The sequence below is a fragment of the Sphingomonas arvum genome (genome assembly GCF_026013565.1).
Taxonomy (GTDB): Bacteria; Pseudomonadota; Alphaproteobacteria; order Sphingomonadales; family Sphingomonadaceae; genus Sphingomicrobium; species Sphingomicrobium arvum.
The window spans coordinates 1-57,091 of the sequence record NZ_JAPDOB010000001.1; the positions used below are offsets into that span (position 1 = coordinate 1).

Consider the following 57,091-nt stretch of genomic DNA (forward strand, 5'->3'; position numbering starts at 1 on the left):
CGTTCTCGTCTCAAGGGCGCGCGTTCGCGTCCGACATGTTGGCGCGGGGTGGAGCAGCCCGGTAGCTCGTCAGGCTCATAACCTGAAGGTCGCAGGTTCAAATCCTGCCCCCGCAACCAACAGAAGGCCCGCTTTTAGCGAGCTTCTTTGTGCCTGTCGCCTTGGTGACTGATCGAGAGCGATGGCCCGTGTTCGCCAGGTGTCCGCACTTCAGAGCACTGGCGCGCTTGCAGCGCTCATACCTGCTGGCAGATGCGAGTTGTCGCCTACGCCGATCAATCTCGCTGACCCGGCTCGGGAAATAGCGGAGCTTTGTACGGAGCGAGACTTGGCAATGGCGCAGGCCGGAGAGTCTCTCCTCGCAGCCAAGTTTGGGGTCCAGGCTTGGACGCCGGAGTTCTACCAAATTATCTACCCAATAATCGAGCGCTGCGCCCAGTTGCAGCGGTCGTCGCCATCATTTCCGGAGCGGCGTCTACGAACCCGGCCGCTTCCGGCCATCGCGTTACTTCGGCCCCCATTTTGGCATGACGCCGAGAAAGCACCAGTCCGACGAAGTGGATGTGACGGGCTCGATCAGCAAGGTTGGTGATCGGATGGTCCGGACCGCGCCTTACGAGGCCGCGTGTGAGATGCTGACCCGGACGGTGCGCATGTGAGCGCTCGGGAGCTTGGCGATGGCGGTCGCTAGGCGCCGTTGCGCCAAGAAGGCCCGCGTAGCACCGGCCTGCAAGTTGGAGGTCATGCTCCACTGCATGTGGGTCGATGGCACCGACTTCCGCTGGACCAGCGAGACAGCCACGATAGCATAAGACGACGAAGACTTGGTGTGGCGAGCACAGCCGTCATGCCGGTTGTATCGGGCTACGCCGACATCGACGGCGTGGCCGCGGACCTGCCGCGTCTGGCGAAGCCATTCCGCAAGACGGACCTTGCCGCCAAGCTGAGCGAGCTGAATGAAGCTAGCGCTTGCGGATGGTCATATGAGGCTGATGCTCCCCCCAGCTTGCGCCGCTCGTTGCATCAACCTTGCGCTTTCTTACTGCGGCGGCTCGGAGATCGCGCCGCATTCGGAGAACCCGGCGCGCCAGGTTGATCGTACGCGTAAAACTCCAACCCATGAATATAACTAGAATGAAGAGCGTTACCGCTGCGAATTGCTGCCAGACCTGCAAAGAGGTCTTTCCACCAGTCTCCGGCTGAGCCGTCAGGCCAATCGCTGCAAACAGAATGCCCGTAGAAGCGAGCAGGTTGGAGCAGAACATGAGCGCGATACGGGAGAGGTAATAGTGGACGTCAACCGCACATTGGTAAGCTTGCCGGTGGGCGATCAGGCGTCCTCTTCGCATCGCCGATGCGTAGGACGAGCTCCTTGCAAGTCGGACGAACCTCCAAGCGCGACGCGTAGCTCTGAGAATAAAGAAAACTGCGCCCGCCAGCGCTAACGCGCTGACGATAGAAAAAGTCGTGAAAACGATTGAATTCATTTAACTGCTTATCTTCATGCCCGGCGCACAGGCGCTCTGCGCTGGACGATGTCCCACGGTGCTTAGCCACTCTTTTGCAGCACGAGTTGATCTTAGTTCGTGCAGAACAATATGGTCATACGCTGGAGAAAGCAGCAGGTCGCCGTATTCTCCGCGCTCCTGCACAGTACGATACAGCCGGCTGAGTCGCCGTCGCGTAGAGGCCCCCGTGCGAGCGCCAATCGGTCCGACAGATGCTGATGGCGCAGCCCTCCGACCTGACTTCTCAGCACGGCCGGTTACTTTCTGACTGAATCGACGCAAGAGGCGGTACGCGACGAGTGGCAGCGGGTAATTCAGCCAAACCACCGCATCGGACCTTCGCCAGATCGAGTCCCGCACGCAGCGGTAATGGCCATCAATGATCCAGGCTTCCTGTCCTGCCAACGCACTCACGATGCTTATGAAGTCGGCCGTCGGAAGTGGCGATCCGTTCTCGCCGAGTCTGACTTGATCCAGTTCCCACAGCGGAAGGCCGAGCTGATCCGCCAGTTCACGGGCGAGATAAGTCTTTCCGCTACCGCTGGAACCCACAACCGAGACGCGCCGAGGACTAATCATTTTAGAGTATCCCTGCCGTTGGTTTACATGATCGGCGATCACTGATAAACAATTATTTTACCAAGTAGTAGTGACGTCTGCAGCATCGATCGGGGGACCTCGACGTGATGAGCAAGATTTCGCCCTCCCATCCAGACTTCATTTACATTGGAACCAGCAAGGCTGGTTCCACGTGGCACTTCAAGGTTTTGTCGTGGCACCCAGAGATCTACATGTATCCTGGAAAGGACTTGGGCTTCTTCTCTGGTCATTTTGAAAAAGGGCGGGAGTGGTACCTCAACCAATTTAAGCCCAAGCCACCGCAGACTGTTGTTGGTGAAGTTTCGCATACATATTTAGTGCATCCCGATGCGCCCCGACGAATTGCTCAACATCTTCCTCATTTGAAGATGCTTATCTGTTTGCGCGATCCGGTTCAGCGCACCTTTTCCGACTACCTTGATGGGGTCAAAAACGGGAAGTTCACTGAGTCCTTCGAGGCAGAACTTGCGCGCAATCCGGGCCTCATCGATCGCAGTCGCTACGGCACCCACTTTCAGCGTTACCTCCAGAGATTTGAGCGCAGCCAATTTCACATCGGTTGCTTCGACGAGCTTGCGACCGCTCCGCGTCAATATGCTCAACGCATGTACCAATTCCTCGGCGTCGATGCTCTGGAGATCCCGGGGGAGCTGACCAGGAAAGTCCTTCCTGCGGGCGAGGCACGCTCGGCCGTTTTGGCCGAGACAGCGAAACGCCTTTCACGATTCGCACGGCGGACAGGCCTGGATGCGGTGCGCGGAAGAATGAAGACCTCCGAGTTTGTTCGAAATGTGCTGTATCGCCCCTTCGACGGCAGCTCTCGCCCGAGAATGGAGCGTGCGACCGAAGTACGTCTGCGAGATCTTTTTGCGGAGGAGGTGCAGCTTTTCGACGAGCTCGCCGGAACGGATCTCTCAGCTAAGTGGAACTACTGGCCTATTTCCGACAGACGGCTGACCGCCTGAGGTCTCCTGCAGGACGGGTGAACTTGCTCACCCGAACGGTGGGCGGCAGCCTCATTCCTTCTGCTTGATTCCTGGCCTTACCGACGATTGCGGGCGGCGACTGGATCCCTCGATCCGCGCTCGTCCGATGTCCCTGAGATCATGCCGTAAAGCCATACCTCGCGCTCGCGGGGCGTTATCCGCCGCGTCGGCCCGCCGGGCCAGCCGCGAAAACCGGTGCATTCGTTGTCAGCAGCGGCTTGGCGCCGTCCCCGAGGATGATGAATGCCGCCCAATAGAAGGGATGGCTGGTCCTGGCATCGTCCATCAGTCCGCGTTGCGCGTCGGCCAGCGCCGCCGCGACCGGTTGGTTGGGACGCGCACCGAGCAGGCCACCGATCAGCCGCCTCGTGGAGCCATAAGTATCCGGCACCGGCCAGTGGCTGGCCACGACCGAACGCGCGCCGGCGCCCACGAAAGCGCGCACCAGACCATCAAGCGCGTAATTGCCGCCCGAGCTCAGCCCCGCCTCCCGGCTGGCTGCGACCGTGGCGAGCCCGGCGGTGTCGCAGGCCGAGAGCACCACCAGGTCGGCGTCGAGTTTCAGGTCGAATATCTCGCGAAAACTGAGCAGCCCGTCCGAGCCAGCGGGACCGAACGAGGTCAGCAGGGCGGGTCGCGGCGGACAGTCGGGCCGCGGCGCGGCGACCAGCCCGTGGGTCGCGAAGTGCAGCACGCGAAACTCGCCAAGCTCGCGATTTGTGAGCAGCGCCGCGTCGTTGAACGCGCTCCCGGTGATCAACTGGCTGCGCTGCGGGCCGAACCGTTGCTCGGCGACCTTGAGCTCCGCGGCCGAGATGGGCGCCTGCCAGGCGGCCAGCGGCCATTCGCATCCATCGCTGCCGGCGATCACCGGGCGCTGGTTCGGGACGGCGTTATTTCCGAGCCCGAGGTAGAGCCGGCGCGCCCGGCTCGGCGGTACGGCGCGGACATCGAGAAAGCTGCGGGCGCTGACCGCCGTCGAGATTTCGCGCGCCCGTCCCAGCCAGGCGATGCCGCGGAGGTCATACGGGTCGGCGCCGGGGCGCTTCTGCCGGGCAAGATAGTCATCGACGCCGCGCTGGTCGGTCACCAATACCGCCAGTGGCAGCTGCAGCAGGGCGCCATCGGGTTCCACGATGAGGTGGCGTACTCCGGCCAGCTGTGATTGGATCGGAGCCATCAGGCCGACATAAAGTTGCCGCGCCCGGACGATGTCGAACGGGTCTGTCACGACCTCGCCCTGGTCGGAGCGGGCGATGCTGTCGCGCAGAGAGCGGACCTCCGTCGCCAGCCGGTCGCGATCGAGGGCGGTACGATAGATCCGTGCATCGGCCGGGGTAACGAACAGGGCGTAGCTGGCCTCCGCCGTGTCGATCAGCTGCCAATAGGCTTCTCCCACCCGCAACTGATGCCGAAGGTCGGCGAGGTCGACCAGTGAGCGGCTTAGCGTCTGATACCTTGGGTAAGCGGCGAGGCGCCCCTGCAGGCCGGTCTGCTCCGCGCGCAATGCCGCCAGGTTCTGCTCGAGGGCCACGGCGGTGTCTCGGGTAACGGCGGTCTGCTCGGCCAGAGCCTTGAGGTCGGCCAACTCGCCCTCCGTTCGCGCGATCTCCCGCATGCGAGCAAGGGACAGGCGAAACAGCGCGCTCGCCTCGTCGCTGCCTTCGGAGAATTGCCTGGCAAGGATCGCCTGGGTCTGGGCCACGCCCGGCCGCTGGCGGGCCTGCGCTGCGGCAAAGGCGTCGGCTGCGGCTTGCGCGTCGCCGCTGCGAGCAAGGATGGCGAAATAAGGAGCAAGCAGCCCGCGTAGTGTCGAGCCGCCATCGGGCACCTCGGCGCTTTCGGCGACCACGCCTCGGAACAGCGTTCGGGCGCCCGCCTCGTCGCCGGTGCGGGCGAGCAGCGCCGCCTTGCGCGCGCGCGCCGACAGGACGGCCGGGGATTGCGGCAGCGCCTGTGCCAGCAGGTCGGTGGCCTTGTCGAACGCCGCGATCGCGCCGGCGCGGTCGCCGCGGTGCTCCAGTACCAGCGCCTGTTCCATGCCGATGTCGGCCAGCAGCCAGGCGGCGGAGGTCACCTTGCCGTGGCGGACGGCGCGGATCTGCCCGGCGGCGCGGCGGAGCGCGGCTTCGGCCTCCGCCAGCTTGCCCCACTGGCGCAGCACGTTGCCGCGGATGGCGAGCGCCTGCGCGTCCAGGATGGCGGCCCGCTCCGCAGGGGTCAGCTGGCTGTCGAGCGCGCGCAGACGGCGCGCTTCGTCGCTGCCGCTGTTGATCTCGAGCGAGAGCGGCTCGTTGATCAAGCCTCGGCGCAGCGCATCGCGATCGGCCTCCTGGCTGCTGTCCGGCACGGGCGCGGCCAGCGCGGCTAGCGCCCGGTCCGGCTGACGGACGTTCAGGGCTGCAAGGGCGCGGTAGTTGCGCAGCAGCCGCAGCAGCACGCCGTCACGCGGGCTGATCAATGTTTGGGCACCATCAAACAAGGCCGTTGCGGCCGGGTCGTTCCCCAAGTTGGATTGCTGCAACCCCTGGTTGGCAAGGGCGTCAGCCCGGGTCACCGCGTCGCCGCGGCTGCTCGCCACTGCATCAAAGAACTCGGCAGATTCGGCGAACCGGCCGCCATTGTTACGCAGATAGCCTTCGGTGCGGGCGCTCCCGGCGGTAAGCGCGCCGGCCTGAACCCGCGCGAAGGCGGCAGGATCGCTGACCATGGTGGCGGCGACCTTGACCGTGCCGGGCTGCTGCCGGTCGGCGACGAGGCTTGTCAGGGCGAGGCGGAGTACGCTGTCGTAGCCGGCCAGGCCCTCGACGGCGTAGGTGGTGGGGCCGCGCCGGACCAGGTAACGGCGGAAATCGAGGCCGCTTGAGTTTCGGCAGCCGAGCGCCCGGACGGTGCCGACGCCGGACACGCTGTCCATGTGCTCCGCCTCGCAGCGCTGACCGGCTGCAAGTCCGCGCAGGTCGAGCTTCCCGCGCACTGCCACTGCCGAGCCCACCGGAGCCGCCGCATCGCGGCAGGTGAGGTCGTAGGCGCGGTCGAACATTCCGCCGAGCCGCGGGTCGAGCGAGCGGAACTGGGCGGTGCACAGCACGCCATCCGATCCGATCCGCCAGCTGTTGCGGGTCGACAGGACGTCGGTGAGAGCGGCGGGAGCGGGGAGCGCGCTGCCAAGCGTCGCGGCACAGGCGAGGGCGAGGGCGACGGCGAACTGGCGGATGCGACCGATCATTGGCCCTCTCCCGGCGCGCTCATGAGGGCCGGATTGCCGCTGCCGGACACGGGTTCCTCGACCTCCCCTTCGTCGTCCAGTTCCTTGTCCATCAGCCCCGTGATGAAGATGTCGGCGAGCGGCGGCGGGGTGAACAGCAGGATGTCCGGAGCGCGCAGCGGCACGGGAGCACAGGACACCACGCTAAGCAGGCAGCCGTTGACGCTGCTGTTGGCGGTATATTGCGCGGCCGCGAAGCCGGGCGCGCCGGTCACCGCGGACCAGACGGCGAAGCCGGTCGCAGGTTCGCCCGGGCCCACGATCTGTCCGTTGACGATCAGCTCGATCGGGCTCGCGCCCTGGCTCGAGCGGGTTACCAGTTCGGCATCACCGGCGAGCACGCCGGCGGGAAGGTCGCGCGTGCCGCTATTCTGGACTAGCACCTGCAGGGGATCGTGGACCAGAATGCTGCCCGCACGAAGCAGCCCGTCAGGCCGCGGCGTGGTGGTCGGCGCCGCCAGATCCGCCTCACGCCCGCTGTGATTCGGGTCGGCCGCCAGCCGATCGAGGATCGCGCCTTCTGCCGCGAACACCCGGTCGGCAGCGATGTCGAGCGTGCCGCTGAGCGCCGCGCCCGAGCCGGTGAGCGACACTGCGCCCGTGGCGGCATCCAGCTGGAACTCGCGGGCGGAGAAGGCAACCGCCTGCCCGGCGCCGAAGCCGGTGGCGTCGAGCAGGCCCGTCACCGCGACCATGCCGGCCCGGGTCCCGCCGGTGGTGCCAATCTGCAGCGTACCCGAACTGCCCAGCTGGGTGCCCGCGACCGACAGTTTGCCGACCACCACGTCACGCGCCGCCGTGGTATCGGCGCGCCCGCCAAGCAGGATGCTTGCCCCCCGCAGCCGGGCGAACTCGGCATTGTCGAGCAGGTAGCCGCTGCCGGTGAGCCCATCACCGATCAGCATCTGGGTCCCATTGCTCGACTGCAGCTGCAGCGTACCGGGGGCGGCCAGCCGCCCGGTCGCGAGCACCGCCATGTCGTTCGAGGTCAATTCGATCGTGGGGGCGGACCATGCCCCGCCGATGGTCAGCGTCCCACCGGCGCCGAACCGCGCGAGTTGGCTTGCAGTGACGTCGCCTTCGAAGCTCGCGTCGCCGACACTGGCGCCGGTCAGGCGCTGGGTGCTGACGGCGCCGCTGACCGTCACGTCACCGCCTGCCGCAACCGGCGTGGCGCCCGCGACCGCCGCGAAATCGAAGCCGTCCGGCGCACCCGCGTTCGCCGCCATCGCATAGCCACCGACTAGCAGGGGATTGGGTCCGGAGTTCAGCGAACCGGCCGCGATGTTGCCGTTGGCCAGCAGCACCAGCGAGCCCGCGGCCGAGACATCGCCGACGTTCAGCGCTCCGCCGCTCAGCAGGGCCAGCGAGTTGGCCGAGGTCACGGCGCCCGCGCCGAGCGGCCCGCCCGCGCGCACCACCAAATTGGCGCCGTTGCCGCTGGCAAGCGCGCCCAGGCTGACGCTGCCGCCCGCAAGCACGGACAGGGCGGCATTGGAACGAAGGGCCCCGGCCGTGAGGCTGCCGCCACTGGCAAGCGACAGCGGCCCGGCTGTCACGGTGACGCTGCCGACCTGCAGGTCGGTGCCGGAACCGATTACCGCGCCTTGCGCCGCCGAGATGCTCTTGGCCATGAAGCCTTCGCCCGCCGCCGCCCGGAAGTGACCGGTAGTGACGGTCCCAAGCTCGATCGCGCGGCCGTTGGGCGTGGCCTGTGCCGGGGCGAGCACCGCACCCACATCATAGGCATCGCTGCCAACGGTTCCGCCCAGCCCAGCCAAGTCATTGCCGCCGACCAGCAGCTGGCCGGCGGCCGGCGTCGACAGGTCGCCAGCGATGACGGCGCCGCGCGCCAGCAATACGGCGCTCGAAGCGCTAACGTTGCCGGTCGTCAGGTCGCCATTACTTACCAGCACGGCATTCCCGCTCGACGCGGCATCACCGGCGGTGACGGTGGTCCCGGACGAAATGATGAGGTCGTGGCTGCCGCTGCCGGTGGTCGAAACGTGTTGCAGCGAGATGGCGCCGGGACTGCTCGCCGTCAGCCTGCCAGCCGCCGACAGGTCGCCGCCGCTGATCCCGCCCGCACTGCTAAGCAGGTGCAGCGTGGCGCCGCTGACGGCATTGCTCAGCCCGATCGCGCCTGCCGCCGTCACCTGCAAGGGACCGCCCGAGCGGAGATTGCGGGTGGTGATCCCGGCCATGTCGCTGCCCAGGGTCAGCGCGCCTGCCGCGTCGACGTCGTACAGCGCCATCGAACCGGGCGACTGCACCGCGAAATCGTTCAGCGACCGGATGTTGGCGGTGACGACCAGCGCGTTCCCGGTCATGATCGACCAACTGCCCGCCGTGTAGGTGCCGGGGTCGGGCGGAGCCGCCCGGGCCGGGTTGGCGACGAAGGTGGGCGCCGCCAGCGCGATGCTGGCCGCATCGAGGTTGCCGCCGTTGCCGCTGGTCACCGCCAGCGCACTGCTCGTTGAGAAGGAGAAGGCGCGGTCGATCACCACCGCTCCGCTCGCGACGGAGACCAGGTCCGGCACCGCCCCTGCGCCGATCGCATCCGCCCGAATGTCGAAACTGGCCGAGCCGAGCTGGCCGTCGCTGTTCGTGAACTGGAACAGGTTACCGCCCAGCGATCGGCTGAGCCCGCGGACCGCGCCGTTGCCGCCAACCGCGCTTGCGCTCGCGACCAGGTTGCTGGTGCTCAGAGTGCCGCGCTGCTCCGGTTTGGCCTCTCGGCCGCTCACCAGCACCGCTACCTGCCGCTCACCGCCGCCGATCAGCGCATCGCCGCCGTCGCCGTCCGCCACGGCATTCGCCCCGCGCCCACCGTCTCCGCCAGTGGCATCGGCGGTGAGCCGCGCGACATCAACAGTAACGGGCGAACCGCCCACCAGCAGGGCGGCCATGCCGTTGCGGGCATCGCCGCCGTGGCCGCCGCGCCCGCCCGCGCCCACCGCCCCGCTAGGGCCGCTGGCGCTGTTCTGGGCGGAGCCTGTTCCACCGGTTCCGCCCGCGCCCCCTGCGCCGCCGCTGCCGCCCGCCCCGCCGCTGCCGCCCAAACCGCTGGCGGTGAGGCGCAGCTGGCCAAAGGTTACCGAACCCAGGTTGCCCGACAGCGCCTGCACGTCGCCGCTCTGGGTACCCGCCTGAACGCTGCCGCCGGTGCCTGCTCCGCCAAGGCCGCCCGTGCCGCCACGGCCGCCAACACCGCCCCGGCCGCCGTCACCGTCGAACCCGCCGGCGCTGCCGCCGCCCGGCCCGCCGGCGCCACCCGTTCCACCGCTGCCGCCGCGACCGCCCGCGCCCCCGTTGCCGGTTGCATCCAGGCTGGCGTTTCCGATTTCCAGCGTGCCGTTCCCGGCCGAGCCCAAAACCAGGACGCTGCCGCCTTGGCCGCTTCCGCCAACGCCACCGGAGGCGCCGGCAGTCCCGGACTGGCCGGTGCCGCCAGCGCCGCCGCTCGCGCCGCTTGCCGCAGCGCTGCCGGCCGCGCCAGTTGTCCCGTTCCCGCCGTCGCCGCCATTACCGCCGCTGCCGAGCGCCGAGGCGTACAGGCCGCCGATCTCGCCGCCACTGATCCGGATCAGCGCGGGTCCGCCATCGCTGTTGGCAGCGATGACTTGGGCGAACCCGCCGCTGCCGTCGCCCCCCCGTCCACCCGACGCGCCGCGCCCGCCGGTTCCGTCCGCCGACAGCGCGGCTCCGCCCCGCAGGTCGACCGTTCCGTTCGTCGCCTGGATGGCGGTGCCGCCGGTCAGCCACTGGCCGCTCGGCGAACTCAATGTCCCGCCGCCGGTGCCCGTGCCGCCGGTCGTGCCGGACCCGCCTAACCCGTCGCTGCCGAGATCGGCAAAGCCGGAAGCCGTTAGCGAGCCGCCGTTGATCGCTTCCAGGACCGTGGTGCCGCCGGTGCCGCTTCCACCGGTTCCTTCGGCAACGGACCCGCCGTTGCCCGCTGCTTGCAGCTCGACGCCGATCAGGACGATTCGGCCGCCACGGCCGCTGACCCTCGCCTCGCCGCCCACAGCCGAGCCGCCCGCCACCGCTACGCCGGCGCGGTCTAGGATGTCGCCGCCGCCCCGCGCGTTCGCCAGCAGACTCGTCGCTCCGCGCACGGCGAAGGTGTCGCCGCGCCCGATGCTGGTGATGCGCGCGACGCCGCCCTGGGCCGCCCCGCCGCGAGCGCCGCCGGCGGCGAGTCCGCCATAGCCGCTGACGTCCAGGGAGAAATCGTAAGAGATCGATACCCGGCCGCCACTGGTGCCCGCCGCGATGCGCCCGCCAGTGCCGCTGCCCCCTGCGCCGGTGACGCCCGTGCTGCCTTGCCCGATGGCCGACAGCTCCGACCCGCCGTCGATGTCGATCAGGCTGCCGGAGCCGCCGAACGCCTGCAGGTCGATCTCGCCCCCGGTGCCGTCGGCGCCAACCCCGCCACATACCAGGCACTCGCTGAAACCGCCGCCGATCCCGTCGGCCCGCGCCAGCACGTCGCGGTTGAGATGCAGGGACGAGTTGGCGCCTTCAGAATAGATGGTGATCCGTCCCCCGATGCCGGCGCCGGCATCGCCGCTGGCGAGCACCAGGCCGCCAACTCCGCTGGCGTCGAGCCACAGGTCGGCACGGGCCGTGACCCTCGCCCCTCCGGACGCAAGGATGTCGATTGCTCCGCCCGTTCCGCGCCCTGCGGTGAAGCCGGCTCCAGTGGTGCTGCCTCCGTCGCCCAGCGCCGACAGGAAGTCGCCGAGTGGAGAGCCGAGGTTGAGGTCGAGCAGCCCGCCGCCCGCCGCCTGAAGGCTGGTCGAGCCGCCAGTGCCCGCTCCACCATCGCCGCCGGTGCCCTGTCCCCCCCGCCCGTCGGCCGCGAGCTGCACGTTACCGACCACGCGCAGCAGGGCACTGGACGACAGGCCCGCGAAACCGCCCGTTCCGGCGCCGCCCGTGCGACCGACCCCGCCCGCCCCGTCTGCCTGAAGGTTCACTTGGCCGGCGGTGGTCACTGCGCCGGAACTGCCGAGCGAGGCCCTGCCGCCCGTTCCCGTCCCGCCCGTGCCGTTGCCGGCAGCGCCGCCGCCGCCAGAGGCGTTGGCCGCGAACTGACCAGCGAAGGTCAGCGTTCCGGCGGGTCCGCCATTGTCGGACAGGCCGCCGGTGCCCGCGCCGCCGGCCGCGTTCGGACCCTCGCCTTCACCCCCGATGCCGCGTGCGCTGACGGCGCTGGTGCCGTTCACCGTCAGCGTACCGGTTGCCCCCGCGACGGAGCCCACCGCGGCCCGGCCGCCCGTGCCGCTGCCCCCGCTGCCGCCCTCGCTGCGGCCGCCGGCGCCATCGGCGGAGACGAACAGGTCGGTGCCCTCGATCACCGGGTCGACCGTCAGTGAGCCATTGCCGCTGCCAATCGTGACGGAAGCGGAGCCGCCAACGCCGCTGCCACCGCTGCCGCCAGAAGCTGCGCCGCCGCGGCCATCGGCTGCTGCGCCGATGCCGCGCGCCACCACCGTTCCGCCCTGCGCGCCGACCTGCACGGTGCCGCCGGCGCCCCGGCCGCCGCTGCCGTTGCACAGCTCGCACGCGCGGCCCGCACCGCCGCCGCCATAGCCGCTCGCCACGAGGTACATGCCGTCGGTCGCGGTCAGCCGCGCGCCGGTGGCCGTGGTCCGGACCGTTACGTTGCCGCCCAAGCCCGTGCCGCCGGTGCCCGCATCCGCCGCACCCCCGCCGCTGCCATCGGCCTGGGCGTAGAGTCCGCCGCCGATCGCCAGGCTGGCGTTGCCGTGGACGGACACGCCGATCGCCCCGCCGGTGCCGTTACCCGCTGCCGCTCCATTCACGGTGCCGTCGCCGCCTTGGCCATTCGCCAGCAGGCTCATCAGTCCGCCGACTGTCATGGTGCCGCCCGAAGCCGGATCGATGCTGTTGCCGACGTTGATTCTGACCGTCCCGCCCGTGGCATCCTGCCCGGGCGCGGCGGCTCGGCTGACATCGGCCAGGAGGTCGCCCGCAATGCTCAGTGTCTGCGGCCCGCTGACGGATAGGTTCATCGCGCCTGCGGTCACGCCCAGGTTGCTGCCGAAGGTCAGGTTGGCGACGTTGGCCTGAAATGCTACCTGGCCGGTGAGGCCGGTGGTCACGTCGTTGCGGAAGGTCGCATCCTGGACGATCGCGTTGCCGGACTGGACCGTGGCCGCGCTGCCGATCGCGCCCGCGCTCACGTTCTGCCCGGCCGACAGCACCACCGTGCTGCCGTCCACGCTGGCGGACGCGGCCGGCGTGAAGCCGAGGTCGGCGCCGCCGCTGATCAGCATGGTCAGCGCCGTGTTCTTGGGAATGGCGACGAGGTAAATGCGCTGGGTGTCGGCGGCGCCCGTGCTCGCGCCGCCGGTCACCCGGCCGTTGACGTTCAATCCCGTGCCGCTCGTCGTGCCGGCGGTGACCTGGATGTTATACAGGTTGTCGGGGCTGAAGGTGATGGTTGCCGCTTCGGCCGCCACCAGCGCCGCGGCGCCCGAGGTGGTGATTGTCCCGCTGTGGAAGATCGCCGGGGCCACCATCGCCGTGTAACTGCTGCTGGCGGCTGTCGTGGTGATGCTGGACCCTGCAAGCGTGGTGATGGCCTTGTTCGCGAGGCTAGGGTTGAAGGTCACCGTGCTGGTGGCGGTGTTCAGCCACGCGTCCGTGCCGTTCCACGGGTCGGCGGTGGTCAGCCCCAGGCTGCCGACATTGATCACCGCGCTGGAGCCGATCACGAAGCCGCTGGGACTATAGAAGTAGATGGTTCCGGCCGGGGCGGAGGTGTTCCCCTGCAGCGCCGACAGGATGGTGCCGTTCAGCTGGATCTGCCGTCCCGTGTCGGCCGGCAGGATCCGGTTCAGCACCGCAAAGCCGGTGAGATTGCTGCCCCGCCCGGTGGTGAACAGGGCGGTGGTGCCAGCCGGCTGGAAGATGATGGCGTCGGCCGTGCCGGTGGCGTTGTCCCTCGGCGTCCAATTGATTACGCTTTGATGCGACACCACGGTCACCGTGGTGGCGCCCGGCACGGACTGGTCAATGGCGGCGGTGCCGTAGACGACCGAGCCGTGACCGCCGAACGACTGGGCGCGCGCGGCGGCCGGCACCAGCAGGGCGGTGGCGATGGCGATGCGCGAGCAGAACGAGCGGTTGAGCGGACGCATGGGTCACCTCCACGGCAGCAGGCGGGTGGTCAGGGTCAGCAGCACCCGCGCATCGGGCTTGCGGTCGGTGAGGCCGGCGCGGCGCAGCCCCTTGGCGGCGGTCAGTTCCATTCGCAGGCGGTCCCCAAGCTCGGCTCGAACGCCTCCGCCGGCCGAGGTCAGCCGGTCGGCTCCCGCGCCGTCCCGCTTGTTCCACGCCCACGCCGCGTCGCCGAACAGAAAGGGCTGGAGTTGCAGGGGCCCACGGCCGAGCGGCAAGCGCGGGCCGCGCAGTTCGCCCGTTACGCCCACGCCGCTGTCGCCGCTGATCGTGCCCGCATCGTAGCCGCGACCAATCGTGTAGTTGCCCCCGGTGAACTCCTCGAAGGCGGGCAGGGGATCGAAGGCGAGCTGCGCCCGCGGGCTGACGAACACGGACATCGTGCGCCCCAGCGCCAACTCCGCGCCGCCGGCCGCCCGGATCAGCATCGGCGTCGGATCGGCATCAAGCCGGCTCAACGGCACCACGTCCGGATCGGTGCAGTTGACCGCCCGGCAGCTGCTGCTCGCGCCGAAGAGGTCGAGGCCGCGGCGCAGCTCCAAGGCGCCGTTCAGTCGCCAGTGCGGGAGGCCGCGCTTCAGGTCGATCGCCTCGAAGCTGGTGCGCAGGAAGGCGATCCGCAGCCGGTCGCGGGTCAGCGGGGCGATCAGCTCGACCCGCTGGTTGAGCAGGTCCAGGCCGCCGGACAGATACCAGCTGCGCGACTGGCGGCGGACCAGGGGATAAGTCAGGCCCAGGGTGGCGAACAGGGTTCGGGCCCTGAGCGCTGGGTCCCCCGCATCCGCGCCGATCTCCGGCCGGCTCCAGGCGTAGGTGACCTGCCCGTTGATCACCAGGCCCTCGCCGCCGGGTCGGAATTCGTGCCCGGCCTGCATGATGCGCTGCTCGCGCCAGCCGCCCAGCACATTGTAGTAGCTAAGCGTAGTGGCGTCGCCGAGCCCCGTCAGACCATAGACCTGCGCCCGGACCTGTCCGCCCCACCGGCCCGTCCCCCGCGCGGCAAGGTTTTGGATGGTGGCGTCCACCGCATAGGGCCGCCGCACCACGGTCACCTCGCCGACCAGGTCGCCAGGCGCGGTGCTGGCCGGGCGCAGCGTCAGCTGGACGTTGTAACCCGGCAGGTCCCGGGCCAGCAGCAGGTAGCGCTCGGCCCGGCGCCGATCGAAGATCGGGTCGGCGGTCAGCTTGCCTAGATAGCTCGCCAGCTTGGCCTCGGCCCCGCCGGTCTGACCGCGGGCGCGAACGGCGGTGACCCGGCCGTAAAGCACCTCCATCTGGACCACGCCGTTCTCGATCCGCTGCACGGGCACTTGAACGGCGGCAAGATAGCCCTTCTCGCGCAGCACGGTGGCGGCGCGGTCGCGGATATCGCACAGCACGCTGACCGGCTGCTCGCGCCCAGCCAGGTCGGCCCAGCTGCGCCGCATCTCGTCGGATGTCGCGCCCTTGAGCCCGTTGAAGCGGACCTCGCTGAGCGTCACGGTGATGCTGGCGAACTGCGGGTCCGCGAGCGCGCAGGGCGAGCGCTCGACATCGCCGCCGACGTTCAGGCGCGACTGCTCGGTTCGCGGCAGCTGCTCGATGCGGGACAACTCGTCGCGGGTCGGGGCGACGGCCTGGGCTTCGGCGGCGCTGGGCCACCAGGCGCTCAGCAACGCGGCCGCGAAGCTTCCACCGGTGGTCAGGCCACGACCTACCATGATCTTCCCCTGTTCGCCCTCGCTCGGGCGTGTGCCGGCGAGTCGCAAGCAGCGTTAATAAGCTATTAACCTTTGGGCGGAGTCAACGTTCGGCCTTAACAAAGCCCGAAAATTCGCCGGTTCTGAGACGTTGGCCACGGGCGCAGAGGTCAGCTGTAGGCGCGCTCGCCATGATCGGAGATGTCGAGGCCCTCGCGTTCGGCCTCCTCGTCATGGCGTAGCGGAAGCAGCGCGCGGACCAGCCCGAAGCACAGCGCCGATCCAATTGCCGACCACCCCGCGGCGACACCAACGGCCGCCAGTTGCCGCAGCAGCTGCGGGCCGAGGGCATAGTCCGCCCCGGCATGACCGCCCAGGGCGGGTAAGGCGACGAGCGCCGTGCCGACCGACCCGATGATGCCGCCAAGGCCATGGATCCCGAACACGTCCAGGCTGTCGTCCAGCCCAAGCCGCGCCTTGGCCTTGGCTATGAAGCCATAGCAGGCGAGGCTGGCGACCACACCAAGCAGGATGGCGCCGAGCGGCCCGCTGATCCCCGCGGCCGGAGTGACGGCCACCAGCCCGGCAATGGCACCGGACGCACCGCCCAGCAGCGAGGGCTTGCCGGAGCGCCAGCGCTCGATCCCCATCCACGCCAGCACACCCGCGGCCGGCGCGGCGAAGGTGTTGACCATCGCCACCGCCGCCAGTCCATTGGCCTCCAGCGCCGAGCCGGCATTGAAGCCGAACCACCCGACCCACAGCAGCCCGGTCCCGATCAGCACCAGCGCCAGGCTATGCGGCGGCATCGCTTCACGCGGCCAGCCGACCCGCCCGCCGGCAAACGCCACGCCGACCAGCCCGGCCACGCCGGCGTTGATGTGGACCACCGTTCCGCCGGCAAAGTCGATCGCCCCCAGCGCGAACAGCAGGCCGGTCGGCGCCCACACCATGTGCGCGACCGGCGCATAGACCAAGGTCAGCCAGAGGGCCGAGAACAGCAGTATGGCGGAAAAGCGCACTCGCTCCACCAGGGCGCCGGTGATCAGCGCCGCGGTGATGCCCGCGAAGGTCATCTGGAAGGCGGCGAACAGCAGTTCGGGGATGGCCCTGCCGGCGGTCGGCAGCGCCCAGGCGCTCGCGCCATCCAGGCCGGCCAGCCCCGCTTTCGCCAGCGAACCGACCACCCGGCCGCCGCCGGAGAATGCAAGGCTGTAACCCCAGCCGATCCACACCAGCACGGCGACCGCGGTGATCCCAAGCACCTGGCTCATCACGCTCAACAGGTTCTTGGCCCGGACCAGTCCGCCGTAGAACAGCGCCAGCCCGGGCAGCAGCATGAGGAGCACCAGCGCGGTCGACACGAGCATCCAGGCCGTGTCCCCGCTATCGATCACCGGCTGCGCCCACCGCGAAACTCCCATCACCCGCTGCAGATTGGCGCGGGTCGGAGCCGATGCCGACGAGAAATGTTCACGTTGGGCATGCGCATCGCGACCTACAATGTGAACGGCGTCAACGGGCGCCTGCCCGTACTGATTGAGTGGCTTCGCACCACTGAGCCCGACGTCGTCTGCCTGCAGGAACTGAAGGCCGCGTCCGAGAAGTTCCCACTCTCCGCCTTCGAGGAGGCGGGCTATGGCGCCATTTGGCTTGGCCAGAAGAGCTGGAACGGCGTCGCCCTGCTGGCCAGGGGCGGCACGCCGGTGGAGACCCGCCGCGGCCTGCCCGGCGACCCGTCCGACGAACAGAGCCGCTACATCGAAGGGGCGGTCGGCGGCACCCTGGTCGGCTGCCTCTACGCGCCCAACGGCAATCCCCGGCCTGGCCCCAAGTTCGACTACAAGCTGGCCTGGCTGGCGCGCTTCGAGGCGCTCGCCGCCGAACTGTTCGGCGTTCCCGGGCCAGTGGTCCTGGCGGGTGACTACAACATCATCCCGGAGGACGCAGACGCCTACAAGCCGGAGCGCTGGATCGACGACGCCCTGTTCGCCCCGGACGCACGCGACGCCTACCGGCGGCTACTCGCGCAGGGCTGGACCGATGCCCTCCGCCATCTCCACCCGGATGAGCGATTGTTCACCTTCTGGGACTATTTCCGCAATGCCTTCCCGCGCGATGCGGGTCTTCGCATCGACCACCTGCTACTGAATGGCCCGGCGGCGAAGCGGCTGAAACAGGCCGGGGTCGATCGCAGCGTGCGGGCGCTGCCGAAGACCAGCGACCATGCGCCGACCTGGGTGGAGCTGTCATGACCGCCGCGCCCGCCGCGCCGATGGAGGCACTGCTGGCCGCCGAACTGCCGGCCGGACCGGAGTGGCAGTACGAACCCAAATGGGACGGCTTCCGCTGCCTGGCTCTCCGCGATGGCGACAAGGTCGAGCTATGGTCCAAATCCGGCAAGCCGCTCGGCCGCTACTTCCCCGAGATCGTCGCAATGGTCGGCCGGCTGAAATCCGACCGTTTCCTGCTCGACGGGGAGCTGATCATCGTCACCGCCGGCGGGCTCAGCTTCGACGCGCTCCAGATGCGGCTGCACCCGGCCGAAAGCCGTGTCCGCAAGCTGGCGGCCGAAACCCCGGCTCTGCTGATGGCCTTTGACCTGCTCGAGCTCGACGGGACGCCGCTAGCCGAACGGGCGCTGACTGATCGCCGCGTCAATCTGGAGCGCTTCCTCGGCAAGCAATCGGAGCCGATGCTGCTGCTGTCGCCAACCACCACTGACCGCGATCAGGCGCTCGGCTGGCTCGCCCGCAGCGGTGGCGCGCTCGACGGCGTGGTCGCCAAGCGCCGCGACCAGCCCTACCGCGAGGGCGAGCGCGCGATGGTCAAGGTCAAGCAGCATCGCACCGCCGATTGCGTGGTGGGCGGGTTCCGCTACGACTCGGCCGGCGCTGCCATGGCATCACTGCTGCTCGGGCTCTACGACGACCAGGGCCGGCTCAACCACGTCGGCTTCTGCTCGTCCTTCAAGGCAGCGGAGAAGAAGGCCTGGACGCCCGAGCTACAGGCGCTGATCGAATCGCCCGGCTTTACGGGCGACAAGCCGGACGTCGCCAGCCGCTGGGCCCGCGACCGGGTGACGGAATGGCAGCCGCTGCGGCCTGAGTTGGTTGTCGAAGTGCTCTACGACCAGGTCACCGGGGGGCGCTTTCGTCACGGCACCCGGCTGCTCCGCCGGCGCCCCGACAAGCGCCCCGACCAGTGCCGCTGCGAACAGCTACGCCACCCGCTCACCCCGGCCGAGCTGGACGGCCTGCTCGGCCGGTAGCCATGCTGTTCGACGTGCCGTTGATCCCCGGCCTACGGCTTCAGGAGGAGCTGATCACACCGGCCGAGGAGACTGAGCTGATCGCCCGCATCGGCGACGTCGAGCTCACCCCGTTCCAGTTCCATGGCCACGAGGGCAAGCGCCTGACCCACAGCTTCGGGTGGCGCTACGACTTCGTCGATGGCAGTTTCCGTGAGGCCGAGCCGATTCCGCCCTGGCTGCACCCGCTGCGCGCTCGCGCCGCCGCCTTCGCCGGCCTCGCGCCCGAGGAGCTCATCCACGTCCTGCTGATCCGCTACGATCCCGGGGCGGGGATCGGCTGGCACAAGGACCGGCCGGTGTTCGAGCAGGTGGTCGGTATCTCGCTCGGCAGCGCCACCGACCTGACCTTTCGGCGCCGCTTGGGTGACCGCCGGTTCGAGCGGGTGAAGGTGCCGCTGCCGCCCCGCAGCGCATACCTGCTGTCGGGCGAGGTCCGCCATCGCTGGGAGCACGGCATCCCCGCGCACGACAGCCTGCGCTACTCCGTCACCTTCCGCAGCCGCGCCTAGCGCGCCTCATAGCCGGCCAGCAGCTCGGCCAACCACCGCCCGGCGGTCAGTGCGCTGAGGTCCGTCGGATCCAGCGGCGGGTCCCATTCGGTCAGGTCCACCACCCGCACCCGAACGTCGGCGGCCAACCGCCGCACGGCCGCGAAGAAGTCGAGGTTGGCGATCCCGCCTGGCCGGGCGCCCGGCGCACCGGGGAACTGCGCGCGGTCGATCACGTCGATGTCGCAGTCGACCAGGATGGCCGGGCAGTGGCCGAGGTGAGCCAGCGCCCGCTCCGCCGCCGCCATGCCGCCGCTGCTCCGCACTTCGTCCGCCGTCATCACCAGATGCCCGCCGTCCAGGGCGTCCTGGTGCATCGCCGCGCTGTTGGCGAACGGCGCGAGGCCCACCTGCGCGATGTTGCGCCCTGGCAACCCGTCTTCACGCAGTGCCCGCACCGGATTGCCGTTGCCGAGCCCGGCCACCGTGTCCCGCAGGTCGAAATGCGCATCCAGGGTGATCAGCCCGACTTGCTCCAACCGCAGCCCGAGCGCTTCGGCCATCCCCAGCACCCCCGGCCGGGTCACTGCATTGTTGCCACCGACCAGAAGGGTGAGCGGGTGCTCGGCGACGCTCGCCACTACCGCTTGGCGCAGCGGCCCGGTGGCCGCCTCAATCGTCAGCCCACCAAGCGCTACGTCGCCGCGGTCGTAGATCGCAGTGGCCAGCTCAGATCGCCGCTCCACGTCGTACCGCCCGATCCGCCGCAGCACGGTCCTGAGCTCGGCCGGCGCCAGGTCGCATCGGCCAGCCGTCACCGAACCAGCGCTGAGCGGCGCCCCGATCATTCCGACCGGCGCACCCGGGGCACTTCCCAGCAATTCGGACAGGTTGGGCCAGGCGCTTGTCATTGCGCCGAGGCCTAGCAAGCCCTTAAGCCCGGCGCCATGTGGGACCGGCTGCTGACCGATTGCAATGTCTGCACGATGGTGCCGACCAGGAACGACCCGCTCGGCATTGTCCGCAGCGCAGCGATTGCCATTGCGGACGGCCGCATCGTCCGCATCGGCAAGCGCACGGACATGGCCGGCATGAAGGTCGGCGAGGTGGTGCCGATGCACGGCGCCTGGGTCACGCCGGGCCTGATCGACTGCCACACCCACCTGGTGTTCGGCGGCACCCGCGCGGCCGAACATGCGCTGCGCCGGATGGGCGCAAGCTACGAAGAGATTGCAGAGGCTGGCGGCGGCATCGCCTCCACCATCCGCGCCACCCGCCAGGCGAGCGATGCGGAACTGCTTGAATCCTCCCGGCGGCGGCTGCGCGCATTGATGGCCGGCGGCTGCACCACGGTGGAGATCAAGTCCGGTTACGGTTCCGACGTCCGCAGTGAACTCCGGCTTCTGCAGGTCGCCCAGCGCCTCGCGGAACAGGAGCCGGTCCGCATCTCTCCGACCCTGCTCGCCCTTCACGCGCTGCCGGAAGGCGCGGACCGCAAGCGCTTCGTCCGCCAGGCAGTCGAGGAACTGGTTCCCGCTGCCGCCGACGCCCAGCTTGCCACGGCGGTGGACGGCTTCTGCGAGGGCATCGGCTTCCTGCCGCACGAGATCGAGCAACTGTTCGTGGCCGCCGAGGACCATGGCCTCCGCGTCAAGCTTCACGCCGAGCAACTGAGCAATCGCGGCGGCGCCAGGCTCGCCGCCCGCTATAATGCGCTGTCCGCCGACCACCTCGAGCATCTCGATGCCGAGGGCGCGGAGGCGATGGCGGAGGCGGGCACCGTTGCCGTGCTGCTTCCGGGCGCCTTCTACGCTTTGGGCGAGAAGCAGCTGCCGCCCGTCCAGCTGCTGCGCGACGCCGGCGTGCCGATCGCGGTCGCCACCGACTGCAACCCCGGCACCTCCCCGCTGCTCAATCCGCAGCTGGCAATGAATATGGCGTGCACCCTGTTCGGCCTGTCGCCGGAAGAAGCCCTGGCCGGCATGACCGTCAACGCCGCGCAGGCTCTAGGCATCGACGACCAGGTCGGCACCGTCGCACCCGGCAAGGTCGCGGACTTGGTGGCCTGGCGTATCGAGGAGCCGGCCGAACTCGGCTACTGGATCGGTCTGCCGGGGCCGGAGCGGCGGATGCTGGCCGGAGTGGATTGCTAAGAGGGGGACGAGTGAACGATCGCAGGGACAACAGCCGCCGCATTCGCGCGCGGCGCGGCTCCGACATCGTGGCCAAGGACTGGCTGACCGAAGCCGCAGTCCGCATGCTCCAGAACAACCTCGACGACGACGTGGCCGAGGACCCGCAAAGCCTGGTCGTTTATGGCGGGATCGGACGTGCGGCGCGCAACTGGGCCTGTTACGACAAGATCGTCGAGACCCTGGAGCGCCTGGACGACGACCAGACCCTGCTGGTCCAGTCCGGCAAGCCGGTCGGGGTATTCCGCACCCACCCCGACGCTCCGCGGGTGCTGATCGCCAACTCCAACCTGGTGCCTAAGTGGGCGACCTGGGAGCATTTCAACGAACTCGATCGCGCCGGCTTGATGATGTACGGCCAGATGACCGCGGGCTCGTGGATCTACATCGGCACGCAGGGCATCGTCCAAGGCACCTTCGAGACCTTCGCCGAGATGGGCCGCCAGCACTATGGCGGCGACCTCCGGGGCAAGTGGATCCTCACCGCGGGCCTGGGCGGCATGGGCGGCGCGCAGCCCCTGGCGGCGGTGATGGCCGGCGCCCATTGCATCGCGATCGAATGCCAGGAAAGCCGGATCGAGAAGCGGCTGGAGACCCGCTACCTCGATCGCCGTGCATCGACCATCGACGAAGCGCTGGACATCATTGGCAGCGCCACCGAACCGACCAGCGTCGGGCTGCTCGGCAATGCCGCCGAGATTATCCCCGACATGCTCGCCCGCGGCATCCGCCCGGACGCGCTGACGGACCAGACCAGCGCCCACGACCCTGCCAACGGCTACCTGCCGATCGGCTGGTCCGTCGCCAAGTGGCAGGACATGCGCGAGCGGGATCCCGCCGCCGTCGCTCAGGCTGCCCGCATCTCCATCGCCCGCCATGTCGAGGCGATGCTATCCTATAGGGACATGGGCGTGCCGACCTTCGATTATGGCAACAACATCCGCCAGGAAGCCAAGGACACCGGCGTCACCCACGCCTTTGACTTCCCCGGGTTCGTCCCGGCCTACGTCCGCCCCTTGTTCTGCCGCGGCATCGGCCCGTTCCGCTGGGTGGCGCTGAGCGGCGATCCGGAGGACATCTACCGCACGGACCAGCGCGTGAAGGAGCTCATTCCCGACGACCCGCACCTCCACCGCTGGCTGGACATGGCGCGCGAGCGTATCGCCTTCCAAGGCTTGCCCGCCCGCATCTGCTGGGTGGGCCTTGGCCAGCGCCACCGGCTAGGCCTTGCCTTCAACGAGATGGTGAGGAACGGCGAAGTCAGCGCCCCCATCGTAATCGGCCGGGACCACCTCGACAGCGGGTCGGTCGCGTCACCGAACCGCGAAACCGAAAGCATGAAGGACGGCAGCGACGCGGTGTCCGACTGGCCGCTGCTCAACGCCCTTCTAAACACCGCGAGCGGCGCGACCTGGGTCAGCCTCCACCACGGCGGCGGCGTCGGCATGGGTTACAGCCAGCACGCCGGCATGGTCATCGTCGCCGACGGCACCGACGAGGCAGCGCGGCGACTGGAGCGGGTGTTATGGAACGACCCGGCCACCGGTGTCATGCGTCACGCGGACGCGGGGTATGATGATGCGGTCGACTGCGCCCGAGCGCAGGGGCTGGACATCCCGATGATTCAAGCGTGAGCTTAGCGCAGATGGGCCGACCTAGACCTACTTTCGCGAGCTGGCGATCAGTTGCCGGACGGCTTGTGCTTGCTCACTGGTCGTCTTGAACAGGAATGGGCTTGAACAAGGCGCTTGCAGCAGGGTCAACAGATTTGGCTCTTTGTTGGTCAGGATGGTTGCGCTTGGACCTCTAAGTGGCGGCATGACCGACCCCGGTCGGCGCAAGGCAAGGAGGAATGGTCCGGACTCCATCTCCTTCGGTTCGCCGAACGTAGAATTGTCCCACGTAACGACGATCTTGCTTGGTACGCTGCCGGTCAGAACCTCGTCCACAAGCACCTCGAAGCGCGCGTAGTCACTCAACAACAGTTTGTCTGGATCGCTGTATATCTTGCGCATGTCGTCGGGCAGGTTCGGGTCGCTCAGCTGGCGACGGCGAAACGCCTCGTCCCGTACGATCCGGTAGTTCAAGACACGGCCTACCAGCACCACGTCCGCGAACCTGACATCGTGAAGGTCGAGCTCAGCATCAGTGCGACAAGCGTAAGCAGGCGTGCTGATTACCAAAGACGCAGCAGCCAAAGCGACATCAAACTTTGAGCTAAACATGGAGACAACTCCTGCGAACGCCATAGTGTTGCACTATTCGTATGGGGCGGCTGTCCTAAGATAACATTGCTGCCGATGTCCTGTGGGTCCATTTCCTGCCTGAACGCCGCCCGATGCTTACCTTCTTGGCGGGGTGAGCAGGAGGCGCCGCCCAAAATGACCGCCCCAGAGTCCCTTGACGGCGAGTGAGGGAGGGGAACAAATAGCGAACGAACCTGGTTGCGAGTCGCTGTGTCTGGTCCCTCATCACCTATTGCCGAGCTTCGGGAAAGCCTGCGCGCCATTACCGGCGACGTGCGGGAGCGGCCGGTCCTGCCGTTCGGGATCGCGCCGCTCGATGACCGACTCGCGAGTGGCGGGCTGCGGCTTGACGCGCTGCACGAGGTGTCGTCGCGCGGGTCGGGCTGGGGCGACGATGCGGCGGCGGTGCTGTTCGTGGCCGGGGTCGCCGCCCGGACGCAGGGCGACGTGCTGTGGGTGGTGCGCTCGCGCGACCTGTTCGCGCCGGGCCTTTATCAGGCCGGTCTCGCCCCTTCCCGAGTGATCTATGCCGAGGCCCGCGACGATGCGGAGTTGCTGGCGCTGCTGGAGGAGGGGCTACGGCACCGCGGCCTGGGTGCGGTGGTCGGCGAGGCCCGGCGGCTGCAGATGGCCCAGGCGCGCCGGCTCCAGCTCGCCGCCGAGACTGGGGACACGCCGGCCCTGCTGCTGCGGCGGTCGGCGCGCGACGGGGCCGACCCGCTGGACGCACCCTCGGCCGCGGTAACCCGCTGGCGGATCGGCCATGCGCCGTCGCTGCCGGTGCCGTGGGACGGTCTTGGCCCGGCCTGCTGGCGCGTCGAGTGCGTCCGCCAGCGCGGCGGCGAACCATTCGAACTTCTGGTGGAGGGCTCCGATGAAGCGGGTCGCCTCGCTCTACCTGCCCAGCTGGTCGATCGACCGGTTGCGCAGGATCGAGCGCCGCTGCGCGCCGTCGGCTGAGGCCGATAGCCGCGCCGCCTTTCACGCCTTGGGCGCCGAGGCGGCCGCGGAGCGCGCGCAGCAGTGCTCCGTGCCTAACGAGGGCGGCTGGCGACCCGGCGCGCGCTGGGCCCGCAGCGACCCCGCCAGCGGACTGGCGGACAGCCGCGAGCAGGTCGAAGCAGCGATCGAGGCCCTGCCGCTCCACCGCCGCCCGGCCCAGCGCGAACTGGGCCGGGTCAGCGAGGCCGCGGAAAACCCCTTCCGCAAAGGCCTGACCCGCCCGCCCGAGGAGCGCGTCGCCATACCCGCCCCCTTGCGTGAGCTGTCGCGGCGGACGGAAGCGGCCGAGCCCCTGTTCCGTGCCGGCACCCGTGGCTGGGTGGGGGAGGACCTGCAGGCGGCGGTGAACGGCCTGCCCGCGCACCAGCGGCCGCGCGGGGGCGAACTGTCGCGCAAGTCGGAGGTGGTCGACAATCCGTTCCGGCTGTCACCCGACGACGTCGGGCCGAACCTGCGGCACGGCCGCCCCCACATGCCGCCGCTGCAGTTCCCCGGCGAGGATGCGCCGGCCAAGGCCGGCCGCGGCGCGGCGCTGCGGAGCGAGGACAAACGCGATCGCTATCGCAACGAAGCGCCGTCGCTCAGGCAACTGGCGGTCATGCCGCCGGTGCAGGGCCCGGGGGAGGACGTCGCCCAGCGCCGGGCGATGAAGACGCCCAAACGCAGCGCGCGCGACGGCCATGGTGGCGAGGCGGGCTATGTCGCGCCGCCCAACGTGGCGCAGAGCCTCAAGCAACTCGCCGCCATGCCCGCCGTCCAGTTCCCCGGCGAGGGACCGCACCCGGACAATCACGGCCGCAGCGAACCGACCGCGCCCACCTACGGCCAGGGCCGCTTCTTCCAGACCGGCCGCACGCTCGCCAGCGTGGTGGCCCGGGTGTGCGGGGACGAGGACTTCGACGCTCCGGTGGAGTTGGGCCGCGCCGAACCGCCGCTGGTGACCACGCGCAAGGTCGGACCGCGCGTCGAACTGGTCGCGGTGAACGCCGCGTCACGGGCGCTTGGACTGGTCCCGGGCATGGCGCTGACCATGGCCCGCGCCCAGGTGCCGGCGCTGGAGGTGCGTGAGGCCGACCCGGAGGGCGACGCCGCCGAGCTCACCACCTTGGCCGAGCTGCTGGCCCGCCGTTGGGCGCCGACCGTCGCCATCTCCGACGCGGACGGGCTGTTCATTGACCTCAGCGGCGTCGCCCACCTGTACGGCGGCGAGGCGCGCTTCTGCCGCCGGCTGCTCCGCCTGCTGGCCCGGCACGGGATCGCCGCGCGGGTGGCCGTGGCCGACACCGCCGGCGCGGCCTGGGCGCTGGCCCGCTTCGGTCCGCCCGAGCCTGCGCAGCTGCTGGCGCCAGGGGGCCAGGTCGAGGCACTGGCGCCGCTGCCGGTCGCCGCACTCCGGCTGGAGCCGCCCGCGCTGGAGCTGCTTGCACGGTTGGGGGTGGATTGCATCGGCCAGCTCACTGCCCTGCCACGCGCCCCGCTGGTGCGTCGCTTCGGCCGCCGGATCGCCGACCGGATCGACCAGGCGCTCGGTCGCGCGCCCGAGCCGCTCGACCCGGTGGTGCCGCCCACCCGGCTGGCCGTCGAGCAGCCCTTCGCCGAGCCGATCGCCACCCCGGAGGCGATCGAGCATTGGCTGCGCGAGCTGATGGGGCGGCTCGCCATCGAGCTGGCCAAGGCGGGGCAGGGCGCCCGGTCGGTCGAGCTGGTCGCGGCCCGCGTGGACGGCGTGCCGCAGCGGCTGCGGCTCGGCTTTGCACGGCCGACCCGCGACCCCGGCCACATGCTCCGCCTGACGCTGAGGCGCATCGAGGAAATCGAGCCCGGCTACGGCATCGACGCCATTGCCTTGCTGGTCCGGCGCGCCGATCCACTGGGCGCGGAGGCGCTGTCGCCAGCCTTGGCGGAACCGGCCGGGACCGACCTCGCGCCACTGATCGACGCGCTCGCCAACCGCATCGGGACGGAACGGCTGTGGCGGGCGGCCCCGGTCGAGAGCGACGTGCCCGAGCGCTGCTGCACCCGCACCGCCCCGCTCGACCCGCCCCGGTGCGCATCACGAACGCTACCGGCCGACGACGTCCGCCGCCTCGATGGGCGCCGGCCGGACCATCCTTGGCACCCGCGTTGGCCGCGTCCCGTGCGGCTGCTGCGGCGGCCGGAGCCGATCGGCCATGTCCTGGCCGAGCTGCCCGACCAGCCGCCCCGCCGGTTCAGCTGGCGCGGCGTGACCCACCATGTGGTGCGGGCGGAAGGGCCCGAGCGGGTCGCGGGCGAATGGTGGCGCCGCGCCCCCGAGCGGCTGGCGGTGCGCGACTATTACCGGGTGGAGGACGAGGCGGGGCAGCGCTTCTGGCTGTTCCGCCGCGGTGACGGGCTGCGGAGCGAGACGGGCGACCTCAGCTGGTTCGTCCACGGCCTGGGTAATTGAGAGCCATGGCCTATGCCGAACTCCAGGTCTCCACCCACTTCTGCTTCCTGCGCGGCGTGTCGTCGTGCGAGGAATTGTTCTCGACCGCGTCGGTCATGGGCCTGCCGGCGCTCGGCGTCACCGACCGCAACTCGGTCGCTGGCATCGTCCGCGCCATGGTGGCGGCGGAGCAGACCTCCGCCCAGGGCAACCCCGTCCGCATGGTCGCCGGCTGCCGGCTCGACCTGGTCACCGGAGCGTCCCTGCTGGTCTGGCCGGAGGACCTCGCCGCCTGGAGCCGCCTCACGCGCCTGCTGACGGTGGGCAAGGCGCGCGCCCGGCCGCAGCATGGCGAAAAGGGCCAGTGCTTTATCCACTGGGAGGATGTGGCGGAGCATGCCGCTGGCCTGGTCGCCGCGCTGGTGCCGGGCACGGACGGCGTGGACGAAGGCGCGCTGCGCTGGATGGCCGACCTGTTCGGGCGCGGCACCGGCGGCCCCCGCGGCCATGTCTGCCTGACGCAGCGGCGCCGGCCCGACGACGCCCGCCGCCTGCACGAGGCAGCGGTGGCCGCGCGCCGCTTTGGCCTCGCCCCGCTCGCGACCGGCGACGTGCTTTACCACCATCCCGACCGCCGGTTGCTGCAAGACGTGGTCACCGCCATCCGCGAAAAGATCACGGTGGACGACCTCGGCCTCCGGCGTGAGCGCTCGGCCGACCGCTGCCTCCACCCGCCGCGCGAGATGGAGCGCCGCTTCGCTCGTTTCCCGGACGCACTCGCCGCCGTCGAAGTGGTGGTGGAACGCTGCACCTTCTCCCCCCGCGACCTGCGCGACCAGTATCTCTACCCCGAGGAAGCGGTGATGGCCGGGCACACGCCGCAACAGGCGCTGGAAAAGCTCAGCCACCGTGCGCTCGACCAACGCTTCAAGGGCAACCCGCCGCCCGAATATCGCGACCTGCTCGCCAAGGAACTGGGGCTGGTCGCCAAGCTCAACTACGCCGCTTATTTCCTGACGGTCCACTCCATCGTGGAGTTCGCCCGCAGCCAGGACATCCTCTGCCAGGGCCGCGGCTCGGCGGCCAATTCGGTGATCTGCTTCGTGCTGGGCATCACCTCGATCGACCCGATCGTCCACCAATTGCTGTTTGAACGCTTCCTCTCCGAAAGTCGGGCCGAGCCGCCCGACATCGATATCGATTTCGAGCACGAGCGCCGGGAAGAGGTGATCCAGTGGATCTACGAGACCTACGGCCATGACCATGCCGCGCTGACCGCCGTGGTCAGCCGCTTCCGCGCGCGGGGCGCCGTGCGCGAGGTCGGCAAGGCGCTGGGCCTGCCGGAGGACATGACGGCGGCGCTGGCGGGCCAGGTCTGGGGCTGGTCGGAGGAAGGCGTCGCCGACCGGCACGTCGATGCGCTCAACCTCGACCGCGGCGACCCGCGCCTGGCGCTGACGCTGGAGCTTGCGCGCGAGCTGATCGGCACGCCCCGCCACCTGTCGCAGCATCCCGGCGGTTTCGTGCTCACCCGCGATTCGCTCGACCGGCTGGTGCCGATCGAGCCCGCCGCCATGACCGACCGCCGGGTGGTCGAATGGGAAAAGGAGGATGTGGAGGAGGTCGGCATGATGAAGGTCGACATCCTCGGCCTCGGCATGCTCGGCTGCATGCGGCGCGCCTTTGATCTGCTCAAAGCGCACAAGGGCGTGCGCCTGACACTTGATCATGAGGAGCTGCAGGTCGACGATCCCGCGACTTTTGCCATGATCCAGCGGGCCGACACGCTGGGCGTGTTCCAGATCGAAAGCCGGGCCCAGATGGCCATGCTCCCCCGGATGCGGCCGGCTACTTTCTACGACATCGCCATCCAGGTCGCGATCGTGCGACCCGGTCCGATCCAGGGCGACATGGTCCACCCCTATCTCAAACGGCGGGAGCAGAAGCGCCGCAACCCGGACATCGAGTTCGACTATCCAAGCCCGGAGCTGAAGGCGGTGCTGGGCAAGACCTATGGCGTGCCCCTGTTCCAGGAACAGGCGATGAAGGTGGCGATCGAGGGCGCCGGCTTCACTCCCGCGCGCGCCGACGAGCTGCGCAAGGCAATGGCGACGTTCAAGTACACCCAAGGCGTTGGTCAGTTCAAAACCGAGCTGATCGAGGGCATGGCGAGGAAGGGCATCGGCCCGGATTTCGCCGAGCGGCTGGTCAAGCAGATCGAGGGCTTCGGCTCCTACGGCTTTCCGGAGTCCCACGCCGCCAGCTTCGCCAAGATCGCCTACGCCTCGAGCTGGATGAAGTGCCACCACCCGGACGTGTTCTGCTGCGCCCTCTTGAACGCCCAGCCGATGGGCTTCTACGCGCCGGCCCAGATCGTCCGCGACGCGCGTGAGCATGGGGTGGAGATCAGGCCGGTCTGCGTGGTCGACAGCGGCTGGGACACGCGGCTGGTCGAGGGGGGAAGGGGTTCCGGACTGCCGCTGCGGCTTGGCCTGCGTATCGTGCACGGTGTTGCGGAGCTGGACGGGGCGCGGATCATCGCCGCCCGCGACGCGGCGCCCTTCCGGTCCGTGGAAGATCTCTGGCGCCGCTCGGGGGTACCGCTCGCCACTCTTGAGAAGCTGGCCAAGGCCGATGCCTTTCATGCGCTCGGGCTCAACCGACGGCAGGCGCTGTGGGCGATCCGTGGCCTGGGCGAGACACCGCTACCGCTGTTGGCGGCGGTGGAACGCCGCGAGGAGCCGGTCAGCCTGGTGCCGCTCACCGCCGGGCGCGAGGTGGTCGAGGACTACCGCGCGACCCAGCTGACGCTTCGCCAGCACCCGTTGTTCTTCCTGCGCGCGGCGCTGGCGCGCCAGCGGGTGATCCCGTGCGCGGCCCTGCGCGACGTGCGCGACGGCCGCCGGGTCGAGGTCGCCGGGATCATCCTCGTCCGGCAGAAGCCCGGCTCGGCCAAGGGCGTGCTGTTCATCACGGTCGAGGACGAGACCGGGGTCGCCAACATCATCCTGTGGCCCGACCGGTTCGAGGCGCAGCGCACGGTGGTGATGTCCTCGGCGATGATCAGCGTCACCGGCGTGGTTCAGCGTGACGGTGAAGTGATCCACGTCATCGCCGACCGCATCCACGACCGTACCGACATGCTGCGCCAGGTCGGCGACATCGACCTGCCTAGGCTGACCACCCCGGGCGACGGGGCCACGGGTGGCGGTTCGCCCGACCGGGGCGAGACCGGCTGGCGGCCGCAGGTGCGGAGTGACTACCACCCGCCGTTCCGCACCGGCTGCGACCCGGAGGACGTGATCCCGATCCGCAGCCACGACTTCCACTGACGCGCCAAGCATCGTGGACATGCCCGAACATCTCTCCGACCCCGTCTCAAGCGGGGCCGACGTCCGGATCACCTGCGGCCACTGCGGCTTCGAGGAGGATTGGACGCCCGCGGCACTCGCCCGGCACCTGGCGGAGATCGGCGGCAGCCAGCGCTGGGCTGAGCTCACCCGCCACCTGCGCTGCCGCCGCTTCGGCTGCGGTGCAACGACCCTCGACGCCGTTCCGCTGCCGCCCGGCAGCCGCCCGGCCAACATGCCGCGGCGGATCGGCCGGCTCGATGCCCATTTGCTCAGCGCCGCGCTGGCGGTGCTGGAGGGCGTCACCCAGCGCTCGCACGGTCAGGCGGTGGCGACTCTGGAGGTGCGCCTCGCCCTGCTCGTGGTGCATCGCTACGCCCGCGACCGGGACTGTGTCCGCCGTTTCTGGCTGCGGGCCGCGGATGGGAACCGCACCGTTGACGCTGGCCTTGCCGAGCCGCTCCAGCTGATCAGGCATCGCCTGGTCGCGGCCGGCTGGCTGGCACCGCCGGTCCTGCTCGAACCCGCCCGGACCTGGCCGTGGGACTCGCCCGCGCCGCCCGGCTGGAAGGCCCCGGCCGCGGTGGCGACGCGGCCCGATGAGCAGGCCTAGCGATCGCCGCCGGCGGGCGTTGCTCCGTCAACTTCTTGAACACCGCCACATTTCAGCCGTTCTTCGGCAAGGCTGCGCTAACATTGGGGCGGCTAGTGAGGCGGCCATGAACAAGATCGTCACGCCCCTCCTGGCGGCCGCGCTGGCATTGCTGCCGGCCGCCGCCAACGCCGCTTCGCCGCTGGAAGGGCTGTGGCGCAACCCCAAGGGCAGCGTAGTGGTGCGCATCGCGCCTTGCGGCCAGCAGCTGTGCGGACGGGTGGTCCAGGCCAATAGCAAGGCCCGGTCCAAGGCGGCGGAGGGCGGCACCGATCATCTGGTCGGCACCACGCTGCTCAGCAACATCACGCCAATCGGCGCCAACCGCTGGAAGGGCCGCGTCTTCCTGCCCAAGCAGAACACCCACGCGACCGGCAACCTGCGTCTCGCGGGGCGGCAATTGACGGTTCAGGGCTGCCTGCTGCTGGTCGTGTGCAAGGACCAGACCTGGGTGAAGGTCAGCTAGAGCACGAAGCCGCCGCTGAGCTCACCCGCCAGTACCGCCGCCTGCAGCGCCGCCATCTCATCCGCCCAGTAACGGTCCGCCTCCAGGTGCGGGCTCAAGCCGCGCACCCGGGCGTGCAGCGCCTGCAGCGGCTCCGACGTCGCAAGCGGCGCATGGTAGTCCACCCCCTGCGCGGCGGTGATCAGCTCGATTGCGACCACCCCGGCCGTGTTCCGGGCGACCGTCGCGGCCTTGCGGGCGGCGATCGGCGCCATCGAGACATGGTCCTCCTGGCCAGCGCTGGTCGGGATCGAGTCGACCGAAGCCGGAAAGGCCAGGCTCTTGTTCTCGCTGACCAGGGCGGCGGCCGTGACCTGGGGGATCATCAGCCCGCTGTTCACGCCGCCATCGTCGACCAGGAACGCCGGAAGGCCGCTCATCTTGGGGTCGACCAGCACGGAGGTGCGGCGCTCGGATAGGCTACCCACCTCGCACAGCGCCATGGTGATCGTGTCAGCGGCGAACGCCACGGGCTGGGCATGGAAATTGCCGCCGCTGATCGCCGCGTGCTCGTCCTCGAACACGATGGGATTATCCGTCACCGCCGCTGCCTCGATCGTCAGCGTGCGCGCGGCATTGGCCAGCAGGTCCAGCGCGGCGCCCATCACCTGCGGCTGGCAGCGGAAGCTGTAGGGGTCCTGCACCCGGCCGCAGCGATGGTGCGAGGCGACGATCCCCGAGCCCTCGAGCAACCGGGCCAGCTCGCCCGCCACCCGGATCTGACCCGGCTGTCCACGTAACAGCGAAATGCGCCGATCGAACGGCTTCACGCTCCCTTTCAGCGCATCGACCGACAAGGCCCCGGCGGCCAGTGCCGCACCGAACACCCGCTCGGCCGCAAACAGCGCGTCCAGCGCGATGGCGGTGCTCGCCTGCGTGCCGTTGATCAGCGCCAGCCCCTCCTTGGGGCCAAGCTCGAGCGGCGAGCGGCCAAGCCGGGCCAGCGCCTCGCCAGCGGCCAGTCGCTCACCAGCCAGGTCGATCCACCCAAAGCCCATCAGCGTCGCCGTCATGTGCGCCAGCGGCGCAAGGTCTCCGCTGGCACCGACCGACCCTTGCGCGGGAATCACCGGCATGGCGTCGCGCGCCAGCAAGCCCTGCAGCGCATCGATCACCTCGCGGCGCACCCCCGAATGCCCGCGCCCAAGGCCGAGCAGCTTCAAGACGATCATCAGCCGCACGACCTGACGCGGCAGCGGCTCGCCCAGCCCGCAGCTATGCGACAGGATCAGGTTGCGCTGCAGTTCTGCGAGGCGGCCAGCCGGGATCCGCTCGTTCGCGAGCAGGCCGAAGCCGGTGTTGATCCCATAGACCGTGTCCCCGCCTGCGACGATGCGCGAAACGGCCGCGGCGGAGGCGGCGACCCGCTGCATCGCGGTGTCATCGAGCGTGACAGCCGCCCCGAGCCACAGCTGGCGCAGGGTGTCGAGGGTGATCGCTTCGGGGTCGAGGATAAGCATGGCCGTCGTTTGGCAAATTTCGCGCGGCGCAACCAGCGCGATGGCTACAGCAGTCGCGCCGCCGCCGCGCCGAGCGCGATCGCCGCGAGCGACAGCAGCACGGAGCCGCCGACATACAATGCCGCCGTGCCCGCCTGCCCGCGCTGCCACAGGGTCAACGCATCAAGGCTGAATGCGGAAAAGGTCGTGAACCCGCCCAACACGCCGGTGGCGAGGAACAGCCGCCAACCCTGCGATCCGCCCGGCAGCAGCCCGGCAGCCAAGGCCATCAGGAATGAGCCTGCCACGTTCACCGCCAGCGTGCCGACCGGGAACCCAAGACCGAACCAGGCCACCGCCAGCCGGTTCACCCCATGCCGGAGGACCGCCCCGATCCCGCCGCCCAGGAATACGACCAGCGTGTTCAGTGCGCACCCTCCGTCGCCACCGTCTTGCGCCTGGGCAGCACGTGCAGCACCGCGACGATGATCGCCCCGATCACGATGCCGACGATCGCTCCGCCAAGCGCGGTAAGCAGCCACTGCCACACCGGCACCCAGAAGCCGATCAGCTCCGCGCCCCGATGCGCCGCGTCATGCACCAGGTGCGGCAGCGCCTCGGCGACGTGCAGCACCTCCAGCCCGTGCAGGATGATCTGCCCGCCGACCCATAGCATCGCGGCCGTGCCGATGCCCGACAGCGCGCTCAGCAGCTTGGGCACCCCGGCTACCATCAGCCGACCGACCGACCGGCCGGCGCTGCCGCCGCGCTTCACCATGTGCAGCCCGATGTCATCCAGCTTCACGATCAGCCCGACCGCGCCATAGACCGCCACCGTGATGACTACGCCCACCAGCGCCAGCGCGAACGCCCGCAGCCAGAAGCCCTGCGCGTCCAGCGTCGACAGGGCGATCACCATGATCTCGGCCGACAGGATGAAGTCGGTGCGGATCGCGCCGGCCACCTGCCGAGCCTCGAGCTCGCCGGGATCATCGCACTCCATGAGGGCCGCTTCGTCCTCATGCTCGCCGGCGAGCTTCTCCCACAACTTCTCCGCGCCTTCGAAGCACAGGTAGCAGCCGCCCAGCATCAGGATCGGCGTGATTGCCCACGGCGCGATCGCCGACAGGATCAGCGCCACCGGCAGGATGACCAGCAGCTTGTTCTTGAGGCTGCCGACCGCGATCTTGCCGATGATCGGCAGCTCCCGGTCGGGTGTCAGCCCGGTGACGTAGCGCGGCGTCACGGCCGTGTCGTCGATCACCACCCCGGCCGCCTTGCTCCCGGCCTTGCCGACCGCCGCGCCGATGTCGTCCACGCTGGACGCGGCCAGCTTGGCGATGGTGGCGACGTCGTCGAGCAGGGCGATAAGTCCGGACGGCATGGGCAGGGCCTTAGGCGAACTTGCGCGGGGGGCGCAATTCGCGCATCCGCCCACCCATGCTGAGCCTCGACTTCATCCGCCAGAACCGTGACGCCGTGGCCGAGGCCTGCGCGGCGAAGAACGTCGCCATCGACCTCGACGCGCTGCTCAGCCTTGATGGCGCCGCCCGCGCGCTCAAGACCGAGATCGACCGCCTTCGTGCCGAGCGCAACGCCATCTCCGCCGGGTTCAAGTCCGCAGCCCCGGAGGAGAAGGCCGAGCTCGGCCGCCGCGCCAAGGAAGCCGGCGCCCGCGCCGCCGAGCTCGAGACCGAGCTGGCGATCAAGGACGGCGAGCTGAGAGAACTCCTCCTCCGCGTGCCCAACATCCCTTGGTCGGGCGCCCCGGTCGGTCCGGACGAAAGCTTCAACACGGTCGTCCGCACCGAAGGCACCCCGCGCGACTTTGCCTTCATTCCGCTCGACCATGTCCAGCTGATCGAGCAGAACAATTGGGCCGACCTCACCCGCATCGTCCAGGTCGCCGGCTCGCGCCAATATTGCCTGAAGGGCCGCCTGGCCCTGCTCGAAGGCGTGCTGATGAACTGGGCGCTAGCCAGGCTCTCGGCCGCCGGCTTCACCCCCATCACCGTGCCCGCGCTGACCCGCGAGGACGCCTTCGTCCGCCAGGGCCAGTTTCCCGGCCACCGCGAGGAGACCTACCAGCTGCCCAACGACGAGCTGTGGCTGGCCGGCACTGCCGAAGTGGCGCTGACATCGCTCCACTCCGGCGAGATCCTGGACCTGTCGAACGGCCCCGTCCTCTACGCCGGCTACTCCCCTTGCTTCCGCCGCGAAGCGGGCAGCGCCGGCCGCGACGTGCGTGGCCTGCTCCGCGTCCATCAGTTCCTCAAGGTGGAGCAGTACGTCATCTGCGAAGCGGACGAGGCGGTCTCGGCCGAGTGGCACGCCAAGCTGCTGGGCCTCGCCGAACAGCTGCTGACCGATCTCGAACTGCCCTACCAGGTGATCGAGACCTCGACCGGCGACATGGGGCTGGGCAAGTATCGCATGAACGACATCGAAAGCTGGGTGCCGTCGCTCGGCAAATACCGCGAGACCCACAGCTGTTCGACCCTGCACGACTGGCAAGCGCGCCGAGCCAACCTCCGCTACCGCGACGCCGAGGGCAAGGTGCGCTTCGCCCATACCCTCAACAACACCGCGCTGGCGTCCCCGCGGATCCTCGTGCCGCTGCTGGAAAACCACCAGACGGAGGACGGCCGGGTGCGCCTGCCGAAGGTCCTCCAGCCGCTGATGGGCGGTGAGTATCTTTAACCTGTTGCGCCGATCCGGCCCCAAAGCGGGCCGTGATACGTTGCACTGCAACATGGAACTCGACACCCGTCCGCCCCCGGCCTCCGCGCGCATCGCCGAAGTCGCCGCTTTCCTGCCTCGCGCGTGGAAGGGATTGGCGCCGGTGCGCCCGCTCGGGCCGCCCGATGGTCCCAAATGCCTGGTCCTGCCCGGCTTCCTGGCCAGCGACCGCTCGACCATCGAGCTCCGCCAGGCCTTTGCCGACGGCGGCTGGCGGGTCGAGGGTTGGGACCAGGGCCTCAATACCGGTGCCAAGACCGACACCATCGCCCAGCTCCGCCAGCGCTTCGAGGAGTTCAGCGGCGGCGACAAGGTCCTGCTGGTCGGCTGGAGCCTGGGCGGCGTGTTCGCCCGCGAACTGGCCCGCGAAGTGCCGGAGGATGCGCTGGCCGTCGTGACCTTGGGCTCCCCGTTCAGCGGCGACCCGCACTGGAACAACGTGTGGCGGATGTACGAGCTGGTGGCCGGCCACCCGGTCGACCAGCCACCGGTCATGCGCGATCACCGCAAGCCGCCGGTCCCGACCCTCGCCCTGTGGTCGCGCCGCGACGGCATCGTCGCCCCGCGCGCCGCCTACGGCCTGCCGGAGGAGAGCGACGAAGCCGTGGAGCTCGACTGCACGCACATGGGCTTTGCGGTCAGCGCCGCGGGCACGCGCACCGTTGTTCGCGAAGTGACGCGGTTCCTGGCGGACCGCGAACTTACGCCTGCCCGGCTGCGATCACCGCCAGCGTGATCCGCGACAGGCATACCAGTTTGTCCCGCTCGTCCGTGATTCGGATTGTCCACACCTGCGTCGTCCGGCCGACTGCCTCGGCCTTCGCCACCGCGAACACATAGCCGTCCCGCGCCGCCCGCACGTGGTTGGCGTTGATCTCCAGTCCGACCACCACCTTCTCGGCCGGATCGACGGTCAGCATGCCCGCGACGGACGCCACCGTCTCCGCCAGGGCCACCGACGCCCCGCCGTGCAGCCGCCCGAACGGCTGGTGCGTGCGCCGATCCACCGGCATCCGCGCCCTGAGCCAGTCCTCGCCCAGTTCCACGAACTCGATTCCCAAGTGCCCCGGCATGCTGGCATCGCCCAGTCGGGTCAGCGCCTCCAGGTCGATGTCCTTGCGGTGCCAGATCGCCACCTTACCTCCGGTGATGAGCGTCAACAGGTGCGATGAGCAGATGACCGTCCGCGACTTCCACGTCCACCTCTACTTCGAACCGCATGAGGTAGATCGCGCCCGGGCCGTTGCCGCCGAGGTGCAGCGCCGGTTCGGCGCCGCGGTCGGCCACTCTCATACCCGCCCCGTGGGCCCGCACCCCCGCGGCTCGGTCCAGCTGACCGTACCCACCGCCCGCTTCGGCGAGGTCGCCACCTGGCTCCCGCTCCACCGCGACGGGCTGACCGTCTTCGCTCATCCGTCCACCGGCGACGACAAGGCCGACCATACGGCGCATGTCATCTGGTTCGGCGCCAGCGAACCGCTCGGAACGGAGATGTTCGGCTAGCGATTGAGCCTTCAACCACTAGGAGGAGACGAAGCATGACCCCCGAAGGCAAGCGCATCGCCAAATATGCCGCGATTGGCGCGATCATCGCCATTCCGGTGCCGATCGTCGGCCCGATTGTCGGCGGCCTCGTCGGCGCGTTCATGGGCGCCAACAAGAACCGCCGGCTCTACGGCCGGCCCTATTGACCGGCGCGAAGATCAGTCCGGATCGCAGTCTCCGTCCAGTCGCTTGAGCACGGGACCGATCGTGGCCCCTTGCACCAGGACGGAGAACAGCACTACGAGGTAGGTGACGGTGAGGATGGCCGTGCGGGCCGGCTCGGCCGTGAGCGACAGCGCCAGGGCGACGGAGATGCCGCCGCGCAGCCCGCCCCATACCAAGGTTACTCGGGCCGGACGCTCGGGCAGTGAGCGGATCAGGGCAAGCGGCACCGCGACCGACAGGAAGCGCGCGACCAGCAGCACCGGGATCGCCAGCGCGCCTAGCAGCAGCAGGGTCGGGCTGGGCGAAATGGCAATGATCTCGAGCCCAATCAGCAGGAACAGGACGGCGTTCAGCAACTCGTCGACCAAGGCCCAGAATTTCAGCACATGGTCCCGCGTCACGTCGCTCATGGCGTAGGCGACTCCGGCATTGCCGATCAGCAGGCCGGCGACTGCCATCGCCACGGGTCCGCTCACTCCCAGCCAGTCGCCCAGCGCATAGCCGCCCATGACGATCGCCAGCGTGATCATCAGCTCGACGTTATATTCATCGATGCTGCGCATGGCGACAAAGCCGATCCACCCGACCAGCAGCCCGAGCAGCACCCCGCCGCCGGCCTCGACGAAGAACGCCTCAAGGAAATGCGGTACGGTGAAATCCGCGCCGCTCGCCGCGACGGTCAGCAGGATGGAGAAGACCACCACGCCGACGCCGTCGTTGAATAGGCTTTCGCCCGCAACCGTCGCCTGCAGCGTCGGCGAGCAGTTGGTTCGCTTCAGGACCGCCATCACCGCCACCGGGTCCGTCGGGCTGATCAGCGCTCCGAACACCAGGCACCAGATCATCGGCACCGGGACGCCCAGCAATTGGGTGAGGAGGTAGGAACCGCCGCCGACCAGCACCGTCGACAGCAGCACGCCGATCGTACTCAGCACCAGGATCGGCCAGCGGCCTCGGCGCAGTTCGTGCCAGTCGACGTGCAGCGCGCCCGCGAACAGCAGAAACGACAGCATGCCGTCGAGCAGGGTGGTCTCGAAATCGACGCCGCCGAGGAAGGCGGCCGCATGCCCGGACAAACCCGCTGCCGGGTTCAAGCGATCGAACAGCACCACCAGCAGCGACACCACCGCTCCCATCGCCGTCATCGCCACCGATTGGGGCAGCCGGAGCAGCCGATGGTTCACGTAGCCGAAGGCGGCGACCAGCACGACCAGGGTGGCGGCGATGTCGAACCCGCTGAACGTCACGTGCGGTCGCCCGCTAACGCGTTGATCGCCGCGGCGAGCGCATGATCGCGCTCCGTCACCCCACCGGCATCGTGACTGGTGAGCCGGAAGTCGATCCGGTTCCAAACGCAGGTGAACTCGGGATGGTGGTCGACCTTTTCGGCATGGAGCGCAACGCCGGTCAGGAAGGCGAACGCCTCGGCGAAGTCGCGGAAGCGGAAACTGCGGGTCAGTGCACCTCCGTTGTGGGCCCAGCCATTCTGATCGCTCATGGACCGTCCTTGCCCGTCGGTGCCACACTTGAAAAGAGCGGGGTGGCGGAGCAGGGACTTGCTCAAATCACAAGGAGTCTCCGCCATGGCCACTGCCACCGCTGACCTGTCGCCGCTCGGGCTCGAGAACCCGATGGGCACCGACGGTTTCGAATTTGTCGAGTTCGCCGCCCCGGACGCGCAGCTGCTGCGCTCGCTGTTCGACAAGCTGGGCTTCCCAGCCGTCGCCCGCCACAAAAGCCACGACATCACCCTGCACCGGCAAGGCGACATCAACTTCCTGATCAACGCCCATGCCGAAGGTCACGCCGCCGACTTCGCGCGCGAGCACGGGCCGTCGGCCGCCTCCATGGCCTTCCGGGTCAAGGACGCCCGCGCTGCGCACGCCCGCGCGCTGGAGCTCGGCGCCACGGACGCCAGCGAAGGCGGGCTCGGCGTTCCAGCCATCGAGGGGATCGGCGGCTCGCGCCTCTACCTCGTCGACCGCTACGGCTCGACCGGGTCCTTCTACGAGGACAGCTTCACCTTTGAGGACGGCTGGCAGGAGCATGAGCGCGAGGCGAACGCCCACCTCGTCTATCTCGACCACCTGACCCATAACGTTCACCGCGGCCGGATGGCGCACTGGGCCGAATTCTACGAGCGGCTCTTCAACTTCCGCGAGATCCGCTATTTTGACATCGAGGGCAAGGTCACGGGCCTGTTCTCCAAGGCGATGACCAGCCCCTGCGGCAAGATCCGCATCCCGCTGAATGAGAGCCAGGACGACAAAAGCCAGATCGAGGAGTTCCTGCGCGAATATGGCGGCGAGGGCATCCAGCACATCGCGCTGGGCTCCGACGACATCTACGCCAGCGTAGATATCCTGTCGGAGCGCGGCATCCCGTTCCAGGATACCATCGACACCTATTACGACCTGCTCGACGACCGCGTGAAGGACCATGGCGAGCCACTGGCCGAACTGAAGAAGCGGAAAATCCTGGTTGATGGCGCGCCGACCGAGGGACAGGGCTTGCTGCTGCAGATCTTCACCCAGAACGTGATCGGCCCGATCTTCTACGAGATCATCCAGCGCAAAGGGAACGAGGGCTTCGGCGAGGGCAATTTCAAGGCGCTGTTCGAGTCGATCGAGCTTGATCAAATCCGCCGCGGGGTCATTTCGGCGGAATGACCGAGGCCTTCATCTGCGACGCCGTACGCACACCGATCGGCCGTTATGCCGGTGCCCTGTCCGGCGTGCGCGCCGACGACCTTGCTGCCATCCCGATCCGCGCGCTGATGCAGCGCAACGGCGGCGTCGATTGGGAGCAACTGGACGACATCATTCTCGGCTGCGCCAACCAGGCGGGCGAGGACAACCGCAATCTCGCCCGCATGGCCGGGCTTCTGGCGGGGCTGCCGCACCACAGCGGCGGTGTCACCCTCAACCGCCTGTGCGGGTCCGGCCTCGATGCGGTGGCGATGGCCGCGCGCTCGATCCGCGGCGGCGACAAGGACTTCATCATCGCGGGGGGCTCAGAGAGCATGAGCCGCGCGCCGTTCGTCATGCCCAAGGCGCAGTCGGCGTTCGACCGCAATGCCGAGATCTACGACACCACCATCGGCTGGCGCTTCGTCAACCCGAAGCTGCGCGATGCCTATGGCGACGACACCATGCCGAGCACGGCCGAGAATGTCGCCGAGGACTTCAGCATCAGCCGCGCAGACCAGGACGCCTTTGCGCTCCGCAGCCAGGAAAAGGCCTCCGCCGCGCAGGCCAACGGCCGCCTCGCCGCCGAGATCGTTCCGGTCGAGATACCCGGCCGCAAGGGCGAAGTGACCACCGTCGAGCAGGACGAGCACCCCCGCCTCACCAGCCTCGACAAGCTTGGCCAGCTGAGGCCAATCGTCCGGCGCGACGGCACCGTCACCGCCGGCAATGCCTCGGGCGTCAACGACGGCGCCGCGGCGTTGATAGTCGCCTCGGAGGAGATGGCGACGCGGCACGGCCTCACGCCCCGCGCCCGTATCCTCGGCGGTGCCGTCGCCGGCGTGCCGCCCCGTATCATGGGCATCGGCCCGGCACCGGCCACGATCAAGCTGCTGAAGCGGCTCGGCCTCGCGCTGGATCAGATGGACGTTATCGAACTCAACGAGGCCTTCGCCGCGCAGGGCCTCGCCGTGCTCCGCGAACTCGGCCTCTCCGACGACGACCCACGCGTGAACCCCAATGGAGGCGCCATTGCGCTCGGCCACCCGCTCGGCATGAGCGGCGCGCGCCTGGCCCTTACCGCCACCGAGGAACTCACCCGTACCGGCGGCCGCTACGCGCTGTGCACCATGTGCATCGGCGTCGGCCAGGGCATCGCGCTGGCGATCGAGCGGGTCTGATGCGCGAGCTGTGGGACGTCCTCGCCGAAGTCCCCGACCCCGAGATCCCGGTGGTATCGGTGGTCGACCTCGGCATCGTCCGCGACGTCAGCCCTGAACGCGTGGTGATCACCCCGACCTATTCCGGCTGCCCCGCGACCCTCGCCATTGAACAATCGATCCGCGCCGCCCTGGACGCCGCCGGCTACCGCCAAGTGCGTATCGATACGGCCATCGCGCCGCCCTGGACCACCGAGTGGATCACACCCCAAGGCCGCGACAAGCTCCGCAGCTACGGCATCGCCCCGCCCGAACCTTCCGGCGAGGTTCACTGCCCGCAATGCGGCAGCTCAGCCGTGGAGGAAGTCAGCCGCTTCGGCTCCACCCCGTGCAAGAGCCAGTACCGCTGCCGCGACTGCCTGGAGCCGTTCGACCGCTTCAAATGCCATTGAGAACGTAGTTCAGCCGCACTGGCCTCGGTGCAGCAACTTGTGGTCGGCCAGTACCAGCGCCACCATGGCTTCCACGACGGGCGCTCCGCGGATGCCGACGCACGGATCATGCCTTCCACCGATGCCGATGCTCGATGTTGGCTTGAACGCGACTCCAACCCGGATCGGCTGCCCGGTCGAGATGCCGCCGTCGATGCCGCTGGCCAGCATCGCATCGCGGCTCGCCCGCCCGCTCGCCCGTCCGGCGGCGAAGCCCTCGCCGATCTCGATGCCCTTCACCGCGTTAATGCCCATGCACGCCGCCGCCAGGTCCGCGTCCAGCTTGGCATAAATTGGCGCGCCCCAGCCGGCCGGTACGCCGGTCGCCACGCATTCGATCACCGCCCCCAGGCTGTCGCTGTTGGCCCGCGCCTCATCGAGCAGCCTGTCCCAGCGCTCCGGGTTCGGCTCCCCGCCGATTTCCATCACTCGCGCGGCAACACTCACCTCTTGGATGATCAGCCGCGCGATAGCGCCGGCGGCCACCCGCATGGCCGTCTCCCGCGCGCTCGCCCGGCCGCCGCCGCGCGGGTCGCGGAGGCCGTACTTCGCCTCATAGGCCGCATCGGCATGGCCGACCCGCGGCGGCAGCCCGGCATAGTCCTTGGAGCGCGCGTCGACATTCTCGATCAGCAGCCCGATCGGCGTTCCCGTTGTCCGCCCCTCGTAAGTTCCGGACATGATCCGCACCCGGTCCGGCTCCTGCCGCGGCGAGACGTTGCGGCCGGTGCCCGGGCGGCGTTGATCAAGGAAGCGCTGGATATGCTCCTCGCTGAGCTCCAAGGCCGGCGGGCAGCCGTCGAGCACGCAACCAATCGCCGGTCCGTGGCTCTCGCCCCAGGTGGTCAGCCGCAGCAGCCGGCCGAAGCTGTTCCAGCTCATCGCACCTCGCTCACGTCAGCGCCGATCCCGCGCATCGCTTCCCGGAAGGTCGGGAAGCTGGTGGCGATCATCCCCGCCTCGTCCACCATGACCGGCTGTTCGGCGGCGAGCCCCAGCACCAGGTGCGCCATGGCGATGCGGTGATCGCCCTCCGTCGACACCTCTGCTCCGCCGCGCACCTGTCCACCCTGGATGACGAGCGCGTCGTCATCGACCCGCACATCGACTCCGCACGCTGCCAACCCATGCGCCATCAACGACAGCCGGTCGCTTTCCTTGTGGCGCAGCTCGTCGAGCCCCTCGATCCGCGTCTCGCCACGCGCAAATGCTGCGACCACTGCCAGAATCGGGATCTCGTCGATCATCGACGGGATTTCCTCCGCAGTGAACTCCGCTCCGAAGATCGGCCCGTGTCGCACCCGCACGTCGCCGATCGTCTCGCCGCCTTGGCCGCGCACATTGGCCAGCGCCACGTCCGCCCCCATTCGCTGCAAGGCCATGACAAAGCCGCTCCGGTTCGGATTCAGGAGCACGTCGGGCGCCGTCGCCTCCGAGCCCGGGACGATCGCGGCAGCCGCGAGCGCAAAGGCGGCGGAGGACGGGTCGCCCGCGATCGGGAGCAGCGCCGGCGACAACGACCGCCGTTCGCCCAGCCGGACCGTCGCGCCGTCCCGCTCCACGTTCACGCCCATGGCTGCCAGCATGATTTCCGTATGGTCGCGGCTCGGCACCGGCTCCGCCACCTCGACCGGCTCGCCCGTGCCCAGGCCCGCCAGCAACACGGCCGATTTGACCTGCGCCGAGGCGGGCACGTTCAGGTGCGCGATGCCGCGGGTCACCCCGCTCACCAGCCTGAGCGGCAGCGTGTCCCCACCCTCGAATACTGCCCCCATCGTCTCCAGGGGCCGTCGAACCCGGCCCATCGGCCGCCGGCTCAGCGACGCATCTCCGGCGAAGCTCGCGCCCACGCCTCGTCCAGCCGCCGCTCCCATCAGCAGCCGTGCGCCCGTGCCGCTGTTGCCGCAGTCGATCGGCCCTTCCGGCGAGCGCCAGGCTCCGCCGATCACCCGCCAGCGCCCCGGCCCAAACCGCTCCACCCGGACCCCGAAGGCGCGCAGGGCCGCGGCCGTGGCCAGCACGTCCTCGCTTTCCAGCAGGCCGGCGATCACCGTCTCGCCCTCTGCCAGCGCGCCAAGGATCAGCGCTCGGTGCGACAGCGACTTGTCGCCGGGCACGGCAAAGCGGCCGGCCAGCGGCCCCGACGGGCGAGCGACCAGCTTCAGGCGGCCTTCCTCCGGCTGAGCGCCGCGGCAAAGGCGCCGACCAGCTCCGCTGCCTGCTCCGGGTTGAGCCGTGGATCGCAGGCACTGCTCCAGCCCGTGCCCTCCGCGCCTCCAACGCATTCGGCGACCGGCTCCGGAGTCATCTCCAGGTGCAGCCCGCCCGGCCACACGCCCTCCGCCCGCGCGGTGGCGACGAACGCCTCCGTTTCCGCGATCATGTCCGCCAATCGCCGCATCTTGCGCGCACCCCCACGCACCGTGTTGCCGTGCATCGGATCGCTGACCCACAGCGCCGCCAGCCCGGTTCGGCGCGCGGCCCGCAGCAATGGCGGCAGGCTGCGCCCGATCGCCTCGGCCCCGTGCCGCACGATGAAGGTCAGCCGGCCCGGCTCGTGCGCCGGATCGAGCCGCTCGGCCAGCCGCAGCACGTCATCCACCGACGCCGCCGGCCCAAGCTTCGCCGCGACGGGATTGGCCAGCCCCGACAGGAACCGCACATGCGCGCCATCCGGCTGCCGCGTCCGCTCGCCCACCCACAACAGGTGCGCAGGCCCCAGCCACCGCCCGTCCGCGGTCCGGCGCACCAGCGATTCTTCATAGGGTAGCAGCAACGCCTCGTGACTGGCGAATAGTCCCGCCGGCAGCTCGGCCAGCGTCGTCCGCGCATGGCGCTCGGCCCGCAGCATCCGCGCCGGATCGGGCTCCAGCGCCTCCCGCCCGTTGACGATCTCGCCTCGCCACACCTGGCCTTCCACCGTGCGCGGCTTGGCGAACTGGCCCGCGATCCGGGCCACCCGCACCACTGGCACGCGTGCCGCGCCCTCCAGCGTCCCGGCAAGCCGCTCGAACAGCGCCGCCAGTCCGGCCACGTCCGGCCGGTCGAACGTCTCCGCGCAGTCGCCGCCCTGCAGCAGCAGCGCCCGTCCGGCTGCCGCCTCCGCCAGGCGAGCCGCCAGCAGGTCCACCTCCTCAGCCCGGACCAGCGGCGCGGCGGTCCGCAGCTCCGACTCGACCGCGGCCAGCGCCCCGGCATCGGCATAGACTGGCTGCTGCGCCGCTTGGGCGTCGCGCCAGCTGGCCGGATGCCAGGGCTCGCCCATCAGGCGCCGAGCGCCTTGCCGAGCTCGACCTGGCCCTGCTCCAGCCCGGAGCCGGGCACGGTCGCGGTGGCGAGGTCGCCAATCTTGCCCAGCCGGTCAAGGATCGCCTGCGCGGCGTCGAGGTCGTCCAGGCCCTTGATCGAGATGCCCTTGGTGAGCGTGATCTGCGCCGCCTCAACCCCTTGGGCGCCAGCCGCGAGGATCGTCCGCGTGGGCGCATTCTCCGCCACCAGCGCCAGCAGCGCCGGGCTGACGAACTCCGGTCCCAGCAGCGCCAGCGCCTGCGGGGGCAGCAGGTTCTCGGTCATCGCCGTGCGCGCGGTCGGCGCCAGGCAGTTCACCTTCACATTGTTCTTGGCGCCCTCGAGGCTCAGCGTCTGCATGAAGCCGACCAGCGCCATCTTGGCCGCGCCATAATTGGACTGGCCGAAATTGCCGTACAGGCCGCTCGACGACGTGGTCATGACGATGCGGCCGTAGTTACGCTCCCGCATGCCGTCCCACACCGCCTTGGTGCAGATGACGCTGCCCATCAGGTGGACGTCCATCACCAGGCGAAAGTCGGCCAGGTCCATCTTGGAAAAGCTTTTGTCGCGCAGGATCCCGGCATTGTTGACCAGGATGTCTACCGTGCCGGCCTTTGCAACCATCTCGGCCACCGCCGCCTCGTCAGTGACCGACGCGCCGAACGCCTCGGCCTGCCCACCAGCCGCTTGGATCTCCCCCACCACCGCCTGCGCGTTGGCGAGGCTCTGCGGAATGTCGTTCACGATCACCCGCGCCCCCGCGCGTGCCAGCAGCAGCGCATGGGTCCGGCCCAGCCCGCCGCCGGCTCCGGTGACGATCGCGGTCCTGCCTTTAAGCGAAACGGCCATTACCTCTCCCTTTCTCCGTTTGGCAGGGCAGTAGCGCGCTTCATGGCGCTGACAAGCTGGACGAGCGCCCGCGCATCCGCGCCCAGTTTCACCAGCGCGGACCCGGCGATTACTCCCGCTGTGCCGCTGGCCAGCGCCTCGGCGACCTGGTCCGGGTAGGAGATGCCGAACCCCAGCACCGGCGGCGGCGCGCCCGCCTCCGCCAGCATGGCGAACAGCCGGTCGTGGTCCAGCGCCAGCGCCGCGCTGGTCCCAGTCACGCCGGCCCGCGCCACGCAATAGGTGTAGCCGCCGGACAGTTCGGCAATGCGGCGGATTACCGGCTCCGGCGTGTTCGGCGCGGCGATCATCACCAGCTCCAGCCCGGCCGCCTGCGCCGCCGCGGCATATGGCGCCGCCTCAATGCTCGGCACGTCGGCAACCAGGATCGAGTCCGCACCAGCGCCCGCGGCATCGGCCATGAACTTGTCACGGCCGCGCGCGGCCAGCAGGTTGGCGTAGGTCAGGATGCCGACCGGCACCGCCGGATGCTTGGCCCGGAACTGACGGATGAGCCCGAAGCAATCGTCTACCCGCACTCCCGCCCGGAGCGCCCGGTCAGCCGCCGCCTGGATCACCGGCCCGTCCGCGACTGGATCGGAAAAGGGGATGCCGACCTCGACCATGTCCGCGCCGCCCTCGACCACGGCGTCGAGCAGGGTCACGCTGGTCGCCACGTCCGGGTCGCCGAGCATCAGGAAGCCACCGAACGCGCCTTCGGCCCGCTGGTGCAGCCGTTGGAACATCTGAGCGTACCGGCTCATGCGGCCTCCGGCTGCAGCAGCTTCACCGCCTGCGCCATGTCCTTATCGCCGCGGCCCGACAGGTTGACCACGATCACGCTTTCCTCTGTCGCCTCCTGGGCAAGCTTCATCGCATGGGCCAGGGCATGCGCGCTTTCGAATGCCGGGATGATCCCTTCCGACCGCGCTAGGGCCTGGAACGCCGCCAGCGCGTCGTCGTCCTCGACCCCGACATACTCGGCCCGGCCGCTCTCCTTTAGCCAGGCGTGTTCGGGGCCGACGGCGGGATAGTCCAACCCGGCCGAGATCGACCAGCTGTCGCTGACCTGTCCGTCCGAGTCCTGCAGGACCAGCGTCTCGGTTCCATGCAGGATGCCATGGCTGCCGCGCAGGATGGTCGCGCCATGCTCGTGCCCGTTCAGCCCCTTGCCGGCGGCCTCGACCCCGATCAGCCGCACGCCCTCGTCGGGGACGAAGTCGCTGAACATGCCGATCGCGTTTGACCCGCCACCGACGCACGCGACCACGGCGTCCGGCAAGCGGCCTTCGACCGCCAGCACCTGCGCCCGCGCTTCCTTGCCGATCACCCGCTGGAATTGCCGGACCATGGTCGGGAACGGATGCGGCCCCGCCGCGGTGCCGAGCAGATAATGCGTATCGGCGAAACTCGCAGTCCAGTCGCGCAGCGCCTCGTTGACCGAGTCCTTGAGCGTCCGGCCGCCGGCGGTCACGGGAATGACCTTGGCGCCCATCAGCTCCATTCGGAAGACGTTGAGCTGCTGGCGGGCGACATCGTCCGCGCCCATGTAGATTTGGGTCTCCAACCCGAACAGCGCCCCGGCCAGTGCCGTCGCCACGCCATGCTGCCCCGCGCCGGTCTCCGCGATCAGCCGCCGCTTGCCCATCCGCTTGGCCAGGAGGCCCTGCGCCAGCACCTGGTTGGTCTTGTGGGCGCCGCCGTGCAGCAGGTCCTCGCGCTTCAGGTAGATGCGCGCCGGCGTGCCCGCGGCCAGGTTGCGGCAGCGGGTCAGCGGCGTGGGCCGCCCGGCATAGGTGGTCAGCAGCTCCTCCAACTCGGCGGCGAACGCCGGGTCAGCCTCCGCCTCCAGGAACGCCGCCTCCAGCTGCTCCAGTGCCGGCACCAGGATCTCGGGCACAAAGCAGCCGCCGTAGCGTCCGAACCGTCCGTCATGCTTCATGCCGTTTTCCGATCCTTGATCCGCAGCGCGTCGAACAGCGCCGTTACCTTTGCCGGGTCCTTGTGCCCCGGCGCCGACTCCAGGCGCGAGCTGGCATCGATGCCGTACACGCCGGTCCGCTGCGCCGCCCGCGCATTGTCCGGCCCGATACCGCCGGCAAGGAACGCCTCGTGCAGCCGCGGTTCGGCCGCCAGAGCCGCCCAGTCCAGCGTCCGCCCGGTGCCGCCAGCGCGATGGTCGAACACCGGCCGCCTTCCGCCCCGATCATACCCGGGCTCGCTGGCGGTCCACACCTCCGTGTCGGTTGCCGCCTCGAGTTTAATGATCGTCTCCGCGCTCTCCACCCCATGCAGCTGGAGCGCGGCGAGCCCAAGTTCGTGCGCCAGGTTGGCCATCTCTGCCCAGCCAAGGTCGCGGACAACTCCGACCGGCTTCAATCCGGCCTCCCGGGCAAGCAGGGCAAGCTCCCGGGCCCGGTCCCTGCCCAATGCCCGTGGCGTCCCCGGTACGGTGATCAGTCCCGCATAGGTCCCCCCCGCGCTCGCCGCCGCCAGCACGTCCTCCTCCTGGGTCAGCCCGCAGACCTTGACCCGCCCGAACAGCAGCGCCCGCACCGCCTCGCCGACATCGTCGGCCGCCATCAGCGACGATCCGACCAGGAAGGCGTCGGCATGGCGCCCAAGCCGCTCCACATCCGCCCGCGTCGCCACGCCGGATTCGCTCACCAGGATCACATCTTGCGGCACCCGCGCCGCCAGCCGCTCGGTGACGGCGAGGTCCGTTTTCAGCGTCTTGAGGTCGCGATTGTTGATCCCGACGATCGCCGCGCCCAGGCCCAGCGCCCGCTCCAGCTCCGCATCGTCATGAACCTCGACCAGCACATCCATGCCCAGCCGCTCGGCTTCGGCTATCACCGCGCGGGCCTCGGCGTCGCCCAGCACGGACAGCATGCACAGCACCGCGTCCGCTCCGTGCAGCCGCGCCTCGACCACTTGCCTCGGATCGACCACGAAATCCTTGGCGAGGATCGGTCCATCGAACAGCCCGCGCACCGTCCGCAGTGCCTCGAACGACCCGCCGAAGAAACGCTCGTCCGTCAGCACGCTGATCGCATCGGTCACCGGCGCATAGGCCCGTGCCGCGGTCTCGACCGAATGGGGCGACCGGTGCCCGGACGGCGATGCGCGTTTCACCTCGGTGATGAAGCGCGCACCGGGTTGCGCCAGGGCCGCCTTCAGCGATCGCCGACTCCGCTCAGCCGCGCTGCAGTCGAAGCCGCGCAGGCGCTCCGCTACCTCGGCGCGCTTGTGACGGACAATCTCGCCCAACACGTCAGCCACGACTCGCCTCCACATAAGCGTCAAGCACCCGTCCGGCTGCGCCCGAGCGCAGGGCCGCCTGCGCCATGGCGGTCCCGTCCTTCAAGCCATCGGCGACGTCGGCCGTCATCAGCAACGCGCCCGCGTTCAGCGCCACCATGTCGGTCTCTGCCGCCCCGCCGTTCCCGGCGAGCAACGCGCGCAGCCTCGCCCCATTCTCGGCCGGGTCGCCGCCCACGACGCTGCTGAGCGGCGCCCGCTCCAGTCCGGCCTGCTCGGGGCTGAGCTCCAGGTCGGTCAACGCACCCCGGTGCAGCCGAATGGCCCGGGTTTCGCCGTGCAGCGCGACCTCGTCCAGCCCGCTGCCATGCACCACCAGCGCGTCCTCGACCCCCATCGCGCCCAGCACCAGCACGATCCGCCGCAGCATCTTAGGGTCGGCCACGCCGAGCAGCTGCACAGGCGGCCGGGCCGGGTTCACGCAGGGGCCCAGCAAGTTCATCACCGTGCGCACCGACAATTGCCGCCGAACAGTTGCGGCATGCTTCATCCCCGGGTGGTAGGCCGGCGCGAACAGGAAGCAGAAACCGGTCGCGTCCAGCACGGTCCGGGCGGCGTCCGGCGCCAGCTCCAGCCGGGCGCCGAGCGCCTCCAGCACATCCGCCGATCCGCACCGGCTGCTAACCGAGCGGTTGCCGTGCTTGGCCACCGGCAGTCCGCACGCGGCCGCCGCGAACGCCGCCGCCGTGGAGATGTTGAGGGACCCAGCGCCATCCCCGCCGGTTCCGCAGCAGTCAGCAAAGCGGTAGTCCGGCCGCGGAAAGGGCAGGGCGGCCTCGGACAGGCCGTGCGCAGCGCCAATCATCTCCTCGGGCGTCTCGCCCTTCATCCGCAGCGCGATCAGCATGCCCGCGATCTCGGCCGGCTCCAGCCGCCCGAGCACCAGCCGCTCGAACAGGTGCTGGCTCTCGTCCGCGGTCAGGTCCTCCCCCGCCAGCAGCTTGGGCAGCGGATTGGGAACCGGACCATGGTCCTCCGGCAGGTGGGGCTGGAGCGCGGCGGCAGTGGACATCGGGTGACCTCGGACAAGAAAAAGCCCGCCGGGTGGGCGGGCCGATGAAGCTAACTCTGACAGGGAGCTCTGGTGCGATCAGCTCACCGCCAGCGCCATCGCGCCGCCGAGGTCATGGGCCGCCACCAGCGCCAGGCGCCGTTCGTCGGGAGGAGGTGGCCGGTGCGAACCATCGCGGCCTGTGTCACGGCTTCGCCCCGGCTTGTCAACGGCCCGGAGAGAGGCCCATGCTGGCGGACATGAGCGAGCCACGGATCGTCGTTGCGGGCGCGGGCAGCATCGGCTGCTATGTCGGCGGGCTGCTGGCCGCGGCTGGCCGGCACGTGACGCTGCTCTGCCGCGAACGGATCGCCGCCGGGATCCGCGACCATGGCCTGCACCTCACCAGCCTCGACGGCCTTGACCTCCACGTCGGCGCCGGTGCCCTGACCCTCGCGACTGACCCGCAGGCGCTCGCCACCGCCGACCTCGTGCTGGTCACGGTGAAGAGCGGCGCCACACGGGAGATGGCCCGGCTGATCGCCGCCCACGCGCCATCCGAAGCCGCCGTGGTCAGCCTGCAGAACGGCATCGGCAACGCCGCGGCGCTGCGGGCCGAACTGCCGCACCGTCCGGTGCTGGCCGGCATGATCCCGTTCAACGTGGTCCATGCGGGCGAGGGCCGCTTCCACCGCGGGACCTCCGGCGCGCCCGTGATCGAGGCGGGGCGGCCAGACCTCACCCGCGCCCTCTCGGTCCCGCACCTCGCCGTGGAGACCTCGGCCGACATGGCGGCGGTGCTGTGGGGCAAGCTGCTGATCAACCTCAACAATGCCCTGAACGCCCTATCTGGCCTGACCCTTCATGAGCAGTTGCAACAGCGACCCTGGCGCAAGCTGCTCGCCGCGCAGCAGCGCGAGGCACTGTCGGTCCTCGCCATCGCCGGCACTAAGCCGTGGAGCATGGGGCCCTTGCCCGTCCGCCTGCTGCCCTGGGTCCTGCGCCTCCCGACTCCCCTGTTCCGCATGATGGCGCGCTCCGCCGTGCGCATCGACCGGCGCGCCCGCTCGTCCATGTGGGAAGACCTGGAGCGCCGCCGACCGACCGAGATCGACGAACTGCAGGGCGCGGTGGTGGACCTCGCCGCCCGCTTCGGCCGGGACGTTCCCGTCAACCGCCGGGTGCGAGAGGCGATCAAGCAGGCCGAGGCGGCCGGCGCCGGGTCGCCGCACCTCCGGCCGGTCGACCTGCGCTAGAAGGCGATCGTCACCAACGGCTGCAACACCAGGTGGACGCCGACCGCCGCCGCCTCGTTGGCCGCGAACCCGTGCCGAACGTACAGCCAGGCCCAGGCGACCCCCGGACAGACGAACCGCAGCAGCAGCCACAGGCAGGTCAGCGCGCTCCAATCGACATAGGCCATGTTGGCGGCGACGTTGATCGCCTGCGCCGCCGCCATTCCGGTCATGAGCAGCAGCAGGTCCCAGCGCGGCCGCCGAACGACCCGGCGCAGCAGCCAGCCCAGCAGAGACCCCAGGAACAGGCGGTAGATGACGTTCTCGTTGACCGCGCGCGAGCAGACATAAAGCAGGCGCACCGACAGCGGCAGCTGCTCGAACTGCTCGTAGGGCGCGGCCATGATCGACCGGAACACCACCGCATCCAGCACGATGCACCAGATCGCCACGCCGACCGCCCACGCGCCGATGGTCAGCACCGGGCGACGCAGCCCGGTCAGCCCCAGCTGCAGCCCATTGGCCCGCACCAGCGCCAGGCCGGTGCACCATAACAACAGCATCGCCACGGCCCGGGCCAGCGCCGAGCCGGCCGTCAGCCTGTCGAACAGCACGTCATAGGGAATCAGGAAAGCCAGCGCGCAGCTGAACGCAATCGCACCGGCGAGCCGCGCCGGATGGGCGGCGTCCTTCCGCCCGGGTCGGTCAGGCAACGCCGCCCTGATCGCTTGCTGCAGCACCTGAAGTCCTCACCATCGTTCGCCGACCCATGCCACGGCAAGGCTGAGGAAAGTCTAAAGGCGCACGCGCGCCGCCTCGCGCAAGCCAGCACCTCACAGGCGGCTGGCCGGGCCTGCTACTCACGATGGTATAGTCCATCGAGCCGTTGGCCGCCCCGGTCGGCCCTCATCCAATCTCGATTTACCGACTCAGCTCGCGGAGTGAGTGCTGCTGGGGGCGTCCGTTCTTCGGCAGGGGGTTCGTCGGCAGATCCGCTGCGCTTCCGACAGGGGAGAGGCCGTTATGGCTATCGAAAAGGAATCGCTTATCCTCGTTTCAGGCGACGTCACGATCGATGGAAGCGCCGGCGTGCAGACCGGCGGCACCGCAACCGCAACCGAGGACAACAACGACGACGGCAAGGCCACCTCGTCCGACCTGGGGCTCACCTCCGACCTCCACCAGCGGCTGTTCGGTGCCGGCTTCCGTTGGGTCCTCCCCTGGTGCGCTCATGCGTTACGCCGCTAACGTCCGCGTCGAGTGGAAAGCGGACATGCGCCGGCCTAGCCGCGAGCAGGCGGTTTAGAGCCGAGGGCAGGCCACAATCAGGCCGCGTCCTGCACTTCGGCGATCTTGCTTGCGAGTTCAGCCTGGCGGAAGGGTTTGGTCAGCCTGGGCAGCTCGACCGCTATTCCGTCCAGCTCGGCATAGCCGGAGATGACCAGCACGGGAGTTCGGGGGCGAATGTTTCGGATTGCGCGTGCCAGCTCCACTCCCGTCATGCCGGGCATGAGGTGATCGGTAATGAGGAGATCAGGCGCCAAGCCATCCTTCACCAGCTGCAGCCCGCCCAGCGCGGATGGAGCCTCGACCACAGCAAAGCCCAGTTCGAGCAGCATATCGGCCGTGCTCTCGCGCACCAGCGATTCATCATCCACCAGTAGGATGACTCCGCGCCTCAACTCACCCGAAGGTACCTTTTCGACCGTCTCGGGTTGCTGCGCATGAGCAGCCGTCGGCAGCCACACCTCAACCCGGGTGCCCCGGCTGGGCTTGCTGCTGATGACCAAGGCTCCGCCCAGCTGGGCGGCAAGGCCGTGCACCATGGAAAGCCCCAGCCCCGTGCCGCGCCCGATACCCTTGGTGGAGAAGAACGGCTCGACCGCCCGCGCCAGCGTGTGTTCGTCCATCCCGACGCCGGTATCGGCGACCACCAGATGCACGTAGCGCCCCGGAAGTAGCTCCTCATGATCCTCGCCGATCTCGACTGGCGTGGCACTTAGGGTCAACGTTCCGCTGTCCGGCATCGCGTCCCTGGCATTCACCGCAAGGTTCAGGATCGCCATCTCGAGCTGGTTGGGATCGGCCAGAACAGCCGGCAAGTCCGGTGCGAGATCGAGGGCCACCTCCACCCGGGGACCGGAAGTGCGGGACACCAGATCGCCCATGTCTCTGATCAGCGTCGCAAGGTCCACGGCCCGGGCCTGCAGCGGCTGCTTCCTGGCAAAGGCAAGCAGGCGTTGCACGAGGGTCTTGGCACGCTCGGCTGACTGCAGCGCGCCCTCGATCAGGCGCTGCTCGCGTTCGGAGCCGATGTTGCGCCGTTGCAGCAGGTCGAGGCTGCCGACGATTGGCGTCAGGAGATTGTTGAAGTCGTGGGCGACGCCGCCCGTCAGCGTGCCCATCGCCTCCATCTTCTGCGACTGGCGGAGCGCGTCCTGCGCGTGCGCCAGCTCGGCCGTGCGCTCGGCCACCCGCGCTTCGAGCGTATCGTTCAATTCACGCAGGCGGTCCTCGGCCAGGCGTTGTTCGTGGATGTTCTCGGTCGACCCGTACCACTTCACCACCCGCCCCTCATCGTCGAAGCGCGGGAAAGCGCGCGTATGCGCCCAGCGGAAAGTCCCATCCCGCATCTTTATGCGATGCTTGACGTCGTACGGATCACCAGTTGCGATGGAATGTGCCCAGGCCTCGGCGGTGAAGCCTGCGTCCTCGGGATGAAGTCCCTGGGCCCAGCTGTCGCCAAGTCCCGTGGTTCCCGTCCAATCCCGCCAGCGCTCCGCGACCCGGTCCAATTGCCCGTCCGGTGTCGCGGTCCACGGCACCTGCGGGTTGAGCTCCGCGGCGAAGCGATAATGCTCTTCGCTTTCGCGCAGGGCAGCTTCACCCTGATGCTCGGTAGTGCGATCCCGGAAGATCTTGAGGTAGCCGCCGCCCTCCTGATCGAGCCGCATGGTCAGTCCCGATCCCCAGAAGCGCGACCCATCCTTCTTCAAGTGCCAGCGCTCGTTGATCGAGCGGCCGTCCTCGTAAGCGCGGTTCAGTTCGTGGTCGGGGATGCCGACGGCACGGTCTTCGGGGGTGAAGATCATATCGCCGCTGCGGCCAATGACTTCCTCCGCCGACCAGCCGGTGATCCGTTCGGCACCCGTATTCCAGCTTTCGACCAGGCCGGCTGCATCGACCCGCATGATGGCGAAATCTTCTGCGCCCTCGACGATCTGCCGATAACGGGCCTCATTCTCCCGAAGATCCGCCAGGCGTGCCCTGGCCTCATATTGCCGGCCGCGCCCGCGAAGAGCAGCGCGGGCAAGGCTGACCAGGGTAGTCGGGTGGAACGGCCGCTCGAGGAAGGTGACGTTGCCAAGCGTCTCGATGTAGCGGGTCGCCGCTGGGTTGCGCTCGAGACCACCGCCGCGAACGGTCAGGAGGATGAATGGGAAGTCGGACCACTCGGGCTGTCGATCGAGCCACGCGTCGAGCGGTCTCAGATCGGCACCACGCAAGGCCTCCTCGGTGACCAGTGCGAAGCCGGTATCGTCATTGAGCAGGGCAACGAGTTGGCTGAGGTCTCGGCATACCTCGGCCGTAATCCCGGTCTCGGCCAGGATACCTGCCGCAACGGCCGCATCGCGTCCCCCCGGCGCAAGCACTAGCGCCTTGGCATTGGCGTTTGGCATCAGCGCTCCGGACGGGCCTCCGCTGCCCCTTCGCTATCGGCTACAAGTGTCGGAACGCCGCGAAGAACGCCCTGGAAGTCGACCAGCGGCTCGCCGAGCGTAATGCCTTCACGGCCAATCACATATTCGCGGATGGTGTCCTCGTGCGCACTCGTCCGTTTCTTGATCACCGACATCGCCCGGCGGACCCGGCCGCGCGCTTCGAAGTAGCGCAGCAGAATCACCGTATCGGCCAAATAGGTCACGTCGACCGGCGCCTTCATGTCCCCCACCAGCCCATGCTGCGCAACGGTGAGATAGGTGGTCGTGCCCTGCCGGTTCAGGAACTGCAGCAGCTCATGCATGTGCAGGATGAGCGCATTCTCCTCAGGCATAGCCGCCTGAAAGCCGTTCAGGCTGTCGATCACGACCGTCTGCACGCCCTTGATCTCGACGCAGTGGCGCACCCGTTCCGAGAACTCGCCAGGCGACAACTCCGCGGCATCGACCTGCTGCAGCGTCAGGTCGCCACTCGACATCATTGCCTCGACATCGATGTTGAGGCCGCGCGCGCGATCGATCAGCAGCCCGAGTTCCTCGTCGAACACGAACATCGCCGCCTTCTCGCCGCGGCGAATGGCGGACTCGACGAAGGTGAGCGTGAGCAGCGACTTGCCCGTCCCGGCGGGTCCGAGCACGAGCACGCTGGAGCCGCGCTCGACGCCGCCGCCCAGAAGCTGGTTTATCTCCGGATTGTCGCTCGGCACGGCCTCACGATTGAACCGCGTCCGGTGCTCGGAGGACACCAGGCGCGGGTAGACGCAAACGCCGCCGGTCTCGATGGTCATGTCATGGAAGCCGCCGCGGAAGCGTCGACCACGATACTTCACCACCCTCAGCCGCCGCCGCTCCGACCCATAAACGCGGGCGAGCTCTTCCAGCGCGATCACGCCGTGGGCGACGCTATGCACCGTCTTGTCGTTCAGTTCCGTGGTGAGGTCGTCCAACATGAGTACGGTCGTATTCTGCCGCGCGAAATAGTGCTTCAGGGCAAGAATCTGGCGACGGTACCGCAGCGAGCTTTGGGCAAGCAGGCGGATCTCCGAAAGGCTGTCCAGCACCACTCGCTTGGGCTTGGCCCGCTCGAACGCCTCGAAGATCCGCCTGGTTGTCTCGCCGAGCTCCAGGTCCGATGAATAGAGCAGACTCTGCTGCTGCTGCTCGTCCAGCAGGCTTTCAGGGGGCACCAGCTCGAAGATGTCGACCCCGTCGAGGGACCAGCCATGCGAGCGGGCGCTGTCGCGAAGCTCCTCCTCCGTCTCGGACAAAGTAATGTAGAGCGTCGCTTCGTTCGCCCGTGCGCCCTCCAGCAAGAATTGAAGGGCCACGGTCGTCTTGCCCGTGCCTGGACTGCCCTCCAGCAGGAACACCCGCCCACGAGTCAGTCCGCCAGCAAGCACTTCGTCGAGTCCGACGATCCCAGTTCCGGCAATCGAAGGGGGCTGCTCCGTCACTCAATAACTCCAACACGCCCGCCCGGGGCGCATGTAGTCGCGAGAGAAGCGACAGTGCAAGGCAGAGACGCAGAACTCGGTACGACAGGCGTTCATCGCTTCGTCAAAGGTTGAGGAAGGTAGGTCTTAGCCGACATCGGCCGTTCCGTTCCTGGCTGCCAAGGAAGGGCAAGCAGACGTCTTCACACTAAGCAGCAAGGGTCCGGTTTGCACCCCTTGCCGACCTGCCCGGCGTTCGGCCAGATGCGCTTGGTTGCAAACGGATGGATGTCGGAGCGCGTTAGCCTCCGGTACTCTCGTGCCGTCGCGCGAGCTTCGGCAAGCTGCACATCGGTAACCAACCAATCCGTAGTCGCGCCGCTTGCCGGCTTACATCAGAAGAGACAGAGCACAGGTGAACTCTCAGGAGAGCTGATGGCCGAAGCGCTGGCGGAGCGGGAGGGATTCGAACCCTCGATACGGTTTTGCCGTATACTCACTTTCCAGGCGAGCGCCTTCGACCACTCGGCCACCGCTCCGCATGCGCTGGAAGGCCGCTCCTCTAGTCGGGCCGGACGG

44 protein-coding genes, 2 tRNA genes and 1 pseudogene are annotated in these 57,091 nt (G+C 69.2%); 22 read left to right on the forward strand and 25 right to left on the reverse strand.

Annotated elements, in window-relative coordinates; all coding sequences use genetic code 11:
* Positions 1 to 42: 42 nt before the first annotated feature.
* Positions 43 to 119, forward strand: a tRNA-Met gene (locus OMW55_RS00005).
* A gap of 372 nt (positions 120 to 491) precedes the next feature.
* A pseudogene (locus OMW55_RS13860) lies at positions 492 to 659 on the forward strand (transposase); the annotation flags it as partial.
* Positions 660 to 962: 303 nt separating this feature from the next.
* Here OMW55_RS13860 and OMW55_RS00010 read toward each other — a convergent pair.
* Positions 963 to 1,487: a hypothetical protein gene (locus tag OMW55_RS00010; protein ID WP_264879956.1), complete on the reverse strand. Its 525-nt coding sequence runs from the start codon at positions 1,485 to 1,487 to the stop codon at positions 963 to 965.
* A gap of 707 nt (positions 1,488 to 2,194) precedes the next feature.
* On the opposite strand from OMW55_RS00010, the gene OMW55_RS00015 reads away from it, so the two are divergent.
* Positions 2,195 to 3,073, forward strand: a complete 879-nt coding sequence (locus tag OMW55_RS00015) for a sulfotransferase domain-containing protein (protein ID WP_264879957.1) — start codon at positions 2,195 to 2,197, stop codon at positions 3,071 to 3,073.
* Positions 3,074 to 3,248: 175 nt separating this feature from the next.
* Here the strand turns inward: OMW55_RS00015 and OMW55_RS00020 are convergent, their stop codons facing one another.
* The 4 genes from OMW55_RS00020 to OMW55_RS00035 form a co-directional block, all read right to left on the reverse strand.
* On the reverse strand, positions 3,249 to 6,323 hold the full coding sequence (locus OMW55_RS00020) for a CHAT domain-containing protein (RefSeq protein ID WP_264879958.1): 3,075 nt from the start codon (positions 6,321 to 6,323) through the stop codon (positions 3,249 to 3,251).
* Complete coding sequence (locus tag OMW55_RS00025) at positions 6,320 to 13,534, reverse strand: hypothetical protein (protein ID WP_264879959.1); 7,215 nt, start codon at positions 13,532 to 13,534, stop codon at positions 6,320 to 6,322. Before OMW55_RS00025 ends, OMW55_RS00020 begins: the two co-directional genes overlap by 4 nt.
* A 3-nt stretch (positions 13,535 to 13,537) precedes the next feature.
* Positions 13,538 to 15,274 (reverse strand): ShlB/FhaC/HecB family hemolysin secretion/activation protein, encoded by a 1,737-nt coding sequence (locus OMW55_RS00030; RefSeq protein WP_264879960.1) that lies wholly within the window; start codon positions 15,272 to 15,274, stop codon positions 13,538 to 13,540.
* A gap of 149 nt (positions 15,275 to 15,423) precedes the next feature.
* Positions 15,424 to 16,677: an ammonium transporter gene (locus tag OMW55_RS00035; protein WP_264879961.1), complete on the reverse strand. Its 1,254-nt coding sequence runs from the start codon at positions 16,675 to 16,677 to the stop codon at positions 15,424 to 15,426.
* A 60-nt stretch (positions 16,678 to 16,737) separates the two neighbouring features.
* Between OMW55_RS00035 and xth the strand changes: the two genes are divergently transcribed.
* The 3 genes from xth to OMW55_RS00050 are packed head-to-tail and all read left to right on the forward strand — an operon-like array spanning position 16,738 to position 19,075.
* Positions 16,738 to 17,508: an exodeoxyribonuclease III gene (gene xth / locus OMW55_RS00040; RefSeq protein WP_264879962.1), complete on the forward strand. Its 771-nt coding sequence runs from the start codon at positions 16,738 to 16,740 to the stop codon at positions 17,506 to 17,508.
* The gene (locus tag OMW55_RS00045; protein WP_264879963.1) at positions 17,505 to 18,524 is read left to right on the forward strand and encodes an ATP-dependent DNA ligase; all 1,020 of its coding nucleotides are present in this window, start codon (positions 17,505 to 17,507) and stop codon (positions 18,522 to 18,524) included. Before xth ends, OMW55_RS00045 begins: the two co-directional genes overlap by 4 nt.
* Before the next feature lie 2 nt (positions 18,525 to 18,526).
* Positions 18,527 to 19,075: an alpha-ketoglutarate-dependent dioxygenase AlkB gene (locus tag OMW55_RS00050; RefSeq protein WP_264879964.1), complete on the forward strand. Its 549-nt coding sequence runs from the start codon at positions 18,527 to 18,529 to the stop codon at positions 19,073 to 19,075.
* Here the strand turns inward: OMW55_RS00050 and OMW55_RS00055 are convergent.
* Positions 19,072 to 19,965 carry an arginase family protein gene (locus OMW55_RS00055; RefSeq protein ID WP_264879965.1) on the reverse strand — a complete coding sequence of 298 codons (894 nt, stop codon included), beginning with the start codon at positions 19,963 to 19,965 and terminating at the stop codon, positions 19,072 to 19,074. The genes OMW55_RS00050 and OMW55_RS00055 overlap by 4 nt on opposite strands.
* Positions 19,966 to 20,001: 36 nt before the next feature.
* Between OMW55_RS00055 and hutI the strand changes: the two genes are divergently transcribed.
* Together hutI and hutU are read left to right on the forward strand one after the other, a co-directional pair.
* Positions 20,002 to 21,207 carry an imidazolonepropionase gene (gene hutI / locus OMW55_RS00060; RefSeq protein ID WP_264879966.1) on the forward strand — a complete coding sequence of 402 codons (1,206 nt, stop codon included), beginning with the start codon at positions 20,002 to 20,004 and terminating at the stop codon, positions 21,205 to 21,207.
* Positions 21,208 to 21,218: 11 nt separating this feature from the next.
* Positions 21,219 to 22,880, forward strand: coding sequence for a urocanate hydratase (gene hutU / locus OMW55_RS00065; RefSeq protein ID WP_264879967.1), 1,662 nt, complete (start codon positions 21,219 to 21,221; stop codon positions 22,878 to 22,880).
* A 27-nt stretch (positions 22,881 to 22,907) separates the two neighbouring features.
* Here the strand turns inward: hutU and OMW55_RS00070 are convergent, their stop codons facing one another.
* Positions 22,908 to 23,495 carry a hypothetical protein gene (locus OMW55_RS00070; protein ID WP_264879968.1) on the reverse strand — a complete coding sequence of 196 codons (588 nt, stop codon included), beginning with the start codon at positions 23,493 to 23,495 and terminating at the stop codon, positions 22,908 to 22,910.
* Between the two features lie 207 nt (positions 23,496 to 23,702).
* Between OMW55_RS00070 and OMW55_RS00075 the strand changes: the two genes are divergently transcribed.
* The 5 genes from OMW55_RS00075 to OMW55_RS00095 all read left to right on the forward strand — a co-directional run bounded on the left by OMW55_RS00075 (position 23,703) and on the right by OMW55_RS00095 (position 31,369).
* Entirely contained in the window at positions 23,703 to 24,452 is a 750-nt protein-coding gene (locus OMW55_RS00075; RefSeq protein ID WP_264879969.1) for an ImuA family protein, read from the forward strand.
* A complete protein-coding gene (locus tag OMW55_RS00080) occupies positions 24,367 to 26,922 on the forward strand; it encodes a Y-family DNA polymerase (RefSeq protein ID WP_264879970.1) in 2,556 nt (851 codons plus the stop codon). The genes OMW55_RS00075 and OMW55_RS00080 overlap by 86 nt, the downstream gene beginning before the upstream one ends.
* Before the next feature lie 5 nt (positions 26,923 to 26,927).
* On the forward strand, positions 26,928 to 30,233 hold the full coding sequence (locus tag OMW55_RS00085) for an error-prone DNA polymerase (RefSeq protein ID WP_264879971.1): 3,306 nt from the start codon (positions 26,928 to 26,930) through the stop codon (positions 30,231 to 30,233).
* 19 nt (positions 30,234 to 30,252) lie between these two features.
* The gene (locus OMW55_RS00090; RefSeq protein ID WP_264879972.1) at positions 30,253 to 30,864 is read left to right on the forward strand and encodes a hypothetical protein; all 612 of its coding nucleotides are present in this window, start codon (positions 30,253 to 30,255) and stop codon (positions 30,862 to 30,864) included.
* A 106-nt stretch (positions 30,865 to 30,970) separates the two neighbouring features.
* Positions 30,971 to 31,369 (forward strand): DUF2147 domain-containing protein, encoded by a 399-nt coding sequence (locus tag OMW55_RS00095; protein ID WP_264879973.1) that lies wholly within the window; start codon positions 30,971 to 30,973, stop codon positions 31,367 to 31,369.
* Here the strand turns inward: OMW55_RS00095 and hutH are convergent.
* Genes hutH through OMW55_RS00110 form a run of 3 tightly spaced genes read right to left on the reverse strand, consistent with a single transcriptional unit; the run spans position 31,366 to position 34,231 of the window.
* Positions 31,366 to 32,868: a histidine ammonia-lyase gene (gene hutH / locus OMW55_RS00100; RefSeq protein WP_264879974.1), complete on the reverse strand. Its 1,503-nt coding sequence runs from the start codon at positions 32,866 to 32,868 to the stop codon at positions 31,366 to 31,368. The genes OMW55_RS00095 and hutH overlap by 4 nt on opposite strands.
* 44 nt (positions 32,869 to 32,912) lie before the next feature.
* Complete coding sequence (gene crcB, locus OMW55_RS00105) at positions 32,913 to 33,275, reverse strand: fluoride efflux transporter CrcB (RefSeq protein WP_264881952.1); 363 nt, start codon at positions 33,273 to 33,275, stop codon at positions 32,913 to 32,915.
* Positions 33,272 to 34,231 carry a DUF808 domain-containing protein gene (locus tag OMW55_RS00110; protein ID WP_264879975.1) on the reverse strand — a complete coding sequence of 320 codons (960 nt, stop codon included), beginning with the start codon at positions 34,229 to 34,231 and terminating at the stop codon, positions 33,272 to 33,274. The genes crcB and OMW55_RS00110 overlap by 4 nt, the downstream gene beginning before the upstream one ends.
* A gap of 56 nt (positions 34,232 to 34,287) precedes the next feature.
* On the opposite strand from OMW55_RS00110, the gene serS reads away from it, so the two are divergent.
* Both serS and OMW55_RS00120 read left to right on the forward strand, forming a co-directional pair.
* The gene (serS, locus tag OMW55_RS00115; protein ID WP_264879976.1) at positions 34,288 to 35,547 is read left to right on the forward strand and encodes a serine--tRNA ligase; all 1,260 of its coding nucleotides are present in this window, start codon (positions 34,288 to 34,290) and stop codon (positions 35,545 to 35,547) included.
* Between the two features lie 52 nt (positions 35,548 to 35,599).
* Positions 35,600 to 36,322 carry an alpha/beta hydrolase family protein gene (locus OMW55_RS00120; protein WP_264879977.1) on the forward strand — a complete coding sequence of 241 codons (723 nt, stop codon included), beginning with the start codon at positions 35,600 to 35,602 and terminating at the stop codon, positions 36,320 to 36,322.
* Here OMW55_RS00120 and OMW55_RS00125 read toward each other — a convergent pair.
* Complete coding sequence (locus OMW55_RS00125) at positions 36,288 to 36,746, reverse strand: hotdog fold thioesterase (protein ID WP_264879978.1); 459 nt, start codon at positions 36,744 to 36,746, stop codon at positions 36,288 to 36,290. The two genes, OMW55_RS00120 and OMW55_RS00125, sit on opposite strands and share 35 nt — an antisense overlap.
* 16 nt (positions 36,747 to 36,762) lie before the next feature.
* On the opposite strand from OMW55_RS00125, the gene OMW55_RS00130 reads away from it, so the two are divergent.
* Both OMW55_RS00130 and OMW55_RS00135 read left to right on the forward strand, forming a co-directional pair.
* Entirely contained in the window at positions 36,763 to 37,089 is a 327-nt protein-coding gene (locus OMW55_RS00130) for a DOPA 4,5-dioxygenase family protein (protein ID WP_264879979.1), read from the forward strand.
* Between the two features lie 35 nt (positions 37,090 to 37,124).
* A complete protein-coding gene (locus OMW55_RS00135) occupies positions 37,125 to 37,277 on the forward strand; it encodes a hypothetical protein (RefSeq protein ID WP_264879980.1) in 153 nt (50 codons plus the stop codon).
* 12 nt (positions 37,278 to 37,289) lie between these two features.
* Here the strand turns inward: OMW55_RS00135 and OMW55_RS00140 are convergent, their stop codons facing one another.
* Positions 37,290 to 38,543, reverse strand: a complete 1,254-nt coding sequence (locus OMW55_RS00140; protein WP_264879981.1) for a cation:proton antiporter — start codon at positions 38,541 to 38,543, stop codon at positions 37,290 to 37,292.
* On the reverse strand, positions 38,540 to 38,794 hold the full coding sequence (locus OMW55_RS00145; RefSeq protein ID WP_264879982.1) for a 4a-hydroxytetrahydrobiopterin dehydratase: 255 nt from the start codon (positions 38,792 to 38,794) through the stop codon (positions 38,540 to 38,542). Before OMW55_RS00145 ends, OMW55_RS00140 begins: the two co-directional genes overlap by 4 nt.
* A gap of 85 nt (positions 38,795 to 38,879) precedes the next feature.
* Here OMW55_RS00145 and hppD point away from each other — a divergent pair, with 85 nt between their 5' ends.
* Genes hppD through paaD form a run of 3 tightly spaced genes read left to right on the forward strand, consistent with a single transcriptional unit; the run spans position 38,880 to position 41,595 of the window.
* The gene (gene hppD / locus OMW55_RS00150; RefSeq protein WP_264879983.1) at positions 38,880 to 39,965 is read left to right on the forward strand and encodes a 4-hydroxyphenylpyruvate dioxygenase; all 1,086 of its coding nucleotides are present in this window, start codon (positions 38,880 to 38,882) and stop codon (positions 39,963 to 39,965) included.
* Entirely contained in the window at positions 39,962 to 41,164 is a 1,203-nt protein-coding gene (gene pcaF, locus OMW55_RS00155; RefSeq protein ID WP_264879984.1) for a 3-oxoadipyl-CoA thiolase, read from the forward strand. Before hppD ends, pcaF begins: the two co-directional genes overlap by 4 nt.
* On the forward strand, positions 41,164 to 41,595 hold the full coding sequence (paaD, locus tag OMW55_RS00160; RefSeq protein WP_264879985.1) for a 1,2-phenylacetyl-CoA epoxidase subunit PaaD: 432 nt from the start codon (positions 41,164 to 41,166) through the stop codon (positions 41,593 to 41,595). The genes pcaF and paaD overlap by 1 nt, the downstream gene beginning before the upstream one ends.
* Positions 41,596 to 41,604: 9 nt before the next feature.
* Here the strand turns inward: paaD and OMW55_RS00165 are convergent, their stop codons facing one another.
* From OMW55_RS00165 to trpD, 8 genes are read right to left on the reverse strand one after another with little or no spacing between them, the layout of a single operon-like run.
* Entirely contained in the window at positions 41,605 to 42,516 is a 912-nt protein-coding gene (locus OMW55_RS00165; RefSeq protein WP_264879986.1) for a chorismate synthase, read from the reverse strand.
* Entirely contained in the window at positions 42,513 to 43,892 is a 1,380-nt protein-coding gene (gene aroA / locus OMW55_RS00170; protein WP_407822110.1) for a 3-phosphoshikimate 1-carboxyvinyltransferase, read from the reverse strand. The genes OMW55_RS00165 and aroA overlap by 4 nt, the downstream gene beginning before the upstream one ends.
* Positions 43,796 to 44,899: a 3-deoxy-7-phosphoheptulonate synthase gene (locus tag OMW55_RS00175; protein WP_264879987.1), complete on the reverse strand. Its 1,104-nt coding sequence runs from the start codon at positions 44,897 to 44,899 to the stop codon at positions 43,796 to 43,798. The genes aroA and OMW55_RS00175 overlap by 97 nt, the downstream gene beginning before the upstream one ends.
* Positions 44,899 to 45,774 (reverse strand): SDR family NAD(P)-dependent oxidoreductase, encoded by an 876-nt coding sequence (locus OMW55_RS00180; protein WP_264879988.1) that lies wholly within the window; start codon positions 45,772 to 45,774, stop codon positions 44,899 to 44,901. Before OMW55_RS00180 ends, OMW55_RS00175 begins: the two co-directional genes overlap by 1 nt.
* Entirely contained in the window at positions 45,774 to 46,577 is an 804-nt protein-coding gene (gene trpA / locus OMW55_RS00185) for a tryptophan synthase subunit alpha (protein ID WP_264879989.1), read from the reverse strand. Before trpA ends, OMW55_RS00180 begins: the two co-directional genes overlap by 1 nt.
* Entirely contained in the window at positions 46,574 to 47,755 is a 1,182-nt protein-coding gene (trpB, locus tag OMW55_RS00190) for a tryptophan synthase subunit beta (protein WP_264879990.1), read from the reverse strand. Before trpB ends, trpA begins: the two co-directional genes overlap by 4 nt.
* The gene (gene trpCF / locus OMW55_RS00195) at positions 47,752 to 49,095 is read right to left on the reverse strand and encodes a bifunctional indole-3-glycerol-phosphate synthase TrpC/phosphoribosylanthranilate isomerase TrpF (protein ID WP_264879991.1); all 1,344 of its coding nucleotides are present in this window, start codon (positions 49,093 to 49,095) and stop codon (positions 47,752 to 47,754) included. The genes trpB and trpCF overlap by 4 nt, the downstream gene beginning before the upstream one ends.
* The gene (gene trpD, locus OMW55_RS00200) at positions 49,088 to 50,146 is read right to left on the reverse strand and encodes an anthranilate phosphoribosyltransferase (RefSeq protein WP_264879992.1); all 1,059 of its coding nucleotides are present in this window, start codon (positions 50,144 to 50,146) and stop codon (positions 49,088 to 49,090) included. The genes trpCF and trpD overlap by 8 nt, the downstream gene beginning before the upstream one ends.
* A gap of 239 nt (positions 50,147 to 50,385) precedes the next feature.
* Here trpD and OMW55_RS00205 point away from each other — a divergent pair, with 239 nt between their 5' ends.
* Positions 50,386 to 51,381 (forward strand): 2-dehydropantoate 2-reductase, encoded by a 996-nt coding sequence (locus OMW55_RS00205; protein ID WP_264879993.1) that lies wholly within the window; start codon positions 50,386 to 50,388, stop codon positions 51,379 to 51,381.
* Here OMW55_RS00205 and OMW55_RS00210 read toward each other — a convergent pair.
* Positions 51,378 to 52,100 carry a hypothetical protein gene (locus OMW55_RS00210; RefSeq protein ID WP_264879994.1) on the reverse strand — a complete coding sequence of 241 codons (723 nt, stop codon included), beginning with the start codon at positions 52,098 to 52,100 and terminating at the stop codon, positions 51,378 to 51,380. The two genes, OMW55_RS00205 and OMW55_RS00210, sit on opposite strands and share 4 nt — an antisense overlap.
* A gap of 283 nt (positions 52,101 to 52,383) precedes the next feature.
* On the opposite strand from OMW55_RS00210, the gene OMW55_RS00215 reads away from it, so the two are divergent.
* On the forward strand, positions 52,384 to 52,608 hold the full coding sequence (locus tag OMW55_RS00215; protein ID WP_264879995.1) for a hypothetical protein: 225 nt from the start codon (positions 52,384 to 52,386) through the stop codon (positions 52,606 to 52,608).
* Positions 52,609 to 52,685: 77 nt separating this feature from the next.
* Here the strand turns inward: OMW55_RS00215 and OMW55_RS00220 are convergent, their stop codons facing one another.
* From OMW55_RS00220 to OMW55_RS00230, 3 genes are all read right to left on the reverse strand, one after another.
* The gene (locus OMW55_RS00220) at positions 52,686 to 55,040 is read right to left on the reverse strand and encodes a hybrid sensor histidine kinase/response regulator (RefSeq protein ID WP_264879996.1); all 2,355 of its coding nucleotides are present in this window, start codon (positions 55,038 to 55,040) and stop codon (positions 52,686 to 52,688) included.
* Complete coding sequence (locus OMW55_RS00225; protein WP_264879997.1) at positions 55,040 to 56,533, reverse strand: ATPase domain-containing protein; 1,494 nt, start codon at positions 56,531 to 56,533, stop codon at positions 55,040 to 55,042. Before OMW55_RS00225 ends, OMW55_RS00220 begins: the two co-directional genes overlap by 1 nt.
* A gap of 427 nt (positions 56,534 to 56,960) precedes the next feature.
* Positions 56,961 to 57,051: transfer RNA gene (locus tag OMW55_RS00230), tRNA-Ser, on the reverse strand.
* Between the last annotated feature and the right edge of the window lie 40 nt (positions 57,052 to 57,091).

What these genes read in the sequence shown, in the direction of transcription:
- OMW55_RS00010 (WP_264879956.1), bottom strand. Translation starts at nt 1,487, where the DNA reads ATGAATTCAATCGTTTTCACGACTTTTTCTATCGTCAGCGCGTTAGCG.
- OMW55_RS00015 (WP_264879957.1), top strand. Translation starts at nt 2,195, where the DNA reads ATGAGCAAGATTTCGCCCTCCCATCCAGACTTCATTTACATTGGAACC.
- OMW55_RS00020 (WP_264879958.1), bottom strand. Translation starts at nt 6,323, where the DNA reads ATGATCGGTCGCATCCGCCAGTTCGCCGTCGCCCTCGCCCTCGCCTGT.
- OMW55_RS00025 (WP_264879959.1), bottom strand. Translation starts at nt 13,534, where the DNA reads ATGCGTCCGCTCAACCGCTCGTTCTGCTCGCGCATCGCCATCGCCACC.
- OMW55_RS00030 (WP_264879960.1), bottom strand. Translation starts at nt 15,274, where the DNA reads ATGGTAGGTCGTGGCCTGACCACCGGTGGAAGCTTCGCGGCCGCGTTG.
- OMW55_RS00035 (WP_264879961.1), bottom strand. Translation starts at nt 16,677, where the DNA reads ATGGGAGTTTCGCGGTGGGCGCAGCCGGTGATCGATAGCGGGGACACG.
- xth (WP_264879962.1), top strand. Translation starts at nt 16,738, where the DNA reads ATGCGCATCGCGACCTACAATGTGAACGGCGTCAACGGGCGCCTGCCC.
- OMW55_RS00045 (WP_264879963.1), top strand. Translation starts at nt 17,505, where the DNA reads ATGACCGCCGCGCCCGCCGCGCCGATGGAGGCACTGCTGGCCGCCGAA.
- OMW55_RS00050 (WP_264879964.1), top strand. Translation starts at nt 18,527, where the DNA reads ATGCTGTTCGACGTGCCGTTGATCCCCGGCCTACGGCTTCAGGAGGAG.
- OMW55_RS00055 (WP_264879965.1), bottom strand. Translation starts at nt 19,965, where the DNA reads ATGACAAGCGCCTGGCCCAACCTGTCCGAATTGCTGGGAAGTGCCCCG.
- hutI (WP_264879966.1), top strand. Translation starts at nt 20,002, where the DNA reads ATGTGGGACCGGCTGCTGACCGATTGCAATGTCTGCACGATGGTGCCG.
- OMW55_RS00070 (WP_264879968.1), bottom strand. Translation starts at nt 23,495, where the DNA reads ATGGCGTTCGCAGGAGTTGTCTCCATGTTTAGCTCAAAGTTTGATGTC.
- OMW55_RS00080 (WP_264879970.1), top strand. Translation starts at nt 24,367, where the DNA reads ATGAAGCGGGTCGCCTCGCTCTACCTGCCCAGCTGGTCGATCGACCGG.
- OMW55_RS00085 (WP_264879971.1), top strand. Translation starts at nt 26,928, where the DNA reads ATGGCCTATGCCGAACTCCAGGTCTCCACCCACTTCTGCTTCCTGCGC.
- OMW55_RS00090 (WP_264879972.1), top strand. Translation starts at nt 30,253, where the DNA reads ATGCCCGAACATCTCTCCGACCCCGTCTCAAGCGGGGCCGACGTCCGG.
- OMW55_RS00095 (WP_264879973.1), top strand. Translation starts at nt 30,971, where the DNA reads ATGAACAAGATCGTCACGCCCCTCCTGGCGGCCGCGCTGGCATTGCTG.
- hutH (WP_264879974.1), bottom strand. Translation starts at nt 32,868, where the DNA reads ATGCTTATCCTCGACCCCGAAGCGATCACCCTCGACACCCTGCGCCAG.
- OMW55_RS00110 (WP_264879975.1), bottom strand. Translation starts at nt 34,231, where the DNA reads ATGCCGTCCGGACTTATCGCCCTGCTCGACGACGTCGCCACCATCGCC.
- serS (WP_264879976.1), top strand. Translation starts at nt 34,288, where the DNA reads ATGCTGAGCCTCGACTTCATCCGCCAGAACCGTGACGCCGTGGCCGAG.
- OMW55_RS00120 (WP_264879977.1), top strand. Translation starts at nt 35,600, where the DNA reads ATGGAACTCGACACCCGTCCGCCCCCGGCCTCCGCGCGCATCGCCGAA.
- OMW55_RS00130 (WP_264879979.1), top strand. Translation starts at nt 36,763, where the DNA reads ATGACCGTCCGCGACTTCCACGTCCACCTCTACTTCGAACCGCATGAG.
- OMW55_RS00135 (WP_264879980.1), top strand. Translation starts at nt 37,125, where the DNA reads ATGACCCCCGAAGGCAAGCGCATCGCCAAATATGCCGCGATTGGCGCG.
- OMW55_RS00145 (WP_264879982.1), bottom strand. Translation starts at nt 38,794, where the DNA reads ATGAGCGATCAGAATGGCTGGGCCCACAACGGAGGTGCACTGACCCGC.
- hppD (WP_264879983.1), top strand. Translation starts at nt 38,880, where the DNA reads ATGGCCACTGCCACCGCTGACCTGTCGCCGCTCGGGCTCGAGAACCCG.
- pcaF (WP_264879984.1), top strand. Translation starts at nt 39,962, where the DNA reads ATGACCGAGGCCTTCATCTGCGACGCCGTACGCACACCGATCGGCCGT.
- paaD (WP_264879985.1), top strand. Translation starts at nt 41,164, where the DNA reads ATGCGCGAGCTGTGGGACGTCCTCGCCGAAGTCCCCGACCCCGAGATC.
- OMW55_RS00165 (WP_264879986.1), bottom strand. Translation starts at nt 42,516, where the DNA reads ATGAGCTGGAACAGCTTCGGCCGGCTGCTGCGGCTGACCACCTGGGGC.
- OMW55_RS00175 (WP_264879987.1), bottom strand. Translation starts at nt 44,899, where the DNA reads ATGGGCGAGCCCTGGCATCCGGCCAGCTGGCGCGACGCCCAAGCGGCG.
- OMW55_RS00180 (WP_264879988.1), bottom strand. Translation starts at nt 45,774, where the DNA reads ATGGCCGTTTCGCTTAAAGGCAGGACCGCGATCGTCACCGGAGCCGGC.
- trpA (WP_264879989.1), bottom strand. Translation starts at nt 46,577, where the DNA reads ATGAGCCGGTACGCTCAGATGTTCCAACGGCTGCACCAGCGGGCCGAA.
- trpB (WP_264879990.1), bottom strand. Translation starts at nt 47,755, where the DNA reads ATGAAGCATGACGGACGGTTCGGACGCTACGGCGGCTGCTTTGTGCCC.
- trpD (WP_264879992.1), bottom strand. Translation starts at nt 50,146, where the DNA reads ATGTCCACTGCCGCCGCGCTCCAGCCCCACCTGCCGGAGGACCATGGT.
- OMW55_RS00205 (WP_264879993.1), top strand. Translation starts at nt 50,386, where the DNA reads ATGAGCGAGCCACGGATCGTCGTTGCGGGCGCGGGCAGCATCGGCTGC.
- OMW55_RS00215 (WP_264879995.1), top strand. Translation starts at nt 52,384, where the DNA reads ATGGCTATCGAAAAGGAATCGCTTATCCTCGTTTCAGGCGACGTCACG.
- OMW55_RS00220 (WP_264879996.1), bottom strand. Translation starts at nt 55,040, where the DNA reads ATGCCAAACGCCAATGCCAAGGCGCTAGTGCTTGCGCCGGGGGGACGC.